Source organism: Nocardia sp. AB354 (genome assembly GCF_049538315.1).
Classification (GTDB): Bacteria; Actinomycetota; Actinomycetes; order Mycobacteriales; family Mycobacteriaceae; genus Nocardia; species Nocardia nova.
This window is the reverse complement of record NZ_JBMVFU010000021.1, coordinates 57,672-114,557: the sequence shown is the minus strand read 5'-3', so window position 1 is coordinate 114,557 and position 56,886 is coordinate 57,672. Positions and strand designations below refer to the sequence as shown.

57 protein-coding genes and 1 pseudogene (1 of these 58 cut by a window edge) are annotated in these 56,886 nt (G+C 63.5%); 31 read left to right on the top strand and 27 right to left on the bottom strand.

Annotated elements, in window-relative coordinates:
• Positions 1-883: the 3' portion of an LLM class flavin-dependent oxidoreductase gene (locus tag ACPCUW_RS26335; RefSeq protein ID WP_423427782.1), read on the top strand. 158 nt of this gene lie to the left of the window's left edge; 883 of the gene's 1,041 nt are visible here — the last part of the coding sequence; its start codon lies off the left edge, out of view; its stop codon occupies positions 881-883.
• Positions 884-907: 24 nt separating this feature from the next.
• The gene (locus ACPCUW_RS26330) at positions 908-1,378 is read left to right on the top strand and encodes a VOC family protein (protein WP_423427781.1); all 471 of its coding nucleotides are present in this window, start codon (positions 908-910) and stop codon (positions 1,376-1,378) included.
• A 134-nt stretch (positions 1,379-1,512) separates the two neighbouring features.
• On the opposite strand, the gene ACPCUW_RS26325 is transcribed toward ACPCUW_RS26330, so the two are convergent.
• Complete coding sequence (locus ACPCUW_RS26325) at positions 1,513-1,905, bottom strand: VOC family protein (protein WP_423427779.1); 393 nt, start codon at positions 1,903-1,905, stop codon at positions 1,513-1,515.
• 106 nt (positions 1,906-2,011) lie between these two features.
• On the opposite strand from ACPCUW_RS26325, the gene ACPCUW_RS26320 reads away from it, so the two are divergent.
• Both ACPCUW_RS26320 and ACPCUW_RS26315 read left to right on the top strand, forming a co-directional pair.
• Complete coding sequence (locus ACPCUW_RS26320; RefSeq protein ID WP_423427778.1) at positions 2,012-2,776, top strand: SDR family NAD(P)-dependent oxidoreductase; 765 nt, start codon at positions 2,012-2,014, stop codon at positions 2,774-2,776.
• Positions 2,745-3,575, top strand: coding sequence for a ThuA domain-containing protein (locus ACPCUW_RS26315; protein WP_423427777.1), 831 nt, complete (start codon positions 2,745-2,747; stop codon positions 3,573-3,575). Before ACPCUW_RS26320 ends, ACPCUW_RS26315 begins: the two co-directional genes overlap by 32 nt.
• A gap of 48 nt (positions 3,576-3,623) precedes the next feature.
• On the opposite strand, the gene ACPCUW_RS26310 is transcribed toward ACPCUW_RS26315, so the two are convergent.
• Positions 3,624-4,931, bottom strand: a complete 1,308-nt coding sequence (locus ACPCUW_RS26310) for a cytochrome P450 (protein ID WP_423427775.1) — start codon at positions 4,929-4,931, stop codon at positions 3,624-3,626.
• A gap of 565 nt (positions 4,932-5,496) precedes the next feature.
• On the opposite strand from ACPCUW_RS26310, the gene ACPCUW_RS26305 reads away from it, so the two are divergent.
• The 3 genes from ACPCUW_RS26305 to ACPCUW_RS26295 are packed head-to-tail and all read left to right on the top strand — an operon-like array spanning position 5,497 to position 7,850.
• On the top strand, positions 5,497-6,924 hold the full coding sequence (locus ACPCUW_RS26305) for an FAD-dependent oxidoreductase (RefSeq protein WP_423427774.1): 1,428 nt from the start codon (positions 5,497-5,499) through the stop codon (positions 6,922-6,924).
• Positions 6,921-7,574: a nuclear transport factor 2 family protein gene (locus ACPCUW_RS26300; protein ID WP_423427772.1), complete on the top strand. Its 654-nt coding sequence runs from the start codon at positions 6,921-6,923 to the stop codon at positions 7,572-7,574. Before ACPCUW_RS26305 ends, ACPCUW_RS26300 begins: the two co-directional genes overlap by 4 nt.
• A gap of 60 nt (positions 7,575-7,634) precedes the next feature.
• Positions 7,635-7,850 (top strand): ferredoxin, encoded by a 216-nt coding sequence (locus ACPCUW_RS26295; protein ID WP_423427770.1) that lies wholly within the window; start codon positions 7,635-7,637, stop codon positions 7,848-7,850.
• A gap of 346 nt (positions 7,851-8,196) precedes the next feature.
• Here ACPCUW_RS26295 and ACPCUW_RS26290 read toward each other — a convergent pair whose 3' ends face one another.
• On the bottom strand, positions 8,197-9,954 hold the full coding sequence (locus tag ACPCUW_RS26290) for a PEP-utilizing enzyme (RefSeq protein ID WP_423427768.1): 1,758 nt from the start codon (positions 9,952-9,954) through the stop codon (positions 8,197-8,199).
• An 843-nt stretch (positions 9,955-10,797) separates the two neighbouring features.
• Between ACPCUW_RS26290 and ACPCUW_RS26285 the strand changes: the two genes are divergently transcribed.
• Together ACPCUW_RS26285 and ACPCUW_RS26280 are read left to right on the top strand one after the other, a co-directional pair.
• On the top strand, positions 10,798-11,577 hold the full coding sequence (locus tag ACPCUW_RS26285; RefSeq protein ID WP_423427767.1) for a hypothetical protein: 780 nt from the start codon (positions 10,798-10,800) through the stop codon (positions 11,575-11,577).
• Between the two features lie 320 nt (positions 11,578-11,897).
• Complete coding sequence (locus ACPCUW_RS26280) at positions 11,898-12,650, top strand: TetR/AcrR family transcriptional regulator (RefSeq protein WP_423427765.1); 753 nt, start codon at positions 11,898-11,900, stop codon at positions 12,648-12,650.
• Between the two features lie 500 nt (positions 12,651-13,150).
• Here the strand turns inward: ACPCUW_RS26280 and ACPCUW_RS26275 are convergent, their stop codons facing one another.
• The 11 genes from ACPCUW_RS26275 to ACPCUW_RS26225 form a co-directional block, all read right to left on the bottom strand.
• Positions 13,151-13,273: a hypothetical protein gene (locus ACPCUW_RS26275; RefSeq protein WP_423427763.1), complete on the bottom strand. Its 123-nt coding sequence runs from the start codon at positions 13,271-13,273 to the stop codon at positions 13,151-13,153.
• 83 nt (positions 13,274-13,356) lie between these two features.
• A complete protein-coding gene (locus ACPCUW_RS26270) occupies positions 13,357-14,028 on the bottom strand; it encodes a hypothetical protein (RefSeq protein WP_423427762.1) in 672 nt (223 codons plus the stop codon).
• Between the two features lie 53 nt (positions 14,029-14,081).
• Positions 14,082-15,041, bottom strand: a complete 960-nt coding sequence (locus ACPCUW_RS26265; protein WP_423427760.1) for an MlaD family protein — start codon at positions 15,039-15,041, stop codon at positions 14,082-14,084.
• On the bottom strand, positions 15,038-16,045 hold the full coding sequence (locus ACPCUW_RS26260; protein ID WP_423427759.1) for an MlaD family protein: 1,008 nt from the start codon (positions 16,043-16,045) through the stop codon (positions 15,038-15,040). The genes ACPCUW_RS26265 and ACPCUW_RS26260 overlap by 4 nt, the downstream gene beginning before the upstream one ends.
• Positions 16,042-17,139: an MlaD family protein gene (locus ACPCUW_RS26255; RefSeq protein WP_423427757.1), complete on the bottom strand. Its 1,098-nt coding sequence runs from the start codon at positions 17,137-17,139 to the stop codon at positions 16,042-16,044. Before ACPCUW_RS26255 ends, ACPCUW_RS26260 begins: the two co-directional genes overlap by 4 nt.
• Position 17,140: 1 nt before the next feature.
• Positions 17,141-18,166: an MlaD family protein gene (locus tag ACPCUW_RS26250; RefSeq protein ID WP_423427755.1), complete on the bottom strand. Its 1,026-nt coding sequence runs from the start codon at positions 18,164-18,166 to the stop codon at positions 17,141-17,143.
• Positions 18,151-19,161, bottom strand: coding sequence for an MlaD family protein (locus tag ACPCUW_RS26245; RefSeq protein ID WP_423427754.1), 1,011 nt, complete (start codon positions 19,159-19,161; stop codon positions 18,151-18,153). Before ACPCUW_RS26245 ends, ACPCUW_RS26250 begins: the two co-directional genes overlap by 16 nt.
• Positions 19,158-20,246: an Mce family protein gene (locus tag ACPCUW_RS26240; RefSeq protein ID WP_423427753.1), complete on the bottom strand. Its 1,089-nt coding sequence runs from the start codon at positions 20,244-20,246 to the stop codon at positions 19,158-19,160. The genes ACPCUW_RS26245 and ACPCUW_RS26240 overlap by 4 nt, the downstream gene beginning before the upstream one ends.
• A gap of 4 nt (positions 20,247-20,250) precedes the next feature.
• Positions 20,251-21,129 carry an ABC transporter permease gene (locus ACPCUW_RS26235; RefSeq protein WP_423427751.1) on the bottom strand — a complete coding sequence of 293 codons (879 nt, stop codon included), beginning with the start codon at positions 21,127-21,129 and terminating at the stop codon, positions 20,251-20,253.
• Positions 21,130-21,131: 2 nt separating this feature from the next.
• On the bottom strand, positions 21,132-21,926 hold the full coding sequence (locus tag ACPCUW_RS26230) for an MlaE family ABC transporter permease (protein ID WP_423427823.1): 795 nt from the start codon (positions 21,924-21,926) through the stop codon (positions 21,132-21,134).
• Between the two features lie 841 nt (positions 21,927-22,767).
• Positions 22,768-23,766 (bottom strand): hypothetical protein, encoded by a 999-nt coding sequence (locus tag ACPCUW_RS26225; RefSeq protein ID WP_423427750.1) that lies wholly within the window; start codon positions 23,764-23,766, stop codon positions 22,768-22,770.
• A gap of 401 nt (positions 23,767-24,167) precedes the next feature.
• Here ACPCUW_RS26225 and ACPCUW_RS26220 point away from each other — a divergent pair, with 401 nt between their 5' ends.
• The 5 genes from ACPCUW_RS26220 to ACPCUW_RS26200 all read left to right on the top strand — a co-directional run bounded on the left by ACPCUW_RS26220 (position 24,168) and on the right by ACPCUW_RS26200 (position 30,596).
• A complete protein-coding gene (locus ACPCUW_RS26220; protein ID WP_423427749.1) occupies positions 24,168-25,976 on the top strand; it encodes an FAD-dependent oxidoreductase in 1,809 nt (602 codons plus the stop codon).
• Between the two features lie 59 nt (positions 25,977-26,035).
• Entirely contained in the window at positions 26,036-27,406 is a 1,371-nt protein-coding gene (locus tag ACPCUW_RS26215; protein ID WP_423427748.1) for a cytochrome P450, read from the top strand.
• Positions 27,407-27,591: 185 nt separating this feature from the next.
• Positions 27,592-28,782 carry a cytochrome P450 gene (locus tag ACPCUW_RS26210; protein WP_423427746.1) on the top strand — a complete coding sequence of 397 codons (1,191 nt, stop codon included), beginning with the start codon at positions 27,592-27,594 and terminating at the stop codon, positions 28,780-28,782.
• Positions 28,783-29,064: 282 nt separating this feature from the next.
• Positions 29,065-30,018, top strand: coding sequence for a hypothetical protein (locus tag ACPCUW_RS26205; RefSeq protein ID WP_423427744.1), 954 nt, complete (start codon positions 29,065-29,067; stop codon positions 30,016-30,018).
• Positions 29,964-30,596, top strand: a complete 633-nt coding sequence (locus tag ACPCUW_RS26200) for a PEP-utilizing enzyme (protein WP_423427743.1) — start codon at positions 29,964-29,966, stop codon at positions 30,594-30,596. The genes ACPCUW_RS26205 and ACPCUW_RS26200 overlap by 55 nt, the downstream gene beginning before the upstream one ends.
• Before the next feature lie 328 nt (positions 30,597-30,924).
• Here the strand turns inward: ACPCUW_RS26200 and ACPCUW_RS26195 are convergent, their stop codons facing one another.
• Positions 30,925-31,152, bottom strand: a complete 228-nt coding sequence (locus tag ACPCUW_RS26195; protein WP_423427741.1) for a hypothetical protein — start codon at positions 31,150-31,152, stop codon at positions 30,925-30,927.
• 140 nt (positions 31,153-31,292) lie between these two features.
• Here ACPCUW_RS26195 and ACPCUW_RS26190 point away from each other — a divergent pair, with 140 nt between their 5' ends.
• The 10 genes and pseudogenes from ACPCUW_RS26190 to ACPCUW_RS26145 all read left to right on the top strand — a co-directional run bounded on the left by ACPCUW_RS26190 (position 31,293) and on the right by ACPCUW_RS26145 (position 37,742).
• Complete coding sequence (locus ACPCUW_RS26190; RefSeq protein WP_423427739.1) at positions 31,293-32,591, top strand: diguanylate cyclase domain-containing protein; 1,299 nt, start codon at positions 31,293-31,295, stop codon at positions 32,589-32,591.
• Between the two features lie 118 nt (positions 32,592-32,709).
• On the top strand, positions 32,710-33,081 hold the full coding sequence (locus tag ACPCUW_RS26185) for a hypothetical protein (RefSeq protein WP_423427737.1): 372 nt from the start codon (positions 32,710-32,712) through the stop codon (positions 33,079-33,081).
• Between the two features lie 69 nt (positions 33,082-33,150).
• Positions 33,151-33,336: pseudogene (locus ACPCUW_RS26180) on the top strand (hypothetical protein); the annotation flags it as partial.
• A gap of 97 nt (positions 33,337-33,433) precedes the next feature.
• The gene (locus tag ACPCUW_RS26175) at positions 33,434-33,841 is read left to right on the top strand and encodes a hypothetical protein (protein ID WP_423427736.1); all 408 of its coding nucleotides are present in this window, start codon (positions 33,434-33,436) and stop codon (positions 33,839-33,841) included.
• Entirely contained in the window at positions 33,838-34,047 is a 210-nt protein-coding gene (locus ACPCUW_RS26170) for a hypothetical protein (protein WP_423427734.1), read from the top strand. The genes ACPCUW_RS26175 and ACPCUW_RS26170 overlap by 4 nt, the downstream gene beginning before the upstream one ends.
• The gene (locus tag ACPCUW_RS26165; protein WP_423427733.1) at positions 34,041-35,006 is read left to right on the top strand and encodes a thiolase family protein; all 966 of its coding nucleotides are present in this window, start codon (positions 34,041-34,043) and stop codon (positions 35,004-35,006) included. The genes ACPCUW_RS26170 and ACPCUW_RS26165 overlap by 7 nt, the downstream gene beginning before the upstream one ends.
• Positions 35,003-35,794: an SDR family NAD(P)-dependent oxidoreductase gene (locus ACPCUW_RS26160; protein WP_423427821.1), complete on the top strand. Its 792-nt coding sequence runs from the start codon at positions 35,003-35,005 to the stop codon at positions 35,792-35,794. Before ACPCUW_RS26165 ends, ACPCUW_RS26160 begins: the two co-directional genes overlap by 4 nt.
• A 149-nt stretch (positions 35,795-35,943) precedes the next feature.
• Entirely contained in the window at positions 35,944-36,258 is a 315-nt protein-coding gene (locus ACPCUW_RS26155) for a hypothetical protein (protein ID WP_423427731.1), read from the top strand.
• Positions 36,255-37,127, top strand: a complete 873-nt coding sequence (locus tag ACPCUW_RS26150; protein ID WP_423427730.1) for a hypothetical protein — start codon at positions 36,255-36,257, stop codon at positions 37,125-37,127. Before ACPCUW_RS26155 ends, ACPCUW_RS26150 begins: the two co-directional genes overlap by 4 nt.
• Before the next feature lie 183 nt (positions 37,128-37,310).
• Complete coding sequence (locus ACPCUW_RS26145) at positions 37,311-37,742, top strand: PaaI family thioesterase (protein WP_423427729.1); 432 nt, start codon at positions 37,311-37,313, stop codon at positions 37,740-37,742.
• 155 nt (positions 37,743-37,897) lie between these two features.
• On the opposite strand, the gene ACPCUW_RS26140 is transcribed toward ACPCUW_RS26145, so the two are convergent.
• From ACPCUW_RS26140 to ACPCUW_RS26130, 3 genes are all read right to left on the bottom strand, one after another.
• Positions 37,898-38,791 (bottom strand): hypothetical protein, encoded by an 894-nt coding sequence (locus ACPCUW_RS26140; RefSeq protein WP_423427727.1) that lies wholly within the window; start codon positions 38,789-38,791, stop codon positions 37,898-37,900.
• Between the two features lie 48 nt (positions 38,792-38,839).
• Positions 38,840-39,871 (bottom strand): hypothetical protein, encoded by a 1,032-nt coding sequence (locus ACPCUW_RS26135; RefSeq protein ID WP_423427725.1) that lies wholly within the window; start codon positions 39,869-39,871, stop codon positions 38,840-38,842.
• Positions 39,872-40,222: 351 nt separating this feature from the next.
• Positions 40,223-40,966 (bottom strand): hypothetical protein, encoded by a 744-nt coding sequence (locus ACPCUW_RS26130; protein WP_423427724.1) that lies wholly within the window; start codon positions 40,964-40,966, stop codon positions 40,223-40,225.
• A 22-nt stretch (positions 40,967-40,988) separates the two neighbouring features.
• Here ACPCUW_RS26130 and ACPCUW_RS26125 point away from each other — a divergent pair, with 22 nt between their 5' ends.
• Positions 40,989-41,456 (top strand): hypothetical protein, encoded by a 468-nt coding sequence (locus ACPCUW_RS26125; protein ID WP_423427723.1) that lies wholly within the window; start codon positions 40,989-40,991, stop codon positions 41,454-41,456.
• Between the two features lie 126 nt (positions 41,457-41,582).
• Here the strand turns inward: ACPCUW_RS26125 and ACPCUW_RS26120 are convergent, their stop codons facing one another.
• Complete coding sequence (locus tag ACPCUW_RS26120) at positions 41,583-42,194, bottom strand: hypothetical protein (RefSeq protein ID WP_423427721.1); 612 nt, start codon at positions 42,192-42,194, stop codon at positions 41,583-41,585.
• 640 nt (positions 42,195-42,834) lie between these two features.
• Entirely contained in the window at positions 42,835-43,173 is a 339-nt protein-coding gene (locus ACPCUW_RS26115; RefSeq protein WP_423427720.1) for a histone-like nucleoid-structuring protein Lsr2, read from the bottom strand.
• A 960-nt stretch (positions 43,174-44,133) separates the two neighbouring features.
• Here ACPCUW_RS26115 and ACPCUW_RS26110 point away from each other — a divergent pair.
• The 4 genes from ACPCUW_RS26110 (at position 44,134) to ACPCUW_RS26095 (ending at position 47,080) form a co-directional block, all read left to right on the top strand.
• The gene (locus ACPCUW_RS26110) at positions 44,134-44,313 is read left to right on the top strand and encodes a helix-turn-helix transcriptional regulator (protein ID WP_423427718.1); all 180 of its coding nucleotides are present in this window, start codon (positions 44,134-44,136) and stop codon (positions 44,311-44,313) included.
• 13 nt (positions 44,314-44,326) lie between these two features.
• A complete protein-coding gene (locus ACPCUW_RS26105; protein WP_423427716.1) occupies positions 44,327-45,646 on the top strand; it encodes a hypothetical protein in 1,320 nt (439 codons plus the stop codon).
• Positions 45,647-45,714: 68 nt separating this feature from the next.
• Positions 45,715-46,323 carry a hypothetical protein gene (locus ACPCUW_RS26100; RefSeq protein ID WP_030517045.1) on the top strand — a complete coding sequence of 203 codons (609 nt, stop codon included), beginning with the start codon at positions 45,715-45,717 and terminating at the stop codon, positions 46,321-46,323.
• 19 nt (positions 46,324-46,342) lie between these two features.
• Positions 46,343-47,080, top strand: a complete 738-nt coding sequence (locus ACPCUW_RS26095; RefSeq protein WP_423427819.1) for a cobalt-precorrin-6A reductase — start codon at positions 46,343-46,345, stop codon at positions 47,078-47,080.
• 71 nt (positions 47,081-47,151) lie between these two features.
• Here the strand turns inward: ACPCUW_RS26095 and ACPCUW_RS26090 are convergent, their stop codons facing one another.
• From ACPCUW_RS26090 to ACPCUW_RS26065, 6 genes are all read right to left on the bottom strand, one after another.
• Positions 47,152-48,744 (bottom strand): precorrin-2 C(20)-methyltransferase, encoded by a 1,593-nt coding sequence (locus tag ACPCUW_RS26090; RefSeq protein WP_423427714.1) that lies wholly within the window; start codon positions 48,742-48,744, stop codon positions 47,152-47,154.
• A complete protein-coding gene (locus ACPCUW_RS26085) occupies positions 48,741-49,376 on the bottom strand; it encodes a precorrin-8X methylmutase (RefSeq protein WP_423427712.1) in 636 nt (211 codons plus the stop codon). Before ACPCUW_RS26085 ends, ACPCUW_RS26090 begins: the two co-directional genes overlap by 4 nt.
• A gap of 90 nt (positions 49,377-49,466) precedes the next feature.
• Positions 49,467-50,039 (bottom strand): hypothetical protein, encoded by a 573-nt coding sequence (locus tag ACPCUW_RS26080; protein WP_036525464.1) that lies wholly within the window; start codon positions 50,037-50,039, stop codon positions 49,467-49,469.
• 149 nt (positions 50,040-50,188) lie between these two features.
• A complete protein-coding gene (cobG, locus tag ACPCUW_RS26075) occupies positions 50,189-51,382 on the bottom strand; it encodes a precorrin-3B synthase (protein WP_423427710.1) in 1,194 nt (397 codons plus the stop codon).
• 72 nt (positions 51,383-51,454) lie between these two features.
• Positions 51,455-51,763, bottom strand: a complete 309-nt coding sequence (locus ACPCUW_RS26070) for a hypothetical protein (RefSeq protein ID WP_423427709.1) — start codon at positions 51,761-51,763, stop codon at positions 51,455-51,457.
• A gap of 25 nt (positions 51,764-51,788) precedes the next feature.
• Complete coding sequence (locus ACPCUW_RS26065; RefSeq protein WP_063013533.1) at positions 51,789-52,016, bottom strand: hypothetical protein; 228 nt, start codon at positions 52,014-52,016, stop codon at positions 51,789-51,791.
• 271 nt (positions 52,017-52,287) lie between these two features.
• On the opposite strand from ACPCUW_RS26065, the gene cobN reads away from it, so the two are divergent.
• Positions 52,288-55,911 carry a cobaltochelatase subunit CobN gene (gene cobN, locus ACPCUW_RS26060; RefSeq protein WP_423427708.1) on the top strand — a complete coding sequence of 1,208 codons (3,624 nt, stop codon included), beginning with the start codon at positions 52,288-52,290 and terminating at the stop codon, positions 55,909-55,911.
• A gap of 94 nt (positions 55,912-56,005) precedes the next feature.
• The gene (locus ACPCUW_RS26055; protein ID WP_063013537.1) at positions 56,006-56,395 is read left to right on the top strand and encodes a PPOX class F420-dependent oxidoreductase; all 390 of its coding nucleotides are present in this window, start codon (positions 56,006-56,008) and stop codon (positions 56,393-56,395) included.
• Between the two features lie 30 nt (positions 56,396-56,425).
• On the opposite strand, the gene ACPCUW_RS26050 is transcribed toward ACPCUW_RS26055, so the two are convergent.
• Entirely contained in the window at positions 56,426-56,812 is a 387-nt protein-coding gene (locus ACPCUW_RS26050; RefSeq protein ID WP_063013539.1) for a PPOX class F420-dependent oxidoreductase, read from the bottom strand.
• Positions 56,813-56,886 lie beyond the last annotated feature (74 nt).

Sequence of the window (56,886 nt, the reverse complement as noted above, 5' to 3'; positions counted from 1 at the left end):
TGGGTTCGGGACGGTGTACCTCGCCGAGCATCATGGAGCCGAGGACAACTACTGTCCGGCGCCGATAGTGCTCGCCTCTGCGATCGCCGGTGCGACGCGACACATCGCCGTTCATTTCTCCGCCCTGTGCATCACCATGCATCACCCGGTCCGACTCGCCGAGGACCTCGCCGTACTCGATTTGATCGCCGGACCCGGCCGGGTGCTGATTACCGCAGGCATGGGATACCGCCCGGTCGAGTTCGACATGTTCGGCGTGGATTTTCCCAATCGCGCGAAGGTCTTCGAGCGCAAACTCGATGTACTGCAGAAGGCTTGGGCGGGAGAGGATTTCGAGTTCGAGGGACAAACGGTCCGCGTGACGCCGGCACCCGCGACACCAGGTGGGCCGACGATCTACATCGGCGGCAACGCAAAGCCTTCGGCACGTCGTGCGGCACGACTGGGTTTCGGCTACCGGCCCGCGTCGAAGGAGCTCTACGAGTACTACGAGCAGCAGTGCGCGGAGCTGGGACGTCCTGCGTGCGAGCGTTTTCCCGAACACGGACCGACATTCGTGCACATCACCGAAGACCCCGAGAAGTCACTGCGGCAGATAGCCCCGCACTTGATCCACGCCAGCAATATGTACGCCGCGTGGGCGACCGAGCGCGGCAACGCGACGGTGAACGGCTACTGGCAGGAGAAGGAGGGCATCGAGTCGATCAAGGCCGATCCGACGATATGGATCCTCACGCCGGACGAAGCGGTCGCGCGGCTGCGAGCACTGCCCTCGGACTACGAGCTTCGGGTGCACCCGCTTGTCGGCGGACTACCGCCGGAACTGTCCTGGGCGAGCCTGGAGTTGCTCGCCGACAAAGTGCTGCCGCGGTTGGCGGCCTAGCCTCGATGCAGAACGGAGCGGCACATGCTGTTGATGCCCTACCACGCCGGAATCCTGGTCCCCGACATCGCGACTGCGATGCACGACCTGACTCGCAGGTTCGGCTATACGTTCAACGCGCCGATCACAATCGCCATACCCGAGGTCGAGGATCGCGTAGCCGACAATACCGGCGCGGTGGAGTTGATCGCGGCCTACTCCTGTGAGGGGCCATTCCGGCTCGAGGTGATCGTCAGCCAGGGCAACGGTGTGTACTCCGAGCGACTGGCCGGACTGCATCACTTGGGCGTCTGGGAAAGCGACCCGGTCGAGCGGCTACGTCGGCTGGAGGCCGACGGTGAGCAGATCGACGCCGTCATTCGCAGGGCCGACGGCGGCATTTCCGCGATCTACGCCCGCGCCGGTCATCTCGCCGGCACTCGTATCGAATATGTGAACGACGACCGTCGGCAACAGCTCGAAACTTGGTTCGAGACCGGGAGCATGTCGGCATAGTTGGCTGTACGGCCTGAACAAATGAGCGAAGCCGGCCTCGGTGCAAATGCTCGAGAATTTCTCGCGCCGAGGCCCGCAAACTCGCCCTATCGAACGTACGTGGATATCGCAGGGCTCCCGCTCCACGGGGCCTTTCAGCCGGCAGGACGGTTCACGAACTCGACGAGGTTGCCATCGGGATCGGTGACGATCGCGATGCTGACGCCTGGACGCACCTCCGTGGGACCCTCGACAACCTTCTGGCCGGCGGCTTCGACCGCGTTCAGAAGCTCGTCGAGGTTGGACACCGACACGGTCCAGTACCGCAGGCCGGTCGATTCGCCGAGCGCGCCGACAACCGCCCGCCCCGCCGGCTCCTCGACGTACTGCACGATCTTGAGGACGCAATCGCCCACCTGAAAGCGCTTGACGAGGAACCCGTCCATCGGGACGTCGGACAGCGCGGGAAACCCGATGACGTTGCCGTAGAAGTCGACCAGGGAATCGGAATCGGTTGTGACGATGCCGATGTCGATCGTGGGCTTCACCAATTGTGCAGGCATTGTGGCTCCTTCAGGGTTGCGCTAGGTGCGGTCTATGTCACTATAGTCGTGTAATGAATTGTCTTATATTAGAGTATTAGGGTGGTCGAGAGTGGATCTTGGGTTGACCGGCCGACGGGCATTGATCACCGGAGCCAGTAGAGGTATCGGGCGCGTGATCGCGGATGTACTAGCCGATGAGGGATGCGCGTTGGCGTTGTGTGCTCGCAACCGGGACTCGCTCGAAGCGGCCCGCGCCGAACTCGCAGGCAAAGGGGTAAGCGTGTTTGCCGACACGGTGGATGTCACTGACAACGACGCGGTGCGACGCTTCGTTGCCGAGAGTTCGGACGCCCTGGGTGGTCTCGACATCGTTGTTTCCAATGCCTCGCCCGGAAGTCTGAAGGGCGACGAGTCGTGGGTCGACAGCGCCCGCGGAGATTTGCAGGCGTTTGCGATTCTGGCCGACGCCGCCAAGCCCAGCCTCGCCGCCTCCGGCCAAGGGGCAATCGTCGCGATCAGCTCGACGAGTGCGCTCGATGTCGATATGCCTTCGGGACCAACCTCTTTCGGGGCGATAAAGGCCGCGGTGCTCCACCACGCCTCCGCGCTCGCCCGGGCGTACGCTCCCGCCGGAATCCGCGTGAATACCGTTTCTCCGGGTCCGATCGAGGTCGATGGTGGCGCCTGGGGAAATGTCCGGCAGGGGCGTCCCGATGTGTACGAGCTCGTGAAGTCCAAGCTTCCACTCGGGCGCTACGGGGCGCCGATGGATGTGGCGAACGCCGTGGCGTTTCTTGTCAGCGCCCGGGCATCTTTCATCACCGGGGCCAATCTGGTCGTCGATGGCGGCATGCTCAGCCGCGTCCAGCACTGAAGGTGAGGTTGCCATGACTGCCCCATTGCAGATCATGACCGTGACCAAGGGCCACGCCTACGATCGCAACGCCTTCAGTGCGATGCTCGACGGGTTATCCGGCATTGAGTGCACGCAAGTCGAGCAGCCCGCCGCACAACGACATTTCGCGGGCGACGAACCCGCGCGCTGGGACGCCTACTTGATGTACGACATGCCGGGATTCCGTTTCAATCCCGACCATTCCGCCCCCGATCTCCTCGACCCGCCGCCGGAGTTCCGGGCCGATTTCAGTTCGCTGGTCGATCGGGGGCACGGCTTCGTCTTCGTGCACCATGCCCTGGCCGCATGGCCCACCTGGGCCGAATACGCCGGTGTGATGGGTGGTCGCTTCAGGTTCATTCGTGACCGGGAGAATCCCGATTCGGGCTATCGGCACGCGGTCGAGCAGCGGATTGCCCCGATCTCGGATGCGTCTGCCACGCACCCGGTACTCGAGGGGTTGCAGGACGGATTCGTCATCACCGATGAGGTCTACCTCGCCCAGATCCATGATGCCGACATCACGCCGCTGCTGGTCACCGATGCCGAGCTGACCGACCGCACAGTGTGGTCGACCTGGAATGCGGTCGTAGGCAAGCGGGAGACGAACGATGGCTGGCAGCATCCTGCGGGTTCCGGTGTGGTCACTTGGGTCCGTGAACACCCCCGCAGTAGGATTGTCTACGTGCAGTTCGGCGACAGCGCCGAAGCATTCCGAAATCCCGCCTACCGCCGCCTACTGACGAACGCGCTCACTTGGGTCTCCCGGAGGAGCTGAGCGCACGGCCGGAACATGGGAGGCGCTCACCGCGCCTCCCATGCCCTATCAGGCTCGTGCGGTGAATCGCAGCGGTAAGGATTCGAGACCGCGCAGCATGAAGCTGCGGTGGTACTCGACCGCCTGCGACGGCTCGACAAGTGTGATGTCATCGAGTCGCGCGAGCAAGATCTCTACCGCCACACGCAATTCCAGCTTGGCGATGTTGACGCCGAGGCAGAAATGCTCACCGCGCGAGAAGGCGAGATGTGGGGGACGATCGCTGTCGAGATTCACCGAGGCGGGTGCCTCGAATACGTCGGGATCCCGATTTGCCGCCGCGTAGCAGAGAAATACGAGTGCGCCGGCCGGGATGGCTTGGACGCCCAGCACGACGTCCTTGGTTGTCACGCGGAACATGCCCTGCGTCGGGGACTCCAGCCTGAGCATCTCCTCGACGAGTGGCGGGATCAGCGACGGATTCGCGCGCACTCGATCTTGCAAGCTCTTGTCGCCGGCCAGACGGAACATGATCGACGTGATCATGTTGGTCGTGGTTTCGTTTCCCCCGACGAGGAACTGCACCAGCATCTGCAGGATCTCGTCCATCGTCAGCGGTTGTTCGCCCTCCATACGGGCGTTGACGAGATCCGACAAAAGATCGTCGCGGGGACTGGTGCGACGGACCGCGACCTGCTCGGTGAAGTAGTCGTAGAACTCGTCGACGGCAGCGAAGATTTCGGCGACCTGTTCGGGTGACTGTTCGAGAGCGCCGACGCCGGCGGTGAAGGCATTGGACCACCTTTTGAAAGTGTCCATGTTCTCCGGCGGTACGCCGAGCATCGTCGCGATGATGGTCATCGGCAAGTGAATCGAGAACTGGCTGACGAGCTCGACCTGGCGTGCGTCGAGGAATCCGTCGATGAGCTCGTTGGTGAGTCGTCGTACATCGGGCTCGAGCAGTTTGACACGCCGCGGGTGAAACGCCGCACTGACGAGCAACCGTTGGCGTTTGTGGAGTGGAGGGTCCGTAAACAGCAACACCGGGGACTTCGAGAGTTGCACGCGCCGTGTGGCCTGTGCCCGCAGCGGTGCGGGAGTAGCGGGATCGTCGAGCAATTGCTGGGCCAGGCCGGTGACCGAGCTGGGTCCCGAGGCCTGGGCGCTGGAAAAGGTCTCCGGGGCCCGCAGAGCTTCGACGATGTGGTCGTGACGAGTAACCACCCAAGCCCGCAGTTGTTCGTTGTAGGTAACCGGGGCTTCGTCCCGCAGGACGTCGTAGAGCGGGTACGGGCACCGCACCATCGCGGGCTCGAGCCGGAACAACCTGGACAGGTCGGAAGGGGAGTAGGGACACGATTGGACGACTTCTGTCACTTGTGGCTCCTGCTGTGGTGACGAATGGTCTCGGGCGGCTCGACGCAAGAAGGCTGTAGCAGCGCGCGTCTCACTGCGTATATAGTCTACGTATAGAATATTGTTCAGTCGACAATTAGGTCATTTGTCTTCCGTCGTACATGTTGCTGGAGTGTTGATTCAGGGTGCCGAGCCGCGCTACTCGTGGCGGAAACTCTGGATCCGAGCCCAATGCGTTCGGCCGCGCGCCATCGGGCGAGATCGAAGGTCGAACCGCGGTTCCTGCGTGCCGCAGGCCAGTCTCGGTCAACGGCTTCTGTCGAGCGGGGGAGGTGACTGCGACCGCGATCGAGTCTCGATCGCGGCGGGCGACGAATCCGTGGTTGCGATAGTTTAGTTATAGAGTAATCTACGTCATGTCGTTCGGTACAGGATGTTGTTGCAGGCGGGATCTGCCGGCCGCTTCATCACGCGCCGACGCTGAGCTAGGGTGCGGACCCCCGATGGGTGACCGCCCCGACGAATATCGCCGCAACGACTCAAACCACCTGCGCGGGCTTCGGCAGCGCAGCACGAAGGAGCTGAGATGAACAGCCCGGACGTCGAAGTCATCGTCATCGGATCCGGTCTGGGTGGCCTCGCGGCTGCCCTGACGGCGGTCGAGAACGGCTGCAAGGACGTTCTGATAGTCGAGTCGGAGCCCGTTCTCGGAGGATCGACCCGGCTCTGCGGCGGTGTCGTGATGGGCAGCAGAAGTCGGCTCCAGCGAGCCGGCGGCATCGAAGATGCCGAGGACGACATGTTCAAGGAATACATGGCCATCAACGTCTGGGATGTCGCCGCGGGACCGGTCGAGCGCTGGGCGCGCCGCAGCGGCGAAACGGTCGACTGGCTTCAGGACCATGGTGTCCCCTTCTACGAGCGGCTCATCTTCAGCGGTGACGATCGTCGTCCGCGCGGTCACTGTGTCGAGGGGGGCGGGCAAGCCATTGTCGATGCATTGGTGTCGAAATGCCGCGCGGCAGGGATCGATTTCGCCCTGGGCAATAGGGTCGACGAGATTCTTCGCACCGATGGACGTGTAAGGGGCGTGCGCGCAGGCGGCGAGGAACTCGACGCTGCCGCCACGATCGTAGCGACAGGGGGCTTCGGCGCGAACCCGGAGTACCTGGCCGCGCACTACCCGATAGCGTGGATTCCGGGAGAGACCTTCTACATCGGCGCGGACGGCGCACGCGGCGACCACCTCAGGTTCGCCGATCAGGTCGGCGCCCAGGTGACCGGCGAGAACCGCGGCCTCCGTATGCTCAACCCTGGCGTCGATACCCTGCACGAGGCCTTCTTGCCCGGTTGGACAGTGCTGCTCGACGAGCGTGGGCAGCGATTCTGCGACGAAACCGCCCCCTACGGAATCCTGGACAGTTTGCTGAAGGTTAGGAACAACGTCGGGTACGTCGTCTTCGACGATGCTGCGCTGCGGCCGCCGGCCGACAAGGCGTCCCGATATGCGGATGCCTACAAGCAGGTGTGGCCCAACCACGCGAAATTCAAGCCGAAGCACTACAACGCCGACGTCATGGAGCAGTACAAGGATCACCCACGGGTCCACATGGCCGAGTCGTTGGAGGCTCTCGCGGACTCCGTGAACATCCCGACGGCCGACTTCTGTGGTTCCCTCGCCCGCTACAACCACCTGGTGGAGTCCGGGACCGATACCGACTACGGCAAAGCGAGCCGCTTCCTGAACGCGATCTCGACCGCACCGTTCTACGCGGTAGAAGTGCGACCGACCGCGATTGCTCACACCGGCTACGGATTGTGTATCGATGACCACGCCCGTGTCATAGGTGTCGACGGCGATCTGATCGAGGGTCTGTTTGCGGCCGGTGAGTGCACGGGAGGCATTGTCGGACCGACATATTCAGGCTCCGGCAGCTCTCTCGCCAGCGCCGCGGGCATCGGCCGGATGGCGGGCGAGGCCGCCGCGGAATACGTGCGGTCGACGCGGTCATGAGCAAGCAGAGCACGTCGGCGGACCGGATCCTGTTCGCTCCGCAAGCAGAGCCCGATGACCAGGAGAAACTGCTGCGGCTGGTCTACGACCGGCAGCAGATCATCGAGGTGCTGCACCGATATGCCAGGGCGATCGATCGCTGCGACGTCGAACTGCTCAAGTCGGTCTATCACGACGACGCCACCGACGCACACGGCTCCTTCGACGGCAACGCACACGAGTTCGCCGAATTCATGGTGCCGCGGCTGCGGGCACAGACCAGCTACGGAATTCACCACGTCACCAACGAGCTCGTCGAGGTGCAGGGGGATCGGGCGATCGCAGAGTCGTACCTGTTCGGTTACCACCGGGTGCCCGGTGGACGAGAGTCGGTGGCCGCTTTCTTCGGTCCCGCCTACGCCGACCGCTGCGCGGCGGAAGGAACTCTCGACGCAGAGCACGAATACATGACCGGTGGTCGCTACCTGGACAAGTTGGTCAAGCGGTCAGGAATCTGGCGGATTTGGCAGCGCCGGATAACCGTGGAATGGAACCAATGCCAGCCGTCGCGGATGCTGACCGAGGGCGGGCGTTCGAAGTACGACATTCCGGGCGCCCGCGATCTGACCGACCCGAGTTACCGGCTGAGCTTCGATTCCTTCGATGAATGAGCCAGGCTGCAACGCCGGACCTATGACGCCGAACAGACAGAGTGAAGCGGGGCAATTGGCATGGTAGACAACCCGATCGTCGAGGCAGATCGCGATATATGCATCGGTTCCGGCCAATGCGAAATGCTGCTGCCGAACGTGTTCACCGTGGGTGATGAGGGAACCGTGGACATCGACGTCGCGGCGGCACATGAGGCCGACACGACGCTCTTGCAGCGGGCGGTACAGAACTGCCCGACAGCCGCGCTGAGGCTGGGCCCGACCGGCAATTCGTAGCCGGAGCGCCGGCCGATTCGCAGCGCGTGTAGTGAGCGGTGAGTTGCCGGCATGAACGATCGGTCGGCCGGGGCGGGATTCTGCCGCGTGTAGGTTTGCGGCAGAATCCGTTGCGCTGCAACCCTGGTCGTCATACGCCATGTGACGGGCCCGAGCCGTGATGGCCGGGTTCATCGCACGGTTTTGGTTCTCGAAGAGCGCCTGGCGATGGGCTGGTAGTCCATCTTGTGCGAGCGTTGCGCGCGTCCGATTGCGAGTGCGGCGAAAATGTCGCCGCACTCGCAATCTTCGGCGCTGCGTCGCGATCGGTGAACTCCGCCCGCGCGGCCGCGAGACCGATCGACGCTCAGTGAACTGTGATGACCCCGGTGGTGCCGTTGACCGTCAGTTTCGCACCATCGGGAATGCGCTTCGTGGCATTGGTGACGCCGAGGATGCAGGGGATGCCGAGCTCGCGGCTGACGATAGCGGCATGAGAAAGAGTCGATCCGACGTTGACGACGACTGCTTCGGCAGAGGTGAACAGCGGGGTCCAACCGGGATCGGTGATCGGAGCGATGAGGATTTCACCGGGCTCGAGGTCGGTGGCCTCGTCCGGGCTGTTGATGACGCGTGCCGTTCCGGTCGCAGTGCCCGGACAGGCCGGCAGACCCGTCAGCAGGTCCCCTGATTGTGCGATACTGACCGCGGGGGCAGCCTTTTCGGCCCAGGTGGCAATCGGTGGAACGTTCCCCGCGGTGACAATGTAGGGCGGTTCCAGCTTTTCGAGTTCGTGGAACCAATCCCACCGCTCGGCGATGGTGAGCAGCCAAGCCTGCGGATCGGCAAGCAGTGCGTCGAGCTCGTCCTCTCGTACCATGGTGAGGTCTTCGGGAGTGGTGAAATAGCCGCGCTCGGTATAGCGCTGCGCCAACTCGCGGAGAGCTAGCCGAGCTTCGTGCAAGACTCGAATCGTATTGGTCTTGGACAACTCTCGCGCCGGCATGTAGATGCCGATGAGCCGGAGAGCGAGGTCGAGCTGGCCAAGTTCCGTGGGGGAATGTGCGAGCCTTTCCCGAAGTTGCGCGGTCAGCTGTTCACGGTCGGCGCGAAGGCGGGCCGACTGCAGTTCGGGGTCGCGGTCGGCGGGTTGATGGCGCATCCGCTCGAGAAGTCCGAGCGGGATATGCGGGTGGGTCTCCCAGGTATGAGGCATAGCGTCCCATTCCGCGGCGGAGCGGGAACCGTAGTCGTAGACGAAGCGCTCCCACCTCGCGAGGAACGTCGCGACGGCCGCATCCGAGGCCATGGCCGCCGCCTTGGTGCGCAATCGATCCAGGACGCCATCGATTCCCTCATCGAAAACCGAAGTGAGAACGTCAGATTCGTTGATCAGGCGGCTGAGCTTCCACAACTCGGCCGTCGGCGCCGCTGAAGCGATGTTGCCCCAGCCGCCGAGCAAGCGCGTTGCGAGACTCGGGTCCTCGAATGGAGCCAGTGCCTGTTCCAGCAGGCCGGTCACCAGCGAAGACTCGTAGACCATCATCAGATGCTTGTAGAGGATTTGGTAGTACTCCTCCGCCAGGATCCGTCGCTCGTGTTGGACCAGTTCCGCGTCGGTCAGCGTCGCGTAGTCCGGCCGCGCTGCGCGAATGCTCTCCGCGTGCGCCGCGTCGACGGTGAAATCATCACGCGACTCGGTGGCGAAGACTCGTTCGACCGTTGCGAGAATGCGTTCGGTGTATTCCGGCTTGGCATCGTCCGGATGTGGCTCATAGGCGGGCGCGTCGGAGCGCTCACCCAGGTAGGTGCGGTCCATGAGCTCCGGGGATGCGCCGGGCATTCGCGCGCCGAACACGCGCAGATTGGACAGGTTCAGGTAGATGTAGCCGTGCACCAGACCTTGTATGTCGATCGCGTCGTCGCGAAATTCTTCACGATCGAATGCCCCGAAGTCGACCAGAGCCTGCTTCCACGGCCGCTCCGCGGCCGGACCGCCGATCATCGACCCTCCGAGTGGGGAGAAGACATGCGGCGATACCTCGCCGACGTTGGCCCGCGTGTACACCGGGAAACGAGTGCTCAACGGCTGATCCACCACCCAAGGGCGTGTGATGTCCACCATGACCGCTACCTCCGAAGCTCTAAGACTAGATAGTAGGTAACTGAAGCATATGGCTCGCTCCGTGTCCAGGATCACACTGAATTCGCGGATCGAGGGGCGGTGAGACAGCCCGAGTGGAAGCATGCCTATCAATTGCCTTGCGCGATAATCCTATTGATCTTCGGGCCTCGTGCGAGGTGGCTCGGGCCGCATACTGCCTGACCGGAGGATGCTGCCTAGACAGTGTGCGGATGAGAGGCCTCGCCTGGGTTGCCCGCAAGCCTGACGCCTCCGTGTGGCGTCTTCACCGGACGCGGGGGGTCGATGGCGTCGGGCACCAGCGTGTAAGGCGATGATGGACGTTTGCAATCGGAATTGACTGCTGCACAACGAAGTTAGCTTCCAGCCTGTGAATCTGCGCCCGGTGGCCGTCGGGGAGCACCTCGTCGGCGGCAGGCAGTGCGTGTCGACGGACTCCGCAACTCTGCGACCTCGGATAAATACTCAAACAAGATTAATCGATAATGAATCCATAGACTATCTATGGCTCTACCATTCGAGATGGTTGCAGGCGGCGGGTGGCGCCGACGGCCCTGGTGGATAGCCGCGCGTATCTCGGAGGTGAACGATCTGATGGCAACGGCAACGAGTGCACAGATGGGTGCACAGAGGAGCTCTGTGAGGTCCCTCGGCAGGACGAACAAGATCTGGATCGGTTCGGCGGCGGTTGTCTTCGTCGCTGTGTGCCTTCTGATCACAGGCATGAAAGGGCATCACAGGGTGGCGCTAGATCCTACCTACGGAACACCTCCACCGCCTGACCTACCCTATTCTGTAGGGAGCAACATCGGGTGCACGATCGTCATGACGCTGGTCGGCCTCGTCGGCGTCGGGCTGGGGCTCTATCAATGGAAGCGGACCCGATCGGTACTACCGCTCATGATCGCACTGAGTGGGGCGTTGATCTGCATCCCGGAGGTCTTCTTCGATGTGATGGGCGCTGTGTACTTCCCTTGGAGCGCAACGGAACCGCTCGGAAACGCCTACGCCATTCTGGGACGTCACATGCCATGGTGGATCGTGGCCGGGTGGTTCGGTTACGGGGTCTTCAACTATTTCATGTTCTCCGTGCTCGCGGCGAAACCGAAGACCAAGACGCTGTGGTTGATGCTCGGTGGTGCGGCTGTCGGTGACGTCGTCTTCGAAGAGCTTCTGTTGAAGTTCGATGTCTACCACTACTACGGCAATCAGCCTCTGATCCTGGTGTCTCAGTTGCCTTGGTGGTGGATCCCGTGCAACTCGATCGGAGTCTTTTTGGCCGCAGCTCTGGCGTACCGCTTTCAATCTGCCCTGCAGGGCTGGCGTTCGCTGTCGATGTTCGTCATTACCCCCTTATCCGTTACGACGGTCTACGGTGCGATCGCGCTTCCTTCCTGGATAGCGGTAAACCGGGACTACCCTTGGTTGCCTACTCAGATACTGGGCCTCGCCACGATCGGTCTGGGAATAGTCGTGTTCGCTCTGATCCTTCGACTTGTCCTGGGCCGCAACCCCGCAGATTTGGAATACGCACCGTCGAAGCAGGTGGCCGAGTTCGGTGATCCGATATCACCGCTCGACGAGCGAACCGCCGTCACTGGTTGATCCCCGCACGGACCTCGACCGAGATGCTGTAAACCAGTCGATTCTCGGTCGAGGTTGGCCAGTGCCATGCACAGCGAAGGTCGAACACTCGCCTGTCACGGTTCCGCAGTCGTGCCGCGATGCGGGAGGCAGTTTTGAGCCTGCCCACAAACGTCGCCGGCACGTGTCTTATTCACTTCGCGCGGCACTCCAACTCCATTGGTTGGTCTAGTGTGCGGAGCAATGCCAGTGCCCAGACGTCGAAGGCGCACGACCGGGTGACGGTGTCATCCATCTCTGCAGCAGTCCCCGGCTGTGGGGCGCCGGGTATGTTGGGGTCTGTGAAGGATCGGGCAGAAGCGCACGAGAGCAACGGTGTGAGAACCCGTCGGAAGCCGGCTGAGGTCCGAGAACTGCTGATAACCGCTGCTGAGGCGGCGGTAATCAGAAAAGGGTCCGGTGCAACGGCGCAAGAGATTGCGCGGGAGGCCGGAGTGCAGCGATCGGTTCTATATCGCCACTTTTCAAGTGTCGATGAACTCGTCCATGCCGCCGCATTGCGCCCTTTCAACGACTTTCACGCGATGTTCCGCTCCATGGCGCGTGACTCTCTTGGCGATCCTCGTCCACTGTGGGAGCTCCTCCGTAGTTTCATCGAGGAACTACTCGACAACTTCACTCGACACCGTGAATTCTTGATCATGGTGCTATCCGAGCCGTCGCCGCTCGATTCCGAGAGTCGTCGCAAACTCGTTGCTGAGCTGAACTCCGTGATCGACGAGATCGTGATGCTCAATGAGGCGGAAGGGGCATCGCGAGGCGTGGACGTCAGCGCAATGTCAGGGAAGACGCGCCTGGTCCTGGCGATGGCCGCCGGAATCGTGACATACGGGGACTGGCTTCTGCCGCGTGGCGAAGACGAACTCGACAAAGAACAATTGGTCGACCTGATCGCGGACTTGGTGTTGTACGGAGTCAGAGCCCCTGTTCTTTCTGAGGCACATCGGGTCGGCGACGGTCTGACCCCGAACGAACACTTGAAGGCACCCCGTTCCGGCGAAGGCGTCAAGAAGACGGGCGCGGACAGGGCGTAACAAACCAGAGCTGTGCAGACAAGTCTGCGTGCGGACTGCTGGGTCTACCGGAATCCGCAGTGCGTCCTCCCGACCTGACGGTGCCGGCAGGGAGATCCAGGACGAACGCCGTTGGTCCGGGTCGGTGAGCCGGCATCGAGGTGCTGGTGGCGAACGCGGTCCGCCGTCGACGTCGTGTCATATGTCATCGGACCATCCGGTCAGATCGAGCATGCCGGTGAGGGTGAACTCAGCGAATACTGGACCCGCCGGGCCTGTACCGCAGGAGGACGAAATTATGAGTGCCGTTGCGCCTCAGCACTTTCCGACCGGCCGATAGCTGGGAGGCCCCGGCAATTGCGCGATCGCGGCGGACGGAACCTTTTTCTGGTCGGCGCCGGTGTGGTGCCGGCGTTGCCCAGCCGCAGCAGCTCGGCCCGAGGTTCCCCGCGCGGGTCCGTGGGCGGCGAAGGGCAGCAGCAGGTGCAGCCGAACCCGCCCTTCGACTCGGTGCCGCACAATTATCTCGGATCCGCGTTGAGTAACGTGGCGGCCAGATCGGCGGCGAGCGGGTTCTCGGCGGTGCTCGCGTGGTCGCCCGTTTGCTGCCGGGCCATGCCCAGCGGATGTTGGGCAGAAGGCATGGGGGACAGCGCTTTCGGGATTACCATGACCTGGTCTGCATCACCAGAAAGGTGTTCCTCGATACTGCCGTGCCCAACGGAGGTCAGCGCGGCCCATCCTTGGGGGTGAGCATCGAATCGATCCCCGCGATATCGGTGATGGTCCAATTCTTGTGCCCGTCGATGGTTAGGCGATACGTGGCCGTCGATTGGATGCCGTTGGGCGCCTGGCTGTTCTTGGTCAGCACGCTGACGAAACAGTCCACCCCGTACATCCCGTTGGACTCGGTCCGCACCTTGGCAGCAATGGGTTTGGCCGTTGATGTCCACTGCAGGGGCGCGATAATCTGCTCCATGGAGGTCGAGGCCTGTGTGAGCCGGTTCGACAGCTCCGGTGTTGTCCCTTTTGTAAGGCGACCGCGCCACGGGGCAAGATCGTGAAAATCCATCTCGGCGGCACCGGTCGCATAGTCCAAAGCCACCTGCTCCGCGTGTGCGTTGTCCGCCGCTTGACTATGCAATTGGTTGATGTCGTTCGCCTTCTCGTACAACTGCCAACCCATGAGTCCGAGCGTCACTGCGACCACGGCGACAAGCGCGGTAAGAGCAATTGTCTTGATCTTGACGGTCCGCTCGCCCGCCTTCCTACCACTCCCAGTCACACGCCGCGCTCCCGCGGCACGGCGTGTGGGTTCAGCAGTTCCGACATCCTCACCGGCGGCTTCCTCGCTCACCGAGCTCGTTTCGTCGGGCAGAATGGATTTGACGTTCATCATGCAACTCTTTTCCGAAATTGGTTCCGACAGCCGGTTACTGTCGCACTCTCTAGCTATCGATCATGGGTGTTTACATGAATGGTGATACTCCCGTTCGTATTCGCCGAGGACAGCGCATTGTCGAGCAGAGCGGAGATGTCAACGGTCTGCATCGACGCTGCGCCGGCACGGGCGGCCGGTAGAAGGTCGACGCCCAACTTCTGAAGATCGGGAGAGTTGTTGTCGAGGAACTTTTGCAGCTCGCCGATCAAGGGTGTGACACCGTCCCGCGTGGCATCGGGCAGAGGGTCCACCAGTACTGCGTGATGGAATGCGTTGGCGATAGCGCTCGCGTTGTGGGTCAATGCGGTGGCGTCCTGCGCCACGCCGGCCAGGTCTCCGGCCATCCATGAACTGTCCTGCAGTAGTGGTTGGACGGTGTCCAATAGCTTGGTGAAGCTGTCGGTCTGCGTTACCAGGGTTGTCGCGAGAATTTGCCCCGCATGCGACAGATTGCCGAGAACTTGCACATCGTCCGGCAGCGCGACATTCATTTCCTGGAATATTTGTCCCACCCGCTGTGGCTCGACCTGCTCCAACATTCGCGTCAACCGTGCTGACAGCTCCTGGAAGGTCGTCGGCACGGCCACGTTGGCGCTGTCGAGAACTGCTCGGTCTTGCAGGTAGGGTCCGCTCTCGCTTTCGGGAAGAACAGCGAGGTAGGCCTCCCCGAGCGCAGATAGATTGTCGATGCGGAAGTGACTGTCGACGGGAATGTTGTAACGCCTGTCGAAATTCCACTCGACGGATATATGGTCCGCAGACGGGGAAATCTGGGAAATATGGCCAACAGCAACACCACGCAACAAAACCCGCGAGCCAACTACCAAACCATTCGTGTCCGGAACGTTCATGCTCACCGTACGAACGTGGGCTGAAGGAGCGATTGGCAGGCCCAGATGGTCCATATAGGCGAAGGAGCCGGCAGCGATACCGATCATGCCGACAACAGACATGAGTGTTCTGACCGTCATCGCACTGCTCCCAACATTCGCAGTAGGTTCTCCGTGTCGCCGAGAAGTTGATCGCCGGTAGCCGACTCCACTGATTCGATGTTGACCGACGGGTGCTGAGCAAAGGGGAGAAGGACCGTGCGCAGAAAATTGGAAATTTTACCGACAGCCTCGGGTCCGGTATCGAAAGTACTGCGGCCGGCGTCGGCGGTATCCGCGAGTGAATTCAACATCGGCACCATCCACATACCTCCCTCGAATACGCTGCCGATGTTCGGCAGGACGGTACCAATCTGCGCCCACAGGTTGGGCATGATCCTTGCCCAATAGTGCTGAGCAGAGGGATTGAACAGCACGAGGTTCAAGGTGTCGGCCTTGTCGTTCATCGCCACGGCTGTCTTGTCGAAACCGGCAAGTGTACCATCTATTTCATCGGTGTGGCGCGCTAAATCTTGCATATCGCCCGCCATGACCGCCGACATTTTCCGTATATCGTCGATGGCCGGCATCACGGTGTTGATCCGGGACATCGCGTCCTCGGCCTTCTGAATGCTTCCGCCGTTGACAAAGTAGGCAAGAACAGCGATCGTGTCCTCCAACTGAGGCGGAGAACTCGTGCGACTCAGAGGGATGCTCCCGCCGGGAGGAACATAACCAGGATTCTCCTCGCCGTCGTGATCGAGACCAATGTACGTATCGCCGAGCAGGGTGTCCTGGCGAATTACCGCGCGTGTATCAGCCGGAAGTCGAGTTCCGGCCTTTATTCCGACAGTCACCGCGACGTCTCGATTGGACGCACCAACCCCTTCGACCTCACCCACCCGCAACCCGTCCATCATGACGTAGGCACCGGCGGGCAGGCTCATGATGCTCGCGAAGTGGAGGATGATCTCGTACCCGTTGCCCACGTTCGACTGTATCGACGGGACATCCTGAGGTCCGAGAGAACAAGAAGCGGAGGCGAGGACGGCACCGGAGACGATGATCGCTCCTACCGCGGTTCGCAATCTGAGGCAGGTGTTCATCGAGCCGCCTTTGAGACGATCAGATCTAGAAGCTGCACCTCGCCGAGTCGAGTGTCGCCCGTGGACGGTCGACAGTCTCCGCCTGGAACTCGGTTCACCAGGCTGCATAGGGGTGAATCCAACGGAATCTTGAGCGTCGGTCCCTCGTAAGACATCGTCAGCCCTCTCGGAGCCGAAGCTTGCTGGCGCAAAAGAGCCGATATCTGAGGAATCGACTCCAGGAGGTCTGCGAGATCCCGCGAATGGGTAGCGGCCAGATGGATGGCGTCGGTCACGCCTCCGTGTACCACCGGCCAGATGTCTCCCCCATAGTTGCGCTGGACGTCGTACAGAACCTGGATCAGGGCGTCCATACCCGTTGTGAGGTTGATGACGCCTGGAAACAGGTCGTATGCGGCCGAATGGAAGGCACTGGGAGCCTGATTCAAGATGGACTTGATGGTTGCCCATCGCTGTAGGGCTTCCTCGGTCAAGGGAGCCATATTTACGATGGAGGCGCCCACGTCTGCGATCAGCTGATCCGGGCTCGACATCGCCCCGGATGCGTGCTGCATCAGTACAGCCGCATTCTGACCGTTACCTCGCAATGCGTCATCCATACCAGCGACTGCGTTTTCGAGACTCCTTTTACCGTCCGAAGGTGCCAGAGCATCGATGAAGTCGGCAGCGGAGCCGGCGATTTGTGAAATGCTTTTCGGCGTGAACGAGTGCTGGGTGTCGATGCATCGGCCAGGTACCAACTGACTGCCACCCCCGTAGTTGCCGACCAGTTCCAAGCTGCGGTCAGCGAGCAATGACTTCGACCGGGTAACAGCCTTGACGTCGGCGGGATACCGTCGACCGCCGGTCAATGAGAAATCGACCTGGACGTGATCTCCCTTCGGTATGAGCGCTTCGACGCGTCCCACTTTGTACCCCATTTGGGTTACGGGGTTTCCGACGTACAGTCCTATCGAATCGGGCATATCCGCACAAAACCCAGAGTTCGAAGCCGAGCCGGTAGTGTCGACGAGCGCATAGCCGACACCGGATGCGGCCACGATAACTGCGGCGGCAGCAGTTATTCCGATAACTCTCTTTTTCTTCTTGATCATTTCAGCACGACCGCCCGGGGATCGGGATACATACCTGCGAGGACAACAGGGTTCCGCCGCCGACCTTCTTCAGGCCTTCGGGCCCCAGCCACGCCTCCAACTGCTGTCGCAGCACCTTGAGATTGTCGAGTGCTGGGCCGAGAGCCTGCTGGAAATCTGCGATGCTCTGCCGGGCGCGGTTAACGCCCGCAAGCAGTTCATCTTTATGTTCCAGGTAGAAGCGGGAGACCGATTCGGTACGGTGCAAGATATCCCCGATGAGCTCGTAAGCCCGATCGAAACCTTCGTGGGTGTTGCTGTAGGTCGATTCCACGATCTCGACCTCCCGCAGCAACTCGAATACGAATTCTCGACTCCCGTTGAAAGTCTCCAGATACTCCGAGGCCGTATCCATTATTTTGCGCACTTGGCCGCGCTGACGGTCCATGACGCCCGCGACACTGTTCATTCCGGAAATAATTGAGGATATAGATGTCGCATTATGTTGCAAAGCGTCGGCAACTTGGTCGATATTGGCATCGATCTTGCCGCCGTCCAGTTGATCGGTCACATGGGGTGCCGCCTGTAGGACGTCGCCGATCGAATATGGAACAACCACATGATCGGCAGAGATGCCGGAACGAGGAAGCGGCCTGGTACCGATCGGTATTACTGTAACGGCATAGCCGCCTACCGGGGTCAACATGCGCACCTCGACTCGTGAGTCCGCGCCGATGAAGATGGTGTCTTCGATACTTACTTCTGCGCGGACGGTCGAGGGACCGATTTCCAGCTTGCGGACCTTTCCAACCGATATTCCAGCAATTCGCACGTCCTCACCCGCGCTCAGCGACGAGGCGTCCGTGGTCTCGAAGGAAATCGTCTTCTGGCCAGGCGGATGAACGTACAGCACGGCGGAAGCCACCAGTGCAACCACGGCGACGGTCACGACAACCGATCCGAGGAGAGCATGGTTTCCCCGGATCCGATCGGCGGCCAGTTTCAAGAACCGAATGAGGCGTGTATCTGTTTTCAACGGACGTTGCATATCACGACCTCGCTGCCGTTCAACAGAACCTTCACGTCTGTGGGGAGCTGTGCGACCCCGTTGGCACACGTAGACACCCCTGGCGTGGCACCGGCCGCCGGCAGTTGCAGTCCTGCGAACGCGCCCGGCAGAAGTCGCAGCGCATCCGCTGCCGCGGGGACAGAACTGAATGCATCGTGTAGCAACTTGTCGATGTCGGTGTCAGCGGTGAGCCCGATATCCGACACAATGCGTTCGAGTGGGGTAAGGAACTCCGGGCCGAAGGTAGCCGTCTTTCTGAACTCATCGAGCACTGTCATTGCTGCAGCGATCGGAATCTTGACATCCCGGAGAAAATCTATCAGTTCCGGGGACTTGCCGCCCAACGTGTCGGAGATTCTGCTGAGATTTGCCGTGAGTGTGGATATGACCTGCTCACGGTCGTGGGTATATTCCGCAAGTTTCTGTACACTGTCCAGCATCGGTGCGAGACCGCCGCCGTCGCCTTGAAGGACTGTAATCGCATTTTTCATGAAGGTGTTTATCTCGCCGCTGTTCATCGTGCTGAGGACCGGCTGCAATCCATTGAAGAGTTGCGTTATGTCGAAAGACGGCTTCGTGGCATCCGCTAACAGATGGCTCACCGGCTTTCCCGTTTCGGTCTGTTCGAAGTCCATGTAGCGTATGCCGGTCAAATTTTGATACTTGACTGCAAGCAGGGTGCGGTCGGTGAGTTTATAGGGTTTCTCGACCGTGAAGCCGACGCGAGCGACGCTACGGCCTTCCGCCTGAGTGAGCTCGATCGAAGTCACTTTACCGATGAGTACGCCTTTCGTCCGCACATCACCGTTGACGTGTAAGCCTGATACGTCGGTGAAGTCCGCTGTATAGCGTGTCTGCGGGCCGTCGACTGGATTCCTGATCGCATTGATAATGATTATGAATAGAACAACTGAAACCGCAGCCGCGATTCCCAGCTTTATGGCGGTGTTGATCAGACGGTGACGATATTTCATCGTGGCATCTCCTGATGGGGCACTTCTGGGAGGCCGGAGATAGCCAGCGGAGTCGCCATTGCCGGCAGGTCATCGAGTATCACCCGCAGATTCAGCGTCTTGGATCGGTCAGGGCCGGAGAATGCGCTGCCGTACCTATCGACGAGAGTCGATAGCTTGGTGGCTGCCGCACCTCCGTCGAGCAGATGTGGAACCACGTCCGACAACGCGGACACAATCTGGGTTACGGGTGTCAATTCGTTTCCGTGAGAGGCCAGCAGTCGGCCGGCGGCGCCGAATAGGTCGGTAGAGACCAGGTAGAGCCCGATATTTTCTCTATCCATCACGCTGTCGTCAACTCCGTAGGTGCCGTCGGCCCGTCGGTTGAAATTGTTGTCGAAGAGAAGGAACATCGCGTCGATCGCCTGTCGACTGAAACCTGGAAGTACATCGAGCGTCTGGTTCATCTCAGATAGCAGCGTGCTCGGCAGAGCTTGTTGCGTTTGCGCTGCGCGGTCGGCTATCACCACGCCGGACTGGATCATCGGTGTCAGCCCGTCGGTATATCTGATGACTTTGTCCAGGGCATCAATCATCGACTTGGTAAGCGTTCCGTCCACCGCGATGGAACCCTTTTCGATCATGGTGGACATTGTGAAGTCACCGCGGGGGATCCGGTTGAGCGTCTGGCCGCTGACCAATCGGTTGCCACCTGATTCGGCAATCAAGTTCACAGCTGTGATTCCGAAGTAATTTTCCGGCCGAAAGTCTACGTTGAAAGCATCGGTCAAACCGTGGAGATCTGCCGGGTCGAGTGCTATGCCTACGCGCACAGCCTGGCTGGTGGTTTCCTGCAGATCGGTGACCCGCCCGACCTCCGCGCCGTGCATAATTACTTTCGTGCCCTTACCGACCCCCGGGGCCACGAATGGCAAATCTATGCTCAGGTCGAGCGTGTTTGAATGCACGAATCGAGGAGACACCAATTTATAACCTATGAAGCAGGCTGCAATGACCGCAATCATGCTCAATGCTGCCAGGTTCAACACGCGTGATTGGTGCTGGTCAGTGCCTCTAAGAAAGTCTTGATTACGTGTTCGGCTCATTGCTTCATCCTTTGAAGACCAGCAGTGGGCTGAGCCCCCAGATCGCCACTGTCATGCAGAAGTTCAGTACCACGATGGCCACCAGGCTGGCCCTGATCGCACGTCCTGATGCCGCCCCAACTCCTGCCGGCCCGCCACTCGCAAAATAGCCGTAGTAGCAGTGGATCAAAGTGACGACCCCGCAAAAAACCATGGCTTTGAGAACGGAGGCGGCCAAGTCCGGCACGCTCAGAAACGTCGTAAAATAGTGATCGTAGGTTCCCGGGGACTGACCGTGAAAGGCTTTGACGATGACAGCCCCGGTGACAAAGCTGATCACCAGACCCATGAGATACCCTGGGAGTACTACGGACATGCTGCCGATGAGTCGGGTGCCGACCACGAATGGAATGGCCTGCAGACCCATGGCTTCGGTGGCATCGATCTCCTCGGAGATGCGCATCGCTCCGATCTCGGCGGTCATACGGCATCCGGCCTGCGCCGCGAAGCCGATACCAGTGATGATGGGAGCAATCACCCGTATGTTTCCGAACGAGCCGATGATTCCGGTAAGGGGACCGAATCCAAGCAAGTTCAGGGCGGTGAATGCCTCGATGGCCACGACCGCGCCGACAGCCACGCCGAGGAAGAACATCAGGCTGATCACACCGCCATCGACGATGAGCGATCCAGTGCCCCAGGCCATTTCGTTCATCGTTTTGAATGTTGCTTTGCGATAATGACGTACAGTTTTCGGCAACAAGTAGAAGGTCTTGCAGACGAATACGGCGATCTGCCCGACCTCGCCGAGAGTCCTGTTTCCCGCGGAAACGATATAGCGAATCGGACGAAGGACCGCGAAATTGAGCGGTGCTGGTGTATATCTTGACGGTGCGGTACCCATTATCACGCCAATCGGGAGGGGAAGAACATAGATTGGAGCTGGCTGACCAGAAGATTACTCATGAAAATGCAGAAGACACTGAGCACTACTGATGCATTCACTGCGTCAGCGACGCCTTTTGGCCCGCCCTTCGCCTCGAGACCGCGAACGCTTGCGATCAGTACCACCAGACCCGCGAAAATCAGCGCCTTGATCACAGCAAATACAACGTCCGTTGGCGTGGCGAAGGCGCCGAATGTCTGCCAGAAGCTTCCGGGTACCACGTGATTGACCGTTGAGGATATCGTCAAGCCTGCGAAAACTCCCGCCCCGATAATGACTATGCACAACACCGGCGCGATCGCGATCATAGCGAGGAATCTCGGCATAACGAGGCGTTCGACAGGGTCGACGCCCATAACGCGCATGGCGTCGATCTCCTCACGAATCGCCCGGGCGCCCAGGTCGGAGGCGATCGCTGATGCCGCTGCGCCACTCATCAGCAGCCCTGCCGCCATCGGAGCGCCCTGGCCTACGACGCCGAGCCCGCTCGCCGCGCCGGCCAGGGAGTTGGCGCCGACCTGACTCATGATGCCGCCCACCTGAACCGAGATCTCGGCGCCGATGGGCACCGCCATGAGCAGAGCGGGCAATGCGGTCACCTTCAGCAGTGACCACATCTGCTCCACCGTTTCGCCGAGCGGCAGTCGTAATCGAACGGTATCGACAACGGCGTATCGGAGAACAGCCGCACTCAACTCGGCTGACCGTCCGAGCGTCGCCAACGCACGTATCGGTGTCTCTCGGACATAAGTGATCAACCGTGGGCCGATGGCTCGTTTTCGGCGCTGATCGGAAACAGCATGACCCAATTGGTCTTCGGGGGCGGGGCTTTCTCCCGGAGGCTGCAGGATCGTCGTCACGGACAGCCGTCCTTTCCATCAGGTAGTAGCATGAACATGCAGTCACGTTTTGCTTCTCAACCCCGCCGCTAGGCTGTGGCTGCGGAGTGATTTTCACTTTGGCCTAAATGGAATCCGAGGCTGTTCGGGCAGCTCTGCACCTTTCGGAGTAGCTCACCTCGAGGTGCGGCGCCTGGGACATGGATGTCGTTGCACCTGCAGGTGGCAACGGTGCAGGTTGCCGGCGTCCTGTCGTCGAGCCGATGATCCCGCCGACACACCCGCAGCGAGTAACGAGCTGCGCGCGCTGTGTCCTGCGTCATAGACCTGTGTGACGGGGATTAGTTTGTCACTCGAATGTCTATTGCGCAAGCTTTTGGTTAAATGGCAGAAAAGCCCTATTTAATCTGGAAGCTGGTGTCGAGTCGCATCGAGTCGTACTTGTCGTTTCTGCGGAATACGTTGCGAACCAGGCTCATTCAAGCGAGGACGCTCGATACGGATTGCGAACGCGGTGGTGAACGTGGCGATCGATCGGTTGGGTCGTCGCGGCCATGCGGTCGAAGGCGTCCAGGCCGATCGGTGCAATCTCGACACCGTGGGTCGGATGGCGGCGGGTGGTTACCTGGAAACTATTGGTGCGGCGACCATTTGAGGCCGGTCGAAAGTAGTCGACTCCCCGGTTGGGTTATCACGGAGACTGACCGCGCAGAATGGCCGGCCGCGGTCGGCTGTTCGCCGACCGCGGCGGAACGTGTCATCGCGCGACAGCGACCTGCCCGGCAGGCCGGCTGTCGGCGGCGTCGGTCTCTGCTGCATGACTCGCCGACGGTCCCGGAGCGTAGGCGAGGTCGAGCGGATCCCGGCCCAGGACGAGTCGAAGAATCAAGGCGAACACGAGAACTCCCAATCCGATGGTCAGCAGGCCCAGCAGCTGCGTAGGCAGCCACGGATAGTCGCTGTTGACGGCGATCCAGGACGGTAGCGCAATCGAGCCGTACACCGTGGATACCGAAAGGGGCGTGATGACCAGCATCAGTAGTGACCGCCATCCTCGGAGTGTGGACTGGAAGCGATGCGCCAGGGTTGCGGCGAGGAACACGCCAACCGAGTTGCACGGAATCCACCACCATGGCAGCTGAGAAATCAGGATCAAGGGCTGGTTGCCGTAGTAGTGATAGACCCCGAACTCGAGCAGAATCTCCTCGAAGACAACGTCGCCCGCAGCGGCGGCGCCGAACATCAACCACAGCGTTCTCGTCGTCGGCTTCGAGTTGAGCAGTGCGAAGATCGAGAAGCTGAATACCCCATATCCGAACCAGCCGGCCACGATCCACCAGGGCATGTGACGACCCAGGATGTCATAGGCGTGACCGAAGGCCTCCGTATCGCTCCACGGAAAGTAGACGGCGCCCATGACGTCGAAGAAGACTTCTGGAATGCAGATCAGCGCGCCGCTCAGCGCGACCATCAGCGGCAGCGGCGACTTCGTTCGCATCCATTGACGGATGCCCAGGGCCACACCCGTAACTCCGACGAGGGTCATGACAAGAGTGCACCCGACGTTGTTCGCGAGGGAGTATGGGAAGTCGGGCGGAGGAGGGGTGCCGTATGTCGGATCGAGCTCGACTCCGTGGTGCTCTCTCAGGGCGGTGATCAAGAGGGAGGCCAGGATGAAAACCCCTGCCGACAGCCCGATCCAGAGCTTTGTCTTCCAGTGGATGGCGTTGGACTGTGTACCGATCGACGTTGACATGTGACCGCAACCTCCGAGATATGGCAGCTAGGATCCGCGACCGATGCTGCCAAGACTCCCCCTCGGCGGTCGCGGACGACCAGAGCGAGAATACTCTATCCACTAGTTATTGATGGATAGATTAACTCGATCAACCAGGTCCGCCCTCTGGTGTAGTTCCTCGCGTGGAGCATCGTGGCCATCCCTATCCGGCGAGCGGTTCGCTATGCCTGTCGGCTGCAAGTATGGGCAGCCAGACCGAGCCTTGCCGCGAGGGTCGCGTGGTAGCGCCCTCTGGCCCGGGCGGCAGTCACATCAAGGGACAGTTGTGTCCCTTGACATGGTGGGGGGTGTGCCCCACAATTGCCTCAACGCACCGCCTCGGGGGCCGACGAAAGCACCGGCCACATACCCGTGACGGCGTGAAAGAACTGCTGGTAACCGACGAGACGGGTTCCTCGCCCGCTGATCCGAGCTGTGTGATCGCGTTCGAGGGCTGTTACATCGTGCGGGCTCCTCGTGACTCACGACTGCGCTCGACGAAGATGAAGGAAATGCACCGAATGGCGTACATAATCACGCAATCATGCTGCAATGACGCAACCTGTGTTGCTGTATGCCCGGTGAATTGTATCCATCCGACACCGGAGGAACGAGACTTCTCCACCGCCGAGATGCTTCACATTGATCCCGACTCCTGCATCGACTGCGGCGCTTGCGCGGAGGTGTGCCCGGTGGATGCGATTATCTCTGACGGAGAGCTCGACGAAGAAACCGCGCTCTACGCGGAACTGAACGCGGGCTACTTTGCAGAGACGTCTCCGACTTCCTCCCTCGTGCCGTCTATACCGTTACAGCCCGCATCCTCCGCGACCGGAGCGATCCGTGTCGCTGTGATCGGAACCGGGCCGGCAGCATGCTATGCGGTCGAGGAGCTTCTGAACACGCACGGCGTGAAGGTGGAAGTCTCCCTTTTCGAACGGCTTCCGGTGCCGGGTGGACTGGTGCGATATGGCGTGGCGCCTGACCATCCCAGCACGAAGGAAATTGCCGAAGTGTTCGAGCGCACCATATGCCGCGGAGGCGTGCGGGTCTTCTTGAACACCCGAGTGGGAGAGCATATTACCCACGACGAGCTGATGAGCCACCATGATGCTGTCATCTATGCGGTGGGTGCTTCGGAGGATCGTCGGCTTGATATCCCGGGAGAGAGTTTGCTAGGAAGCCATTCGGCTACCGATTTTGTTGCCTGGTACAACGGCCACCCCGATTTCGCCGGAATGAAGTTCGACTTCTCCGCGGAACGTGCAGTGGTGATCGGCAACGGCAACGTCGGTCTCGACGTGGCTCGGGTCCTGATCAGTGATGTATCGCGACTCGCTCGGACAGACATCGCCGATCACGCGATCGAAGCGCTGGCCACGAGCAAGATAAGAGAAGTCATCGTTGTAGGGCGGCGTGGACCTGAGCACGCTGCGTTCACGGTTCCCGAGTTGGCTGCGCTGGGGCATCTGCCCCAGACCAATGTCACTGCAGATCCGGTCGACAGTGAATCCGCCGCCGATTCCAATGCCGCAGCCGGGTTGAAGCAACGCATCATCGCCGACTACGCGGCCAGGTCGGTTGTAATCGGCGATCGAACGATCCGGCTCCGCTTTTTCCGTACTCCTGTCGAAATACTCGGTACCTCGAGCGTCGAAGGTATCAGGATGGCTCGAACGCAACTCTCATCCGGATCAGACAGTCGCACAGAGGTATTCCCGGATTCGGTAGGGGACTGGGAATGCGGCCTGGTGCTTCGCTCGATCGGTTACAGAGCACGAGCGCTGGCGGGTTTGCCCTTCGATGGTGCCCGCGGGGTCGTACCCAACGACGGAGGGCGGGTCATCGATTCCGGAACGGGATCCCCGATTCCAGGGGTGTACGTGGCGGGCTGGGTGAAGCGTGGACCGTCGGGCGTCATCGGTACGAACAGGCTGTGCGCGAGAGAGACGGTGCGCCACCTGCTCGAGGACCTGGAGACGGGACGACTGGTGAAGCCCACCAGGGATCCGGCGGGGCTGGAGGCGCTGATCGAACAACGCCAGCCGGATCGGATCGACATCGGCGGCTGGCGCTCGATCAAGGCACACGAAGTGGAGGCGGGGCGGAAAGCCGGACGACCCCGAGTGAAGCTTGTTCGAGTAGAGGACATGGTCGGCATCGCGAACCGCCAGAAAGCGCTGGCGTAATACAAAGAATGCAGCGCGACTGACAGTGAAACAGGCGCTGGATTTCGGATGGAGTGAAGTTGGCTTTGCAGGAATCAAAGGGCGGTAGTGGCGTCTCGGACGTTGTGGCGCCCAGTGCTACGACGGTCGAACGTTGTCCGGTATCGGGTTCCGGCGTCGGTCCGGCGGTGGATTCACTGCTTTCTCTCGACCCAGAGTCGATTCGGTGTCCATATCCTGTATACGACGAGCTTAGGCGCGTTGCCCCTGTGTATTGGTCAGAGCAGCTCGGCGCTTTCGTTATCTCGCGCCACAGTGATATTACGCACGTCCTCGCGGACCCTGTTCGGTATTCTTCTGCTCAACAGAGCGGGCCCAGTTCGGTGACGGCCTTAGCGAAGAAGCTGCATGAAGACCCGGCGACGCCGCCGGTACTGTTGCGTCAAGTGGAGCGGCGGTTGGAAATCAACAGTGAGCCCGCGTTGATCAACGCCGACCCGCCATTGCATCTTCGTCAGCGTCGGCTTGTGAGTCAGGCATTCTCGCCACGCCGTGTCAAGCTGATGGAGCCGGAGGTCCGGAGAATCGCCTCTGAGTTGCTGGAAGCGGTGGAGTCGGAAGAGACAATGGATCTTGTTTCTCAGTTCGCGATTCCGTTGCCGATGACTGTCATCGCCGATGTGCTGGGAGTTCCTCCGGAACGGCAGTCGGACTTCAAACGTTGGTCCAACGCCTTCACGAGAGGCGTGGGAGCGTTGAATCTCTCCATGGATGAGATCGGTGAGATCTTCCAGGCCGTTGACGAATTCTATGATTACTTCACCGAGGAGATCGACGTTCGGCGCGGCGACCCTCGAGATGACCTCCTGACCGATCTGGTGTCTGCGCGCGTCGACGAGGGTGAATCACTCACACTCAACGAGATGCTGCAGATGCTCGTGGTGTTTCTGGTCGGCGGAAACGAAACGACTACGAATTTGCTCTCTTGGACGACGCACCGTCTCCTGACCGACCCGGCGCTGATGGCGAGGATCCGCGATGACATGGGTTTGCTTCGCCCCCTGATCGAAGAAATGCTGCGTCTGGAATCGCCGGTGCAAGGATTGTTTCGCACTGCGACCGAAAGCGTCGAAATCGGCGATGTCTCGATTCCGGCAGGTAGCATGCTCTGGCTGGTGTATGGCTCGGGCAATCGGGACGAGGAGGCGTTGGGGCCGGCCGATACGGTGGATCTCGACCGCGCTGAATCGAGACAGCATCTTGCGTTCGGGCGCGGGGAACATTTCTGCTTGGGGGCCAATATCGCCCGCCTGGAGGCCAGGGTTGGCCTGGAACTCCTGCTGTCGCGGTTTCCGGATATGCGTATCGTCCGTGATCACAAGGACCCGGTGCTTCCCAGTTTCGTTCTCCATGGTCTCAGCGAGCTCCCCATTGCGCTGAGCACGAAGTAGCAGTGACCGTGTATCCATAGAATTCACTCGGGTTCTGGATGTTCCAAGCCGGTGCGTCTCAATGATCAGAGAGTCTTACCGGCGTTTCCGGGCCTTCCCGTTGTCGCTGGAAGTGTGATGTCGGGTATTCGAACGACAACTGGGCCGGAGGTCCAGCCTTTCATACGAATCGTAGGAGTATTGCAATGTCGCAAACAACGTCCGACTGGGATCCGCTGTCCCCGGAAAATGTTTCGAAGCCCAGGGATGAGGCCAAGCGGATGCGATCCGGCTGCCCGGTGGCCTTCACCGAGCAATTCGGGGGCACCTGGGCCCTTTTCAAGCACGGGGATATCGAACGTGCGGCGCGCGAACCCGAGACCTTCAGCTCTGCTCCTCAATTCGTGATTCCGGACATGACGGGCGGCGTGTTTCCGTGGCTGCCGGTCCAGTCCGACCCTCCGATGCATGACGCCTACCGGGGACTGATAGCCCCCTTCTTCCGGGGCGCCCGTCTCGCTGCCTTCGAGCCGCTCTTGCAGCGTATTACCAATGAACGGATAGACGAATTCATCTCCGATGGCACCGTGGATGTCGCGTCGCAGCTGAACATCCCCGTCTCGGCAAGCGGGTTGGCATTGCTGATGGGCCTTCCCGAATCGGATTGGGAGATGTTCAAGCGTTGGCATTACGGGATGGTCGAGGCGAACGCCGGACAGGACCAGGAGGCTCTCGGCCGGACGTTCATGGAGATGCTCTCCTTCGTGCACGAGTGGATGACAAAGCGCCAGGCCGATCCCACTGATGACTTGATGTCTGCCCTCGTCACGGGAGAGGTGGACGGGCGTCCACTGACAAATGAGGAAATTCTCGGCACCTTCATTCTATTGTCGGTCGGCGGGTTCGAAACCACAGCGGACACGTTGAGCTCGACCATGCAGTATTTGTCGACCCGGCCGGATGTCTGTGATCAACTCAGGGAAAATCCGCAGCTTCTGACGAAGGCAGTGGGTGAGTTTTGTCGAGTCTTTGCGCCAGTGCAGGCGACGGCGCGTGTGGCGACGCGTGATGTGGAGATAGGCGGAAAGACCATCAAGGAAGGTGACCGCATCTGCATGATGTGGGCATCGGGCAGTCGGGACGAAGATGTTTTCCCGAACGCTGATGAGTGCCAGATCGATCGCCCTACCCACAAGCTGACCAGTTTCGGTCTCGGGGCGCACCGCTGTCTCGGCGAGCCTCTCGCGCGGATCGAGATTCGAGCCGTATTGAGCACATGGCTACAGCGGATCGAAACCTTCGATGTGGCTGGTGAACCGGAGCCGGGTTTGTGGCCGACTGTGGGTTGGCACACAATGCCGATGAAATTCACTCCGAGGGTTGCCCAAGCCAGCTGACAGGCACACGAGTTGTCGACGGGGCGCACCGATGTCCGCGTGAACGCCCGATCCGAATAGTGAGGCCGGTGCGGCGCCCCGAGCATGTGCGCGGGCGCCGACGGCGCAGTCGTCGACGCCGCGCCCTATCGAAGCCGGGCGCGGCCCGAGCTAGGAGAGTTTGTGTCCACTTCCGTTACCGACCCCGTGCGTGGTAGTTCGCAGCCGGACCGATATTGGTCGAGTACCAATCTGGGCGAAGCTTGCCCCGAAGTCATGACGCCGATGTGTTGGAGCGTCTGGATGGACTCGGCAGAGACGGGTTGGCTGTACTCCATGTCAGCGTTCGGAGTCATTCCGAAGAAGAAGGTTGTGGTCTCCTCGGATGTGAACAAGCGGGGCCTGGCATGGTTCTACGGGCGTCAGGCCTTGAATGTCGATGCCATCAAAGAAACGCTTTCCGCACTGCCGGGAGTCGATGGTGACGACTTCGAACGAGACCTCATGGGCAGTGTTCGCGCAGGCGCACCAAGCTTTCCTGGGACATACCGCCGGTTGCCGGCGCTCATGTGGAGAGCGCCAATCACTCTGTTGCGCACGGGAAAACGGCTGCGCAAGCTGCACGACGAGATGTACCGAGAGTGGCTGACGACGGTTTTCGAGCTCGGAAACGGTGAGGAGCCGGCCCGTATCCAACCGATCGAGTGGTTGGTTGCGGCCCGTGGGAACTTCGTCAAGACCTTCTCGGAGCACTGCATTGTGCGGTTCATGTTCCAAGGCGGGCAGACCGCGGTGACCGCAGCAGCGGAGCGGGCCGGTGAACCGGCGCTGGCTGTTCAGCTGCTATCAGGAGTCGGCGATGTCAACGAAACCCGCATGGCCGACGACATGTGGCGGCTCGGGAAGGGCGAGATAACCGAAGTCGATTTCCTCCGCGCTTGGGGCTATCACGGGCCGAACGAGGGGAATGTCTACACGACAGTGTGGCGGGAGAACCCCGCTCCGATCCGCATGCTGGCCTCGGCCTCGGCCGAACGGGAGCGCCCGGAAGCTCGTGCAGCCCGAGCGCGTGCGGCCGCCGCTGATGCCGAGCAACGGTTGCTTGCGGCCACGCCCTTCGGAAAACGCTGGATGACGCGGTGGTTGCTTCGGCGGATGCGGAACATCGTGCGCACACTGCAAGTCGGGAAGGCCGCCTCCTCATGGCCATCGACGAATGCCGGGCAGCGGCGAGGGCTTTCGGCGAGCAGCAGGTGAGCCTCGGTCGACTGCAGCAGACAGACGATGTCTTCTTTTTCACCATTGAAGAATGCCAACGTCTGCACGCCGGCGAGCTGGACAATCCGCAGCGGATCGTGGACGTGCGCCGTACGACGAGGGCCGAGTACCAGTCGATGGTCCTGCCGATCGCGTTCTACGGGATGCCTGAACCGGTGAGGATCGACCCGGAGCCGGATCATGCCGAAGCCGCGACCCAGTTGAAAGGCGCCGCCAGCGGGGGAGGAACCGTTGAAGGTCGCGCGCGAATCTTCACAGATCCCGAGCAAGAAGTCGACCTGGAGCCGGGTGACGTCCTGGTGTGTCGTTTCACCGATCCGAGCTGGGCTCCTTTGATGGCGCTGTCCGAAGCCTTGGTCATCGATATCGGTGGGTCCGCTAGCCACGGAGCCGTTGTGGCACGTGAACTCGGCATTCCGTATGTCATCGGAACCGAAATCGGCACGCGCGTATTACGGGAAGGAGACCGCATCTTCGTAGATGGCGAGAGCAATCTCGTTCGGATTATCCACCGGGTTGGATCCGAACGGTCGGCGTCGACCCAGTCCGCTGGCTAGCCTGCGGGAAGCCGCGGGCCAGTGATATCCCAGACCTCGGACGAGCACAATAGTCTATTGATAGGTTATCTTCCGCTAGAGATAACCGGGGCCCGGAAGGGGTTGGGAACAGGGATGGAGTGGTACCCGAGTCGCCAGCCCATGGAAAGCAGCAGGTTCCGGTCCGGTAGCCGGGTCTGCACGCGCGGAATCAGCCGCACTCGTGACCGCGACAGGAACTGCGTATCGGTGGCGATGGCGTTATAGACCGCGGCGATCGCGTGAGCGGTGGAGACGCCGTTGCCGACGGGGTAAACGCCCAGCAGGATCGCCGGATCGGTTCCGGAGGTCAGTCGCTCGATACCGCGGATATGGATGGCGCGGACGAATCGGGCCGGTTGATCACGGCCTGGATCTGGACTTCGAGTGCCGCCAGGATTGACCAACGGTTCGAACGCGAGCCCATGCGCCGGCGATCCAGTTCAATCGGCATGAATTGCCCGAGTCCGGCCGCGGTGGTGACAAGATTGTTTGGGTAAATGGTCAAGGTCGGCGGTATCGCACGTTCGAGACCCACTGAAGTCTTCGTGCGGACCGCGTCGCACCTTCGCTCTGGCCGAACGGACGCTCGTGGAAGGCGACCTCAGGTCGGCGGGGACTGACCATCACCGCAGCGCGGAGGATAATGAGGTCCGTCGGTTCGGAGGATGGATCGCGATGGACGAACTTCACCGTTCCACCCTGGTGTCTCGGTGGGTGCAGGCACTCATCGCAGGCAGTGCGGTGCCGATAACGCCCGGAACGCGGCAGGTGCTCGACGAGTTGGTCGAAGACCTTGCGGTCGGGCTGGACAGTGATCCCGTCGACTGTGCCGATGGTGTGCGGGTGGGGCGTCGTTTGGCCGAACTTGGTTTCACTCGTCCGGTCGTGTTGGCGGTGTCCGCGTGCGTGTTGTCCGAGTTGGCTGAGGGGAGAACCGATGCTGATAGACGCATGGCCGTTTTACTCGGCGGTGTCGCTGAAGGCTTTCGTGCGCACGTGGAACAGGCCGGGAAGGCTTCGTTGGCTGCTGACCGGCGGGGAGTGGAGCAATGCGGTGTCGCGGGCGATCGGTTCCGCAACGTGTTCGACAAGGCGGCGGTGGGAATCGCGATCGCCGATACCGAGGGCATTCTGGTCGAAGTGAATCAGTACTTGGCCGACATGGTCGGAGTGCCAGGGGAGGAGTTACGAGGCAGCTCAATTTTTCGGTACGCGTATCCGGATGAGGAAGAAGCGAATCGTGCTGTGCTGTTCGATGAGTTGGTGCCAGCGCGAAAAGGAACAGTGCGGTTGGAGCGCCGGATCGTTCGTGCCGACGGCAGCGTTAGGTGGGTGGCGTTCTCCGTCACCTATGTTCAGGGCGCCGACGTGCAGGCCGACTATCTGCTCGCGGTTGGCGAAGACACGACGGAACGGCATCGGCTCAGGGCGGAACTGAACTGGCAGGCACGTCATGACCCGCTGACCGGTTTGCCGAACCGGCGGTGTCTTCTAGAACGAATCGAGAGCCTGATATCCGATGCTCGAGAGGGGGATTCGGTCGGTTTGTGCTTCGTCGACCTCGACGGGTTCAAAGAGGTCAACGACCGCTACGGCCATCGGATCGGCGATCGTGTTCTGCTTGCGGTCGCTACCCGCATGCGCGACAACCTCGCCGACGACAGCCGCCTGATCGCCCGGCTCGGCGGCGACGAGTTCGTCGTGCTGGTGCCTCCTCCGGCTGATGACCGCGGTGTCGGCGGGGTCGCTGAGGCGATGCTGTCGGCGTTGGACGGTTCGATCACTGTCGATGACCACCGACTACGTATGTCGGCCAGTGTCGGCGCCGTGGTGGCCGGCATCTCCAATATCCGGGCGGAGGAGTTGCTGGATGCTGCGGACCGGGAGCTCTATCGCGCGAAAAAAGGTGGTAAGGGCCGGTGGATACTGCGCGTACTCGGTTCCGGAACACGGAGTGAAGACGCTATTCAGTAGAACGTATACGCCAACCGTTCGGGTGATTGTCGCGATCCCGGAGCCCGGCTGCTTTCTAGGTCCGGCCGATTGACCCGATCGAATACGACACAATGCGGGCGCCTATGTCATTGACCGTGTGCAGCTCATCTCGCGGAACGGCAACGACGTCACGGCCGCCTGGCCCGAGCTGGCGGATTTGGCGGCGATCGCTGCGATGGTCGCGGTGGCTCCGGCGACCTTCGTCGCGTTCCATTTGCTGCATGTCGGGGACCGGTCGCTGATCGAGCTGCCTTACCTGCGGCGTCGTGAACTGCTCGAGCAGTTGGCATTGCCGGGGCCGCGGTGGCAGATATCGCCCCGTATGGCCGGTCGCGGCCGGCAGCTGCTGGCGCCTTCGCAAGAGGTCGGTTTGGAGGGCTTGATCCTCAAGCGCCTGGACGGCCGCTACCTGCCCGGGCGCCGCAGTCGGTCCTGGACCAAGATCAAGAATTGCCGGTCTCGGAGGTGATCGTGGTCGGCTGGCGGCCCGTGCCGGCAGCCGCTCCGCCCGGATCGGTTCGCTACCGGTGGCCATACCCGACAGGATGAAAATCTCATCTGGGCGGGCAACGTCGGAACCGGCTTCACCCGGATCGCTCTGGCCGATTTGCGCGCGAGACTGACTGCGCTGCAACGTACGCCCCCGGTGGTCAACAGCGAGCGGAAAACGAAATTGCACTCTCCCGAAACTTCGATCCCGGTCGAGGCTTTTTCGAACCGTTGAATTCAACTACTCGATCGTGAATAGGCCAGCCAACGCGCGTGGAGTACGTCCTTCGCGGCTCGACGGCAGCGTTGCAGAAAGGCATGGGCAGATGAGAATGAACTCGGCAGAACCGAGTCTGTACGAGGTCGACGACGCGGGCGTTCCGACGCTGGTCGGAACACGCGACAGCGCTGGGAATATCTCGTTCCCGTTCCAGACCTACGGCTCGGAATACAACGGTGACCACGGCGCGGACCTCGCGCAGGTGACACTCTGCGGGCGGGGCACGATCGCGGCCACGGCCACCGTCAGCCGTGACCCCGCCGGTGCGATCGGTGCGCCGTTCACCGTCGCGGCGATCGTGCTCGAGGAAGGCCCCATGATCCGCGCGGTGCTCGCCGACGGATCATCGGGCGCTCAGCGTGGCGACACGGTCCGGGCGACAACCGCTCCGGTGAGCACCGGAGAAGACTCCACCCGTGAACTTCGCTTCGAAGTCATTGCCGCGGAGGAAGTTCGATGAGAATTACTCTCGCCGACCAGAGACCGGTCTACGTCGCGGGCGTGGGATGGCATCCGTATCGCAAACCCAGTGGGTCTGCCTATGTGCAACTCGGCCTCACGGCGGTGCGGCAAGCTCTGTCCGATGCGGGGCTGAGGTGGCGCAGTGTCGACAGCGCCTACACGGCCACGGCGATGCTCGGTATGGCAGCCTCTCGCCGATGCTGAAACACCTTGGCGTCACGGGCATTCCGATGACTCAGATCGAGAGCGCCTCAGCCTCCGGCTCGTCTGCCTTCCGGCTGGCGTGCCTGGAGGTCGCGGCAGGAACCAGTGATGTCGCCCTCGCGGTGGGCGTCGATACCCCCGCGCTGGTACTACCGGCCGCGACGAAGACCGGCATCGCGGAATCGGCGGCGTCCCATATCGCGCCGGTCACCCATTTCGCGCTCCTGGCCGACGAGTACATGCACACCTATGGCTCCACGCCCGAACAACTCGCAGCGGTCGCCGTGAAGAACTACTCCAACGCGGCGCTGAATCCGAACGCCCAGCGGCCCAAGGCGTACAGCCTGGACGAGGTCATGGCCGGGCCTGCCGTCTCCGGAGCGCTGACCCGTTTGCAGTGCTGCCCGATCGGCGAGGGCGCCGCCGCCGTTGTGGTCGTATCGGAGGACGCGATCACCGATTGGGGGATCGATCGGTCGCGATGCGTCCGTGTCCTGGCCTCGGTCCAGCGCAGTGAAGAGTTGTACGGGCCCAAAAGCTTCGACGCCGAATTGACCCGTACGACAACCGAGCTGGCCTACGAGCAGGCCGGGATTTCGCCGGCCGACCTCGATCTGGTCGAACTGCACGATGCCTTCTCCATCGAGGAGTTGCAATACGTCGAGGCCATGGGGCTGGTCGGCGAGGGACAGGCTGCGTCGGCGCTGGCCGACGGTCACTTCTCCCGTGGCGGCCGGGTAGCGGTGAATACCTCGGGCGGGTTGCTGGGCTCGGGCCATCCGATCGGGCCGACCGGCATCGGCCAGATAGGCGAGATCACCACCCAGATTCGCGGCGAGGCCGGAGCCAGGCAGCACCCCGGCGCAACATGGTCGGGCTGGGCGCGGTCTGTGTCGCGACCGTTCTGCAGAGTGCCGGCGCGGAGCGCGGTTAAAGGAAGAGAGCCATCGTGGCAATGACAGACAACCCACTCGACCTGACGGGGCACGTCCTGCTGGTCACCGGCGCCGGTCAAGGTGTAGGCCGGCGAGTCGCGCAGCTGGCCGCGGCCCGTGGTGCGGCCGTCGCAGTCAACGACGTCTCCGCCGATCGTGCCGCCGAGGTCGTCGAGGAACTGCGAGCGGCGGGAGCCTCGGCCGCCGCCGCCGTGGCCGATGTCGGAGACTTCGACGGCTTCGGTGCGGCCGTCGCGAAAATCGGCGACGAACTCGGCCCCATCGACATCCTGATCAACAATGCCGGAAATCGAGGCGCGGAAGCACCGGCGCACGCGCCCCGGGCCTTCTGGGAACAGGATCTCGACGACTGGAGACCCTTCACCCACGTCAATCTCGACGGTGTGATGATCGCTACCCGACACGTGTTTCCACACATGATGAGCAGGAAATACGGGCGCGTGATCACCGTGATCTCCGACGCCGGCCGGGTCGGCGAGATCAATGGCATGGAAGCGTATTCCGGCGCGAAAGCGGGCGCCGCGGGGTTCACCCGATCCATGGCCAGGCTCGGCGGGCGCTTCAACATCACCGCGAACTATGTCGCGCTCGGCGCCACCCGCACACCGGCGATCGCCGAGGCCATCGCCGACGAGGAATTCGCCGAGAAGGTGTTGGGCGGCTATCTGATTCGCCGATTCGGCGAGCCCGACGACGCCGCCCACGTGATCCTGTTCCTCGCCACGGGAGCCTCCGGGTGGATCACGGGGCAGACCATCCCCGTCAACGGCGGCTACTCCCTCACCCTCTGACTTCATCGCGACCCCACTCCGAGCCGTAGCCATGGTCGCGAAGAACTGTTCGGCGAGATCTGCATTTGCACGGGGTATGTCAGCGTTGGCGACGAGATGGAAGTCGCGTTACCCAACTGAGTCCACTTTTCAGGGAAGGTCAGAAACACATGAAATTTCACGACGTCGCGATCCCGGCCGGCTTGCTCTGGTCCTCACCGTTCATCCGGTGGCAAGGAGCCGTCGGCGACGTGTCGAGTGTGGATCTGGCGACGGCAGTCACCAGCCGGGCACTGGCCGACCGCGGGATCGATGTGAATGTGGTCGATGAAGTGGTGCTCGGCATCACGATCCCGCAACCCGGGTATTTCTTCGGTCCCCCGACGATCGCCGCGCGCATCGGCATCCCGCAGATCACCGGCCCGATGATCAGCCAGCCTGCGCAACAGGCGTCGCATCCCTGCACGCGGCCGCGACCTCCGTGAGCATCGGAGGCGGCACCGAACTCGTGATCACCACCGACCGCACGAGCAACGGCCCAACGATCGTGTATCCGAGTACGAAAGCAACGGGTGGAGCGCCCGCTGTCGAGGACTTCGTCCAAGCCAATTTCGCCCGCGATCCGTGGGCCGGAACATCCATGCTCGCCGCGGCCGAAACGGTCGCCCGCGAACGCGGCATCTCCCGCGACGAATTGGACGACGTCGCCGTCCTTCGCTATGAGCAGTATCAGCGCGCACTCGCCGATGAACGGTCGTTCCAACAGGAATACATGATTCCCGTCGAGATCAGAATTGGCCGCACGAAAATCGAAGAGGCGACCGATTCCGGCGTGCGACCTATCGACCGGGCCGCGATCGCGGGCCTGCGCCCGGCAGTGCCCGACGGCGTCCATACCGGGGCTTCGCAGACACACCCCGCCGACGGTGTGGCAGGGGCAATCGTCACCACGACCGCGCGAGCGCGAGAGTTGCGCGCCGGGCCCGTCACCCAGATCCTGTCCACGGGCTTCGCTCGCGTCGCTCCCACCCATATGCCCGAAGCTCCGGTACCGCCGGCGCTGCGGGCACTCGATGCGGCGGGGCTGGCCATGAACCAAGTCGACGCAATTACCACCCACAATCCATTCGCCGTCAACGACATCGTCTTCGCCCACGAAACCGGCGTCGACCTTGCCAAGATGAACTCGTTCGGTTGCAGCATGATCTGGGGACATCCCCAGGCGCCCACCGGGACGCGCGCCGTCGCCGAGCTGGTCACCGAACTGACCCTGCGGGGTGGCGGCGTCGGCCTGTTCACCGGCTGCGCTGCCGGCGACACTGCGGCCGCCATTGTCATCCGCGTCGGCGACTGAGATTCCGGCAAAATTACGACACGAAGGTCCAAAATCGGTGGGATCGGCCACCACACGGACTCTCACGAACAGGACTTGTATGGACTCCGATGTCCTTGGCCGCATAGGCACATTTCTGGGACTCGCAGTCGAACAGGCCGACGGTGACTCAGTTGTCCTGGCACTGCACGTGCGCCCGGACCTTTGGCAGCCGCACGAGACGGTGTCTATTCGGTCATCGTCGAAGCAGCCGCCAGTCTCGGCGCAGGTCTGTGGTTGGGCGACCGAGGACGGGTAGTCGGCGTGAACAACACCACCGACTTCCTGCGCGCCGTTCACGACGGCGCACTCACCGCCACCGCCACTCCGATTTTCCGCGGCGAAACAGCAACAGCTCTGGGCGGTGACTGTTGTCGACGAAGCCGGCCGCCAAGCCGCACGCGGTCAAGTCCGCCTCCAGAATATGACCGATCGTGGGACCGGAACGAGATGAGCTGCCGACGAAGCAAACTCGTGAGGGAAGTGCGGGATGGTGGGCACGCCCGCGAGGTCGCACCCGGCTTGACTGGCCCTTCGATGGCTGCCTCCTCGGTGTGGTTCTACGACGTCCTGTGGACGTTCTGTAGGGCCGAGTGAACCTGCGATCTCCGTGCGAATCCGAGCGATTCCACCGTATCGAGATCCCGCTGAACTGCGGAAGCGCAGTACAACGAACGTAGCGCTCCGGGTTGAACGAGCAACTGTCCCAGCCTATTTGCGTATCGACCGCATCTGGAAGTGTTTCGGAGCTGTCAATAGACTTGGAGGAGACCGAGTGCCCACGTGCCGAAGGCGTGGCTGATGGTGAGGACGATCTGGTCGGGAGCAGTGCCGTCTTCGAGGTAGCTTTGCAGGTTGATCAGGTTGTCGGCGGAATGGACGTGAGCGAAATCGGCGATGTTATCCACATAGCTGAGGTTGTGGTCGAGCCCGGCCGACAGGGTCATGAACCGCGGTGCTTCGGTGTTGATGTTGTTGGTGATCACCTGCCGGATCTGGTCGCGGTCGATATTCGCACGCGATAGCACCTCGTCGACGAGGCCGACGAGGGTGCGGCGGGTGAGGACGGCGATGGCGTCGGGGTTGGTGGCGGCGCGGATGAGCTGGTTGGTGGCTGTAGCGGTAGCGAGGATTTCGATGCGGGCGGGTTCGTTGGTGAGGAGGCAGGAGGCGGCGCCGTCGCTGACGACGGAGTTGACTTGACGGAGCAGACGTTGCTCGGGTGCGGTGCAGGCGTCGGTGGTGACCAGCAGGATGGTGCGGGCGTTGCCGGAGGCGACGAGTGTGCGGGCGAGGTGCAGGGCGGTGCCGAAGTTGGCGCATTCGGCGGCTGAGACCCCGATGGGTGTGGAGTGGGTGAGTCCGAACCGCTCACTCAGCTGCAGGAGTTCGGTGTTTTCGATGTGGCCGAACCCGATGGTGGAGGAGGCGAGCATCAGGATGTCGATCCCGGATGCCGGCATCCGCGCTTGGTCGAGCGTTTCCGCGATACAGACGGCGGCCATGTCGATTGGAGAATTGCGGGCGTGCCGATAGGTCGCAAGTCCGACCTCGTGCAGGGCATCGACCAGTCCTGGCTCGGCGGCAATAGGTTCTATTCCTGTGATCGGCCGGGGGTCGCCGGTGGTGTGAGCGACTCCGGTCATGAAAACGCGCATGATGTTCTGCCTTGGAAAGTGCTGTGACACAGACGGTTACTTGCATCCTGCGCTGGCGTTGCTGATGCCGTAGGCGACGAGGATGGCGTGCGGGCTGTGGAATTCGCTGATCTGTAGGGAAATAGCGGCCGGAGTGGGAGAACCGGTGTGCCGCAGTAGGACCGGTCTGCCCGACGGGCCGCCATAGCTGACGGCGGTGGGATGTGCCGTCCAGAGCTCGGCGAAGCGCGGATTGGTGGCCAGGGTGCGGAGCAGGGCGCGAGCCTCGAGGCTGCTGCGATATGGGCCGATGGCAGCGCGCAGCGCAGCGACCACGTGAGGTGCTTGGTCATCCCAGTCGACGACCAGCTCACGCGCGGGTGGCTGGAAGAACCACAGCGCCAGGTTGTTACCTGCCTGACGAAGGCCGGTCAGCGCGTCATACAGACGGTCGCTGGCGGCGAGCACCGTCGATAGGGGAGTGGTGTAGGCGCAGATGATGTGCGCGGCATCCAGATGCGCGAGATGAGCGTTGACTTCCGGTGTCGAGATCTGGTGCCGTAGTTCGTCGTCGGCCGCAAGCCGCAAAGGAGGGTTCCACAAGCCGTAGGTGTGGCGACGCTGAGCGTGATCGAGGTCGTATCCGCGCACGATCCTGGCCAGGGTGTCGATGGTGGGCACGGACCGGCCGTGCTCGATGTCCTTCTTCAAGTACCCGAGGTTGCCGAGGTGGTCGGTGGCGAGGGTGGCGCAGGTGTCGAAGCGGTGTTCGGGGACGATGATTTCCAACTCGAGCCCGAGGTAGAGGGGGCCGGTGCCGTGGAAGTGGGGGTCGGGGCGGTAGGTGTAGTTCCATACCTTCCCCGGCTGGGCGCAGCCCTCGCATCGGTGTCCGGGTTGGACGAGGGTGCCGCAGTCGGGGCAGGCGTGGAATCGGCTGGCGCAGCGGGGGCAGGCGCGGTGCCCGCCGGAGATGTAGCGGCTGTCGGCACTGAACCGTCCGCAGCTGAAACACGCGGCGAACAACGCGCCCGCGCAACGGGCGCACACCGGGTGATCGGTGTCGGTGCGCAAGTGCGGGCCGGTCAACCCCCGGCACGACACACACCCCGCCCACCCGGACAAGCAGTGAGCACACAACTGCGACTCCTCAGCCGTATGAGTCAGCCGCACCGACGGGGTCCGGCAGTAATCGCAGCGGGGCAGTTGCTGCCAACACGACTCACAGACAGAGGCATTCGCGATGCACAGCTCCGTTCCGGATGCCGCGCCGTCACGGACCGCGCACGGCGGGCCCAGGATCGGATCGGTCATGAACGCACACACCCTCCACAACAGAAAAGCGCCGGCCGACAGAGGAGTCGACCGGCGCGGGCCACGGACAGGAACAGGGGCAAGCAAGAACAAACGGCGAGCAGTCGATAGGGACTGCGCCTTCGGTCAGGCGGCCAAGCTGGGACGGGCGTATTCGCAGTCGTTGGCGGGCTGGCCGTGGTGGCGGCCCGGACAGTCGACAGACCGCAGGACGCGGTCGGTCACGGACAGGCGGGTGCGTGTCTCGGCTTCCAGTTCATCGATGCGCGACTTCGCGATGGCTTCGTAGTGTTCGTGTGAACCGGTCACCGAGTCCAAGGGAGGGAATCCGGCCTGGATCCACATGCGTACGTAGAGGCCGAATGCGGCGGTGTTGAGCGGGGCTTTCTGGCTGGCCTGCATGACCGCGAGCGCGACCTCGGCCGCGGTCCCCGGCACGGGAGACAGGCCCGCGGCGACGCGGTCGAGCAGTTCACGGCAGTGCGACCGGAACACGAATTCCTGGCGCATCCGCTCATGGGTCGGCATCAACAGCGCGAACGAGTGGTAGAGGGTGTTGCGGTGGCGCGGGTGGCGTCGTTGCGCGCGGGCGATTTCGTCCTCGGCCCAGTCGATCTGCTCGAACACCGGCTCGAGATCGGATAGACACCGAGACACCACCGACGCGACATCAATGACATCAGCGAGCTGGCTTTCGGTCACAGGACTCCTTTCGACAGCAGAGGCAGGAGAGAAAAGGGAAGCGAGACATGACCGCGAGTCGCCGGCTGACTTCGTCGCTGCCTCTTCCGCGTTGTTGCGGATGCAGCGGTACTGGAGGGCACGGGGGTGGGCGTATCGTTGAAACAGCGAGGCGCGGGTTGATCTCACCGAGAATGAGGGAGATCCCGACATGAACGACGCCCGAACGAGCAGCAGCAAACGCGGACAAGATGCAGGGAAACTCGCTCGCCAACTACGTCATTCGCGGGAAGTGATGGATCGTCGGCGTGCGGTCGAACGTGAACGCGAACAGAATGTGGGGGACGCTGTGCGAGAGTATTGGGCGGCGTGGCAGGCGATTTCGACGATCGAACAACGTCGCGACCGACGCGTCCGAGCGTTGCACGACAAGATCCGCAAGCTCGAACAGACCGCCACAACCGATATCGCGGTACACCACGCCAGGCAGGCTGCGGCTGTATCACGCATGAACGACCACGGATGCAGCACCGACGAGATCGCCGAACTACTCGACATCAGCCTCAAGGCCGCGCGTCACCTACTTGCCGCCGGGCAGGAAAAGCCCGGCCCAGGCGCGGAGACCTCGCATCGTGAGAGCAAGCCACCGCTCAACGAGCCGCAGCGGTCCGTGCAATAGGCAGACCAATCGCCCTAACCGGCAGCCCGGAATGGACTGCCGAGGGGATCGCCGAACAGACGGTCCATAGGCGAGCTCCGACCAGCCGACGGTGGCAGAAGTCTGCAATCCCTGTATCAGGGGAGATCATGCGTCGTTGAGGTAGCCCCCGGCGTTCCATACGATCCCCTGGAAACCGCCTGGAGGGACCAGATGCCGCACCGGAACCCCGGCGGCAGGCGCGAACGGCCAAAAGCACATACCACATCGATGGCAGTACACCCCGGCACGCCACACCGCATAAGCCGTAGGCGCGCCGCCGCGAATCCGGGCCGACCGTCGCAGGCTCCGGAACGCGAACCACAAAATCAGTAACGATGGAAGCGCGAGGAAAAGCGCAAAACCGAACATCCCGACCATGATCGCGGCAGTCGAGATGTCAGGATGCGGCCCGAGCAGCACCACCACCGCGATGAGGAGATATACCCCCGCGGGCAACCCTAAGACCAAAGCCAGGGCTGTGAGGCGACCAGCACCGCGGAATCCAGGCTCAGGCGCGAGTGATTCCGCGAGATAACTGGATTGCGTTCGCTCAGCGAGCGAGGAGCCCATGACCGGCACCAGACCCGACGAACTCACACCGACACCGGAGTAGTAGTCGGTGCCATAAACCGTCGAGGTCCCCGACGCGCGGATCGCAGCAATGCTCTGCACGCGATCGTCGTAACCGCAAGAGGGACAAGATAAATCGACGCCCATGAGGTTCCGATTTAAGTACGCGCGTCGCGCGTCGGCTTGCTCGAATGCGACGCCTGGTACTGGGACTGCCACGTGTGGTCGATTGGGTCTGCTGATGCCGGCAGTAGAGGGATGGTGACGGCGCCAGCTGGACGCTGGCATGGCCTGCCCCGGAAATCTACGCGAGGTCTCGGGAAGTTCCTCGTTGAGGTCATGGGGCACGAGAAAGCGATCGGCGCCGAGGCCGAACCGGAAAACGTGCGGCTCAGGCAGCGGTATTTCGCTGACACCGCGGTGCAAGACCACAATCGCGATGGGCGTCGAGATCAACTTCGTTTGTCCGCGTGATCCGCGCCGACCTGCCGACGTGGCAGCCTAATGGCCGACGAGCCCGGATTGAAGAGCTCGGGCCGGCCTGAAACCCCTTTCACGCCGACCAACGGCACGCTTGGCTGGCACTCAACGACAGCACAATCGTCGCCCTGCGAAATGCATTGCCGGCCGGACATTCCCACCTGAATGCCAGCTTCGCGCTGCCAGATTTCTTGTCGAGAGGCGGACTTGGCTCCGGGAATCGGGCTCTCTGAGATTAGCGTGCGCCGGTCGGCCTGTGCTTGTCAGCTCGGCTGGTCGGCGCTCGACCCGACGTCTCAATCCAGCTCTAGTTGGCCTCGTTGTACGCCTCGATGATATCCTTCTGAATCCGCCCGCGGCTAGAAACTTCGTAACCGTTGTTGCGGGCCCACTCTCGAATCGCGGCAGTCTGTCGCTTGTCTGCGGTGGTCCGGTTTTCGATCGCCTTGTTCTTGCCTCGTGGGATCCGGCCGACTCGTCGAGCCGACTCGGTCCACGGTTCGAGCGATGCGCGTAGCTTGCCGGCATTCTTCAGTGACAGATCGATCTCGTACTCCACGCCGTCGATGCCGAAGCGCACCGTCTCATCGGCCTTGGACTTCCCGTCGTAGTCGTCCACCAGCTCGACGATGACCTTCTTCGCCATGAAGCACCTTTCGATCACATGATTTCGATCTTCCGAGAGGTTAATCCGCCGAAGGGGAGTCCAACAAATTGGTGGCGGTTCCACGTGGCGGATTGCGTGGGCCTGTAGCCGAAGGCTGAATAGATGGTCAGTTCGTAAGGCGGCCGTGCGAGAAAGCGCTCACTCCCGCAACCGAATTGGAGATCTGGGTGGAGACTCGCGGTAGCTGTGCGCATGCGAGCAGTCCTGGAGTCGGTGAACTTGCAGCGCAACTACAACATTGACGGGAGGTCTCGGAGTGCCGCCGTGAGGATGGTCATAGCGGCCACAGGGGTTCGCAGAGTCGTTCGCGGCTGTTGTGCGGCGTGGCAGACGGCATCCGGGATTGAGCATTGCCGTGATCGCCGAATCCGCGCCGTGCGCTGCAAGTTTCGTGCTTCACAGGCACGGCGGCCAGCGGTGGGCGCTCACCGTAGGCGTCGGGCTGTGGCAGTGCCACGAATAAACGGCTACCAGAACGATATCCGTTACAAGATGGTCTCGTTGCTGCGCTCGTGAAGCATGGGCCGTAATCTCGAAACGGCGAGGAACTGACGATCTCACTGACCCGGTCAGGAGACGGAAGTGCTGTGTCCTCTGAATGATGTTGTCGCCGGCTGGATCGGCGCTTGCCGATTTCAACTACCTGCGACAGGGCTTTCCCCCGACGCGCTGGTCTTCTACGGCGGTGTGCGGGGCGTCGATGGCGCCTCAACGATGTTGGCGAATTCGAGCAACGGCTCATCGGACGGCACGAGGCGACATTCGTGCGTCGAATTCGTCGACTGCAAGGTCTCGACCGAAGTTGCTGCCTCTCGATGACGTCGATTCGCGATGAGCATCGCCTCGAATCGACTCCATCCGCGCACGCCAATCTTCCGGCAACTCGCCAGCTACCTCGGTAGCCCTTGAAACCACCTCGACTGATAGCGGAGTTTCTCTATGCCTGTCTACCTGACCCGGGAAGAAGTCGCCGACCGCCTTCAGCTCAGCCCGCGCACCTTGTCCAACTGGAAAGCGAAGGGTAAGGGCCCGAAGTGTATTCGAATCGAAGGCGGTCGTGTCCGCTACCTCGAGGCCGACTTCATCGACTGGCTGCGTCAAATGGAACAGCAACCATGAGAAAGGTCGAACAATGCCACGTGATGCGCTGAAGCCCGGCGCGTACCCGCGCAAAGACAAGCTCGTACCGATCAAGGGCGACGACGGCATGTACCGGTTGAGCCGCGTCCGTCACCGCACCATCAGTGGTAGCTACACCCGCACGTCGGCGCAGGGTCGCACGATAGATGAATGTCTGGAGGCGTTCGAGCGACAGTGGGCGGTGAACCGACGCAAGGGCACCGTACGTCGTAACAGCAAGCACCGTGAGATGGTGGCGCTGAAGCTTACCGACAAGATGAGCGCGGCCTTCAAGATGTTCGACGACATGCAGAAGGCCAAGGCCGAGAAGGGCAAGCTCAAGTGGTATAGCTACGACAGCTACCACCGGTCGATCTATCCCAGTGACACCGCCTTCGCCTGCCGGAATGCGATCAAGCTGGAGACCGAACTCGGTTCTTACACGATCGGCGAGATCGGCAGGCCGGCCGAGTTGCATTCCTACATCGCCGATATCGCGGACCTGTCGCCGTCGGTGGCGTATCGCCATCACGTCATCCTCGGCATGATTTTCCGGGAACTGACCCTGCAAGGGCTGTTCGACGTGTGCCCGATGACCGGGGTGCCCGCGCCGGACACCACCGCCGCGAACGGACAGCGGGCGTTGACCGCGGACGAGTGTGCGAAGCTGCCGATCGTCTTCGGCGACGCCGGATCTCAGCCCCGCGGGCACGACTACGTTCTGCCGATGTCTCTGTTGCTGTTAGGCACTGGCGTGCGTCTTGGCGAAGGGCTGGCCGCACGGTGGTGCGATATGCCCGAACTCGACGACCCCGCAGTGGAACGCGCCGTCTTCCATGTCTGCGGGACGATCGTGAAACGGGACAACATGCCGCCGTTCCGGCAAGACGGCCGCAAATGCGGTGCGCACAGTGACTACTACATTGTCATGCCGAAGTGGCTCACGGCGGAGATGAGGGTGTGGAAACGGGTGTGCAATCCGGCGAGTGAGGACGAGCATCTGTTTATGTCCGGCGACCGCATCGTCTACACCGCTCTCGCCCACTACGCACTGGCGGTGATGCGTGAGGGAACCCCGCTCGAGTGGTTGTGCTGGGGTCACCTGCGTGACACCGTCGCCACAGAGGTCGCCGGACGCAGCGGGGAGAAGACTGGGGCCAGTGCGCAATTGGGCCACTCGGAAGGTTCGTCGATGGCTACGCGTCACTATATCGACAAGCGCGGGTTCAAGCACAAAGCGGTCGACAACTCCCAGTGGCTGGAGTACCTAAATCCTCAAAGTGGCACTAAAGTTACACTTCTGACCCGATTCCCACAGGCGGCAACCGGCTGACCTGCGGAAATGTTTCGGGTCAGCGTAATCCGATCGTTATGTCGGGTGATCGATCCGATGGGAAATAGATGAGATTCACCAATATTGTCGGCACCTCGCTGATCGCTATCGCGGCGACGAGCATCGCCTACGGTACCGCTTACGCCGAGCCCGCCGCGCCCGCGCCGGCTCCGAGCCAGGTGCAGACCCAGCAGAGCCCGGCCGTGCAAGGCACGGACCAGGGTGTCGGCTACACCACCGAACTCGCCGATATGGGCAACAAGATCGTCACCACGGTGACGGGTGGCAAGTTCGCCCTCACCTCGGACAAGTCGGCGGTCACCCTGACCAACGACAAGGGTGCCGTGGTGATGAGCTATCCGCTTTCGGCCAAGGGCCCCAACGGCACCTCCGTCGCCGCCGCGGTGAACGAGGACGGCACCAGCCTGACGCTGACCCCCCAGGGGCAGCCGATCTCGTCGGTGAAGAACATCTCCGGTCAGGACTGGTTCTTCTCCGAGTTGCAGCACGCCTCGCTGGGTGCCGCGGTGGGCGCGGTGATCGGCTTCCTGGTCGGCCTGCTGTTCATCGGCATCGGCTCGATCCCGGGTGCGGTGCTGGGTGGTGTGATCGGCCTGCTGGTCGCGGGTGGTCAGCCGCTGATCGACTCCGCCTTCGCCTACTTCAGCGGCAACTGACACCGGAAGTGCTGCGACACTGAAGGTTCTGATTCTCGGCGGCACCCGGGAAGCCCGGCAGCTGGCCGAAATCGTCTCCGGCGAGCGAGGATTCGACATCGTCTCCTCGCTCGCCGGACGTGTGCGTGAACCGGTCCTGCCCGCCGGTGCGGTGCGCATCGGCGGGTTCGGTGGCGTCGAGGGGCTGCGGAACTGGCTGGCGGACAACGCGATCGAGGCGGTCGTCGATGCCACTCATCCCTTCGCGGGCACCATCTCCGCGCATGCGGCCGCCGCGGCACGAGCGGGTGGGGTGCCGATCGTGCACCTGCGCCGGCCGGGCTGGTCCGAACAACCCGGTGACCAGTGGTCGCGGGTGCCGGATCTGGCCGCCGCCGCCCGCGTCGCGGCCGACTTCGACCGCGTCTTCCTCACCATCGGCCGCCAGGGCGTGGCCGCCTTCGCCGAACTCGATGAGCCGTGGTTTCTCATCCGCGCTATCGACCCGCCCACCGGACCCGTTCCGCCGCATCATCTTCTGCTTCTCGCCCGCGGCCCGTTCACTGTGGCGGAGGAAATCGATCTGCTGCGCGAGCACCGCATCTCCGCGATGGTGACCAAGGACAGCGGCGGCGACCTCACTGCCGCCAAGCTGACTGCCGCACGAACGTGCGGCATTCCGGTCGTAGTCGTCGACCGGCCGCCCGTGCCCGCCGGTGTCGAGTGCGCGGAATCCGTTGCGGCGGCCTGGGACTGGTTGAACGCGCTGCGAGGCTGAGGCTCGCGCCACCACGCGCTGTCCGGCCCGCGCCGTACCGCAGCAGCGAGACCACGCCGACCCGTGTGGCCTTACCGGTCGGCCGCGACCCCCGCCGCGTTGTCCTGCACGGCCTGCCCGTACCGCCTCGAGGTGAATACCCGCGTTCCGTGCGGGGTTTCGACCGTGGCGGTGGTGGACGCGCCGATGATGAGCAGCGTGCGCATATCGACCTCGTCCGGATTCAGCTCGGCGAGGGTCGTCACATGCACCGATTCGGCCGGCCCGCCCACATCGCGCCCCAGAACCACCGGGGTGTCCGGGCCGCGATGCTCGAGGACGAGTTCACGCAGGACGCCCACCTGCCATCGCCGCTGAGTGGAGGCAGGGTTGTAGATCGCGATCGCCATATCGGCCGCGGCGACCGCCGAAATCCGTTGTGCCACGGTCTCCCACGGCTTGAGACGGTCCGAGAGCGAGATCATCGCGAAGTCGTGGCCGAGCGGCGCGCCGATGCGGGCGGCCACGGCGCTGGCCGCGGTGACCCCGGGCAGCACCCGAACCGGCACATCGCGCCACTGCGGATCGGCCGATTCCTCGACCACCGCCGCGGCCATCGCGAACACCCCGGGATCGCCGGAGGACACCACCACCACGCGCGCCCCGGATTTCGCGAGATCCAATGCCATGGCGGCGCGTTCGGATTCGACCCGGTTGTCGCTGAGATGGCGGCGCTGCCCGGGGCGGACCGGCACCCGATTCACGTAGGTGGTGTAGCCGACGATATCGGTCGCCGCCGCGAGGGCGCGGGTGACCTCGGGCGTGGTCCATTGCGCGGAGCCGGGGCCCAGTCCCACGACGACGACCTCGCCGACCTCGTGAACGTCCGAGCCGTCCGAATCACCGTGAGCCGCAGCGGGTTCGGTCGTGGTGAACGGTATCTCGGTGGTCGGTGCGGGCCCGGGCACCACGGTGATCGCGAAGTAGGGCACATCGGCGTCGGAGACGTCGGCGGCGCGCAGGATCCGCTGCCGTCCGGTGCTGGCTCGTTCCACGTAGTAGGCGTCATCGAGCCGCCCGGCCTTCGACAGCGCTTGCCGCACAGCGGGATAGGTGCGGCCGAGCTTCATGATCGCCGCGGCGTCGGCGTCGGCGAGGCGTTCGGCCAGCTGATCCGGCGGCATGGTCCCGGGCAGCACCGTCAGCACCTGCTCACCCTCCACCAGGGGTGTGCCGAGCGCGGCCGAGGCGGCACTAACCGAGGTGATGCCCGGGATGATCTCCGCGGGGAACCGGTCGGCCAGGCGCCGGTGCATATGCATGTACGAGCTGTAGAACAGCGGATCGCCGGCCGCCAGGAGCGCCACGGTGCGGCCCGCGGCCAGATGCCCGGCCAGCAGCTCGGCGGCATGTTCGTAGAACTCGTCGATCGCGCCCTGATAGCCGCCCGGATGGTCGGTGGTCTCGGTGGTCACCGGATAGATCAGATGTTCCTCCAGTTGTCCCGGCCGCATGTACGGCGCCGCGATCGAGCGGGAGATGCTGCGACCGTGGCGGGCGCTGTGGAAGGCGATGACGTCGGCGGATTCGATGACGCGAGCCGCCTTCACCGTCACCAGCTCCGGATCCCCGGGTCCGAGCCCCACGCCCCACAACTTCCCGGGAGCCACGTCCTGAGCACTCATTCCTGCTCGCTCGCGATCGCGTTCAGGGCGGCGGCGGTGATGGCGCTGCCGCCGCGCCGGCCGTGCACGGTGAGGTATTCGATGTCGCCGTATTCGGTCAGGGCCTGTTTGGATTCGGCGGCGCCGACGAAGCCCACCGGAATGCCGAGCACCGCCGCGGGGCGGGGTGCGCCGGCGTCGAGCATGTCCAGCAGATGAAACAGCGCGGTCGGGGCATTGCCGATCGCGACCACGGCGCCGTCGAGCCGATCACGCCACAATTCCAGTGCCGCAGCCGATCTCGTATTGCCCATCTCCCGAGCCAGCTGCGGTACCCGCGGATCGGCGAGCAGGCACAGCACCTCGTTGTCGGCCGGCAGCCGTGTGCGGGTGACGCCGGAGGCGACCATGGTGGCATCGCACAGGATCGGCGCGCCGCGGCGCAGCGCGGCGCGGGCCGCCGCCACGACCTGCGGGGTGTGCGAGATATCGGTGGTCAGATCGACCTGTCCACACGCGTGGATCATGCGCACCACCACCTGCGCGACATCGGCCGGGAAGCGCGCCAGATCGGCTTCGGCCCGGATCGTCGCGAACGAGCGCCGATAGATCTCGGCCCCGTCGGTGAGGTAGCTGGTACGCACATCGGACATGGGCATCACCCTAGCGGTGAGAATCCGGGCCCCGAGCGGCAGCGTGGGCGAGGAGCCGCCCGGCCCGCGACATCGAGCCGCCCCGCGACATCAGAACGGCAACCGCGCCCGCCACGGCGATTCGGCCGGATCGTGCAGGGGATTGGCGAAGACGAGATAGCGGAACAGGGCCAGCGCCCCGGTGAGCAGCAACACCGCGAGCGGGACCTCGGCGAGCACGGCCGTCGCGATCGACACCCGGATGTCGTCGGGACCGGCGGTGGTCGTGTCGAACCAGGCGTCGGCGAGCAGCAGCACCCCGGTGCCGGAGGCCGGCAGGATCACCAGCGCCCGCCGCCGCCAGCCGAGGTAGGCGGTGGTCGCCATCATCACGACCAGCAGGATGTCGAAGCCGATCCACACCAGCGCCCAATGATTCGCGTCGTAGTCCTGCGGCAGTGTGAACCCGAGGTAGACCAGCCACGGGATCATCGCGACCGAACCGCCGACCATCAGCGACAGCCGTAGTCCGCGGGCCACGCGCACCCGGCGCGGATGCGGCCGCACCCGGTCGGGCCGCAGCCGCGCGACCAGTTCGAGCCGCTGGGGGAGCGAGAGCTGTGCGATCTGCGCATCGGAGAGCAGGCCGGCGGTGGACGGCGACTGATCCGCGGACGAGTCCATCGATCCAGTGTGCGCGAAGTACGGCGTTGTCGGGACGTGCCGGCAGGAGCCGTCGGCCGCGACCATCCGATCGGCGGCGCTACGGAACGGGACAGCGTCGCGGCGAGGTGCCTCAGCGAGTCGCGCCCGGCGGTGAGGTGGTAGCGAAGTCAGTCGTCCGCGCGAGGTCCGATGATGCGATAGCCGCCGGATTCGGCGACCACCTCGGTCACCGGCCCGGCCGGACGCCCGCATTGCCGATCGCAGCCGGACCAATGCTGCCGGCCGGCGACGACCACCTGATCGGCCGCGACGCCCGACAGGTCCGGCGCGGGGGCGCCGACCGGGAGCACGCGGCCGGACATGACGGCGTCGGCCGCGTCGGCCCGCACGTCCGTCAGTGATTTCGCGCAACCGGGTCGCCCGGCGCACGTTGTCACCGCGAGCCACGGTGAGTTCGCGTCGAAGATCAGGCTCATCGGCGCCAGCACCCGCACCACCTGCTCTGCCGTCCACTCGTCCATATCGGCCAGGACGAGACTGCGCCACGGGGTGATCAGAATCGGATGTTCCACCGCCGCAACGAATTCCGCGGTCCGGGCGGGCAGGGCGCCCAGCGGCACCGCCGCCCCGAGCGCGACCCGGTCGTCGGCCTGGGTGAGCCATCCGATCGGAATATCCTGGCGGGCAACGAGATCCATCGGTTCGGCGGTCGGTTCGAGAGCCAATTCGGCCAGGATCCGGGCCGGGCCGTCGGCGACCTCGCGTAGTCGCCACTGCTCGCCGCGCATCCGCTGGAAACCGTGGGCCGCCGCCAGCATCGTGTCCACCGCCCGGTCGGCGCCGATCCGCGCGCCCGAATCGCGCCCGGCCAGGACCAGCGCGAACTCGGCCTCGTCGGTGGCGTGCACGCCGATATCGCCGCCGAGACCGCTGATGTCGCCGCGGCCGTCGTCGAGGGTGAACAGCACGCGCCCGGGCAGTGCGGCCAATTCCGGCGCCTGCCGCAGCTCCGCATCGAGTCGCGCGGCCAGCGGATGCACATCGCTCCAGCCGCCCACCCGGCCCGACAGCGGCGAGGCCACGATGTTGCGCACCCGCTCGTGGGTGGGCGCGGGCAGCAGCTCGGCCTCTTCGAGCCGCTCGGCCAGGGCCGCCGCATCGTGCATCTGCCGCAATTGCACATTGCCGCGGGAGGTCAGTTCGATACTGCCGTTGCCGAGCTCGTCGGCCGCCGCGGCCAGCACCCGCAGTTGATCGGGGGTGATCGCGCCGCCGGGCAGCCGGATCCGGGCCAGCGGACCGTCGGCGGCCTGATGCAGGCGCAGGACACCGGGACAGGAGTCGGGGGCGGAGCGCGTCATGATGCCACCAGCCTACGAGCCGGGCGCGCGGCGAACGCAGGCGAGGCCGGGGCGCGTCCGCGGTTCACGGTGTCAGCGGCCGCGCCTCAGGTGCAGGCGGCGCCGCGGATCGTGCGACGTGCGGGACGGTTCGAGCGAGGCGGCCGGCCAGGAAGGGTCGAAGAGCAGGCTGGGGCCTGCGTGGTGGGCGACCCGGTCGTGGTGGGCGGTCGCGCCGAACAGGCTCATCCCGCCGAGGAAGGCGGCGGCGCAGATTGAGCCGGCGACGAGAGCCCAGCCGCGATGGCCGCTCGCGGCCGCGGTGAGTCCCATCGCCAGGCTGCCGAATCCGATCAGAACGCAGAAGTAGCTGGTCCAGGCGACCATACGGTTGCGCCGCACCCAAGGCGGGGTGGCGGGCATCGGCTCACCGGTCCTTCGGGCTGCTCTCGTCCCGGGCGCGGATCACGGCCTGCCACAGCTGGTCGTCGACGTAACTGTCCGACAACAGATGTGGTGTGTCGTGGCGTTCGACGTGGTCGCGGCGGACCGTGGACTCGAAGACCAGCAGCCCGAAGATCGCGACCGCCGCACAGGCGCCCGCGGCGACGAGCAACAGCCCGCCGTGACCCCCGGCCGCAGCGGCCAAAGCCATTGCCAGCAATGCAACAGCAACCATCATGCATGTAATTCCCGACCAGGCGGCAAAGCGGTTCCGCCTGCTCCATCCCGGTGAGTTCGGCATATTCACAGCGTACGCCGCGGGATCGGATCGGGAAATACCGGTCACAGCAGTGCGATAGCATCCGGGGGCTCGCCGATACGAGGAAAGCCGGTGCAATTCCGGTGCGGTCGCGCCACTGTGACAGTCAGACCCTCCGGGCGGGCGGCCGTATCCGCTATGGGCGCGTCACCCGAGGAGAACCGTGATCCTGCTGCTGTCCACGTCCGACACCGATCTGCTGTCCGCGCGCGCGAGCGGCGCCGACTATCGGCTCGCCAACCCGGCCCGGCTGCTGGTCGAGGATCTGCCGGGACTGCTCGAGGGCGCTGACCTGGTCGTGGTGCGCATCCTGGGCGGTCGCCGCGCCTGGGAGGAAGGGCTGGACGCGGTCCGCGCCGCGGGGATCCCGCTGGTGGCCCTGGGCGGCGAGATGGCGCCCGATGCCGAACTGATGGAGTGCTCGACGGTCCCGGGTGGCGTGGCCGCGGACGCGCACAACTATCTGGCCGCGGGCGGGCCCGGCAATTTGCGGCAGCTGCACAACTTCCTGTCCGACACCGTGCTGCTGACCGGTCACGGATTCGAGCCGCCGGTCCAGCTGCCCTCCTGGGGTGAGCTCGACCGCACGCCGAAGGAGTTGTCCGGCAACGATTCCCGGCTCGCCGACGCACCGACAGTGGCCGTGTTGTACTACCGCGCCCAGCACCTGGCCGGCAATACGGCCTACGTCGAGGCACTGTGCCGAGCGCTGGAACAGGCCGGCGCCCGCCCGCTGCCGCTGTACTGCGCGTCGCTTCGCAACGCCGAACCGGATCTGCTCGACACGCTGCGCCGCGCGGACGCGCTGGTGGTGACCGTGCTGGCCGCGGGCGGCACCAAACCCGCGACCGCGGCCGCCGGCGGCGACGACGAGGCCTGGGATATCGGCGCGCTCGCCGACCTGGATGTGCCGATCCTGCAGGGTCTGTGCCTGACCAGCGGCCGGGACCAGTGGGCGGACAACGACGACGGACTCTCGCCGCTGGATGTTGCCACCCAGGTCGCGGTGCCGGAATTCGACGGTCGGATCATCACGGTGCCGTTCTCGTTCAAGGAGTTCGACGCCGACGGTCTGTCGACCTATGTGCCCGATGCGGAGCGGGCGGCGCGGGTCGCGGGCATCGCGGTGCGCCACGCGCGGCTGCGGCATCTGCCCGTGGCGCAGCGCCGGATCGCGCTGATGCTGTCGGCGTATCCGACCAAACACGCCCGCATCGGCAATGCCGTCGGGCTGGACACCCCCGCCAGCGCGATCCGGCTGCTGACCGAGATGCGCACGGCCGGTTACGATCTCGGCGCGCCGGGCGAGGTTCCGGGGCTCGAGGAGCGCGACGGCGATGCGCTCATCCACGCGTTGATCGCCGCCGGTGGTCAGGATCCCGACTGGCTGAGCGCGGAACAGTTGGAGGGCAACCCGATTCGCATCGGCGCCCGGCAGTACTCGGACTGGTTCGCCACCCTGCCCGAGGAATTGCGCACCGCGGTCGTCGAGGCGTGGGGGCCGCCGCCGGGCGAACTGTTCGTCGACCGCTCCGCCGATCCGGACGGCGAAATCGTCATCGCCGCACTGCGTTTCGGCAATATCGTGCTGCTGGTGCAGCCGCCGCGCGGCTTCGGCGAGAATCCGGTCGCGATCTACCACGATCCGGATCTGCCGCCCAGCCACCACTATCTGGCGGTGTACCGGTGGTTGTCCGCGGCGGCAGGCGAGGGCGGATTCGGCGCCGACGCGATGGTGCATCTGGGCAAACACGGCAATCTGGAATGGCTGCCCGGCAAGACGCTGGGGATGTCGGCGGCCTGCGGCACCGACGCCGCCCTCGGCGATCTGCCGCTGATCTATCCGTTCCTGGTCAACGATCCCGGTGAGGGCACCCAGGCCAAGCGCCGCGCCCACGCCACGCTGGTCGACCACCTCATTCCCCCTATGGCCCGCGCGGAGACCTACGGCGATATCGCTCGCCTCGAACAGTTGCTCGACGAGCACGCCAACATCTCGGCGCTGGATCCGGCCAAGCTGCCCGCGATCCGCCAGCAGATCTGGACCCTGATGCGGGCCGCGAAGATGGACCACGACCTGGGGCTCGAGGAGCGACCGGACGAGGACACCTTCGACGACATGCTGCTGCACGTCGACGGCTGGCTGTGCGAGATCAAGGATGTGCAGATTCGCGACGGCCTGCACATCCTTGGGCAGGCCCCGGCCGGCGAGGGCGAACTGGATCTGGTGCTGGCCATGTTGCGCGCCCGCCAGCTCTGGGGTGGGGAAGTCGCGGTGCCGGGACTGCGCGAGGCGCTGGGGCTCGACGAATCCGGGGAAGAATCGCGCGAGCGCGTCGATGTCGTCGAGCAGCGCGCCCGGACGCTGCTGGCCGCACTGCAGGCCGCGGAGTGGTCGCCGGCGGCGGTGGAGGAGCTGGTGGCTCGCCACGAACCCGCCGCCCCGGACACCCTTGCGGCCGTATTGCGCTTCGCCGCAACCGAAGTCGTGCCCCGATTGCGGCAGACCGGAGTCGAGATCGAGCGGATCCTGCACGCCCTGGACGGTGGATTCATCCCGGCCGGGCCGAGTGGTTCGCCGCTGCGCGGTCTGATCAACGTGCTGCCGACCGGGCGGAACTTCTATTCCGTGGATCCGAAGGCGGTGCCGTCGCGGCTGGCCTGGGAGACCGGCCAGGCGATGGCGGATTCGCTGCTCGAGCGCTACCGCGCCGATCACGGCGACTACCCGCGATCGGTCGGGCTCTCGGTGTGGGGCACCTCGGCCATGCGGACCGCCGGTGACGATATCGCCGAGGTGTTCGCGCTGCTCGGGGTGCGGCCGGTGTGGGACGAGGCGAGCCGCCGGGTCACCCGCCTGGAGGTGGTCGACCTGGCCGAGCTGGGCCGCCCGCGCATCGACGTCACCGTGCGAATCTCCGGATTCTTCCGCGACGCGTTCCCGCACGTGCTGGCGCTGCTCGACGACGCGGTCCGGCTGGTCGCCGAGCTGGACGAACCGGCGGAATCGAATTACGTTCGCGCGCACACCGATTCTGATCTGGCCGAGCACGGTGACCGGCGCCGAGCCACCACCCGGATCTTCGGATCCAAACCCGGTACCTACGGCGCGGGTCTGCTGCAGTTGATCGACTCCAAGAGCTGGCGCACCGACGACGATCTGGCCCAGGTGTACACCACCTGGGGCGGCTACGCCTACGGCCGTGGCCTGGACGGCGCGCCGGCCGCCGACGATATGCGCGCGGCCTACCGGCGCATCGCGGTCGCGGCCAAGAACACCGACACCCGTGAGCACGACATCGCCGATTCCGACGACTACTTCCAGTACCACGGGGGCATGGTCGCCGCCGTCCGGGCGCTGACCGGCAAGAATCCCGAGGCCTACATCGGCGATTCGACGCGTCCCGACGCGGTGCGCACCCGCACCCTCTTCGAGGAGACCACCCGGGTGTTCCGCTCCCGCGTGGTCAATCCGCGCTGGCTCGAGGCGATGCGCCGGCACGGCTACAAGGGTGCGTTCGAGATGGCCGCGACGGTCGACTACCTGTTCGGTTACGACGCCACCACCAATGTCGTCGCCGACTGGATGTACGAAAAGCTCTCGGAGAGCTACGTTTTCGACGATGTGAACCGCAAGTTCATGACCGAGTCCAATCCGTGGGCACTGCACGGCATCGCCGAACGCCTGCTCGAGGCGGCCGAACGCAAACTGTGGGAGGCCCCGCAGCCGGAAACACTGGACCGGCTGCGGCAGATCTACCTCGAAACCGAGGGCGAACTCGAGTAGTGCGACCCGGTGCGGCCGCTACGTCGGCGGGCGCACCGGATCCTGCGCCGCGCGGCGGATGTGCGGGCGCGGGTTCGGCCCCTACCGTGGGGATATGACCTGGAACGAACTCGCACAGCAGAAGTACGTCCTGCTCACCACCTACAAGAAGGACGGCACGCCGGTCGGGGCCCCGGTCTGGGTGGCTCCCGACGGCGACCGGCTGGTGGTCTGGACCAATCCGAAGAGCTGGAAGGTGAAACGGCTGCACCGCAACGCCGCGGTGACGGTCCAGGCCTGCGACGCCCGCGGCCGCACGTCCGGATCGCCGGTGAGCGCCGGGACGGCGCGCGTCCTCGATGGCGACGGGACCGAACGGGTCCGCGATCTCATCGCCCACAAATACGGCGTGATCGGCACCCTGCTGATCCGCGGCCACAAGTTGATCTTCGGCAAGGATCGCTCGGTCGGGCTGGCGATCACCGCCCAACCGGCGGGGCAGTGACCACCGCCGATCGAGTGAGATCGTCTCGGATCAGGCTGGGGCAGCGGCGATTTCGATGCCGATCGTGCCCTTGCGGCCGCGCCGCAGCACGCTGCCGGTGACGATCAGCCAACCCATGAGCGAATACTTGCGCTTGATCAGCTGCCGGGTCCGGTCGCTGCCCTCCTCGTCGAGCACCCGGGCGGTGCCGCGCACGATCTCCCCGTGCGGCTTACCCGACACGCTGCAGGGCTGCAAGGTGACGTCCGGATTGCGCCGCACCCGCTTGACCTTCCAGGCCGCGGTCTCGGTCCAGACGTACAACTTCGCATCGTCGAGCGCCGCCCACACCGGGGTCGCGACCGGTGTGCCGTCCTTCTTGTAGGTGGTGAGCAGAACGTAGTTCGCGGTACCGGCGGGGCCGAAAGGATTGTCCACGACTGCCGAGCCTAATCGGTCGGGCCCGGAGGCGGCGGCGGAGCGTCACCGGCCTCCGTCCCCCGATCCGGCTC

Bases quoted from the DNA above. Each gene is read 5' to 3' on its own strand.
- ACPCUW_RS26330 (WP_423427781.1), top strand. From the start codon at position 908: ATGCTGTTGATGCCCTACCACGCCGGAATCCTGGTCCCCGACATCGCG.
- ACPCUW_RS26315 (WP_423427777.1), top strand. From the start codon at position 2,745: ATGGCGGCATGCTCAGCCGCGTCCAGCACTGAAGGTGAGGTTGCCATG.
- ACPCUW_RS26305 (WP_423427774.1), top strand. From the start codon at position 5,497: ATGAACAGCCCGGACGTCGAAGTCATCGTCATCGGATCCGGTCTGGGT.
- ACPCUW_RS26300 (WP_423427772.1), top strand. From the start codon at position 6,921: ATGAGCAAGCAGAGCACGTCGGCGGACCGGATCCTGTTCGCTCCGCAA.
- ACPCUW_RS26295 (WP_423427770.1), top strand. From the start codon at position 7,635: ATGGTAGACAACCCGATCGTCGAGGCAGATCGCGATATATGCATCGGT.
- ACPCUW_RS26290 (WP_423427768.1), bottom strand. From the start codon at position 9,954: ATGGTGGACATCACACGCCCTTGGGTGGTGGATCAGCCGTTGAGCACT.
- ACPCUW_RS26285 (WP_423427767.1), top strand. From the start codon at position 10,798: ATGACGCTGGTCGGCCTCGTCGGCGTCGGGCTGGGGCTCTATCAATGG.
- ACPCUW_RS26275 (WP_423427763.1), bottom strand. From the start codon at position 13,273: ATGCCTTCTGCCCAACATCCGCTGGGCATGGCCCGGCAGCAAACGGGC.
- ACPCUW_RS26270 (WP_423427762.1), bottom strand. From the start codon at position 14,028: ATGATGAACGTCAAATCCATTCTGCCCGACGAAACGAGCTCGGTGAGC.
- ACPCUW_RS26265 (WP_423427760.1), bottom strand. From the start codon at position 15,041: ATGACGGTCAGAACACTCATGTCTGTTGTCGGCATGATCGGTATCGCT.
- ACPCUW_RS26260 (WP_423427759.1), bottom strand. From the start codon at position 16,045: ATGAACACCTGCCTCAGATTGCGAACCGCGGTAGGAGCGATCATCGTC.
- ACPCUW_RS26255 (WP_423427757.1), bottom strand. From the start codon at position 17,139: ATGATCAAGAAGAAAAAGAGAGTTATCGGAATAACTGCTGCCGCCGCA.
- ACPCUW_RS26250 (WP_423427755.1), bottom strand. From the start codon at position 18,166: ATGCAACGTCCGTTGAAAACAGATACACGCCTCATTCGGTTCTTGAAA.
- ACPCUW_RS26245 (WP_423427754.1), bottom strand. From the start codon at position 19,161: ATGAAATATCGTCACCGTCTGATCAACACCGCCATAAAGCTGGGAATC.
- ACPCUW_RS26240 (WP_423427753.1), bottom strand. From the start codon at position 20,246: ATGAGCCGAACACGTAATCAAGACTTTCTTAGAGGCACTGACCAGCAC.
- ACPCUW_RS26235 (WP_423427751.1), bottom strand. From the start codon at position 21,129: ATGGGTACCGCACCGTCAAGATATACACCAGCACCGCTCAATTTCGCG.
- ACPCUW_RS26225 (WP_423427750.1), bottom strand. From the start codon at position 23,766: ATGTCAACGTCGATCGGTACACAGTCCAACGCCATCCACTGGAAGACA.
- ACPCUW_RS26210 (WP_423427746.1), top strand. From the start codon at position 27,592: ATGTCGCAAACAACGTCCGACTGGGATCCGCTGTCCCCGGAAAATGTT.
- ACPCUW_RS26205 (WP_423427744.1), top strand. From the start codon at position 29,065: ATGGACTCGGCAGAGACGGGTTGGCTGTACTCCATGTCAGCGTTCGGA.
- ACPCUW_RS26200 (WP_423427743.1), top strand. From the start codon at position 29,964: ATGGCCATCGACGAATGCCGGGCAGCGGCGAGGGCTTTCGGCGAGCAG.
- ACPCUW_RS26190 (WP_423427739.1), top strand. From the start codon at position 31,293: ATGGACGAACTTCACCGTTCCACCCTGGTGTCTCGGTGGGTGCAGGCA.
- ACPCUW_RS26175 (WP_423427736.1), top strand. From the start codon at position 33,434: ATGAACTCGGCAGAACCGAGTCTGTACGAGGTCGACGACGCGGGCGTT.
- ACPCUW_RS26170 (WP_423427734.1), top strand. From the start codon at position 33,838: ATGAGAATTACTCTCGCCGACCAGAGACCGGTCTACGTCGCGGGCGTG.
- ACPCUW_RS26165 (WP_423427733.1), top strand. From the start codon at position 34,041: ATGCTGAAACACCTTGGCGTCACGGGCATTCCGATGACTCAGATCGAG.
- ACPCUW_RS26160 (WP_423427821.1), top strand. From the start codon at position 35,003: ATGACAGACAACCCACTCGACCTGACGGGGCACGTCCTGCTGGTCACC.
- ACPCUW_RS26155 (WP_423427731.1), top strand. From the start codon at position 35,944: ATGAAATTTCACGACGTCGCGATCCCGGCCGGCTTGCTCTGGTCCTCA.
- ACPCUW_RS26140 (WP_423427727.1), bottom strand. From the start codon at position 38,791: ATGACCGGAGTCGCTCACACCACCGGCGACCCCCGGCCGATCACAGGA.
- ACPCUW_RS26125 (WP_423427723.1), top strand. From the start codon at position 40,989: ATGAACGACGCCCGAACGAGCAGCAGCAAACGCGGACAAGATGCAGGG.
- ACPCUW_RS26120 (WP_423427721.1), bottom strand. From the start codon at position 42,194: ATGGGCGTCGATTTATCTTGTCCCTCTTGCGGTTACGACGATCGCGTG.
- ACPCUW_RS26115 (WP_423427720.1), bottom strand. From the start codon at position 43,173: ATGGCGAAGAAGGTCATCGTCGAGCTGGTGGACGACTACGACGGGAAG.
- ACPCUW_RS26110 (WP_423427718.1), top strand. From the start codon at position 44,134: ATGCCTGTCTACCTGACCCGGGAAGAAGTCGCCGACCGCCTTCAGCTC.
- ACPCUW_RS26105 (WP_423427716.1), top strand. From the start codon at position 44,327: ATGCCACGTGATGCGCTGAAGCCCGGCGCGTACCCGCGCAAAGACAAG.
- ACPCUW_RS26100 (WP_030517045.1), top strand. From the start codon at position 45,715: ATGAGATTCACCAATATTGTCGGCACCTCGCTGATCGCTATCGCGGCG.
- ACPCUW_RS26090 (WP_423427714.1), bottom strand. From the start codon at position 48,744: ATGAGTGCTCAGGACGTGGCTCCCGGGAAGTTGTGGGGCGTGGGGCTC.
- ACPCUW_RS26085 (WP_423427712.1), bottom strand. From the start codon at position 49,376: ATGTCCGATGTGCGTACCAGCTACCTCACCGACGGGGCCGAGATCTAT.
- ACPCUW_RS26080 (WP_036525464.1), bottom strand. From the start codon at position 50,039: ATGGACTCGTCCGCGGATCAGTCGCCGTCCACCGCCGGCCTGCTCTCC.
- cobG (WP_423427710.1), bottom strand. From the start codon at position 51,382: ATGACGCGCTCCGCCCCCGACTCCTGTCCCGGTGTCCTGCGCCTGCAT.
- ACPCUW_RS26065 (WP_063013533.1), bottom strand. From the start codon at position 52,016: ATGGCTTTGGCCGCTGCGGCCGGGGGTCACGGCGGGCTGTTGCTCGTC.
- ACPCUW_RS26055 (WP_063013537.1), top strand. From the start codon at position 56,006: ATGACCTGGAACGAACTCGCACAGCAGAAGTACGTCCTGCTCACCACC.